At 57.4% G+C, this 57,671-nt stretch carries 49 protein-coding genes and 3 tRNA genes (1 of these 52 cut by a window edge); 34 read left to right on the top strand and 18 right to left on the bottom strand.

Translation table 11 applies throughout. The features are described 5' to 3' along the window. Nucleotides 1–164: 164 nt before the first annotated feature. The 8 genes from prmA to msrP all read right to left on the bottom strand — a co-directional run bounded on the left by prmA (nt 165) and on the right by msrP (nt 6,946). Nucleotides 165–1,046, bottom strand: a complete 882-nt coding sequence (gene prmA, locus DBY66_RS09730; RefSeq protein WP_039380731.1) for a 50S ribosomal protein L11 methyltransferase — start codon at nt 1,044–1,046, stop codon at nt 165–167. An 11-nt stretch (nt 1,047–1,057) separates the two neighbouring features. Further along, entirely contained in the window at nt 1,058–2,503 is a 1,446-nt protein-coding gene (gene panF / locus DBY66_RS09725) for a sodium/pantothenate symporter (protein ID WP_104085371.1), read from the bottom strand. Beyond that, nucleotides 2,493–2,735, bottom strand: a complete 243-nt coding sequence (locus DBY66_RS09720) for a YhdT family protein (protein ID WP_071669160.1) — start codon at nt 2,733–2,735, stop codon at nt 2,493–2,495. Before DBY66_RS09720 ends, panF begins: the two co-directional genes overlap by 11 nt. Before the next feature lie 71 nt (nt 2,736–2,806). After that, a complete protein-coding gene (accC, locus tag DBY66_RS09715; protein ID WP_071669161.1) occupies nt 2,807–4,156 on the bottom strand; it encodes an acetyl-CoA carboxylase biotin carboxylase subunit in 1,350 nt (449 codons plus the stop codon). A gap of 11 nt (nt 4,157–4,167) precedes the next feature. Next, nucleotides 4,168–4,632, bottom strand: coding sequence for an acetyl-CoA carboxylase biotin carboxyl carrier protein (gene accB, locus DBY66_RS09710; RefSeq protein WP_039380716.1), 465 nt, complete (start codon nt 4,630–4,632; stop codon nt 4,168–4,170). 21 nt (nt 4,633–4,653) lie between these two features. Then, the gene (gene aroQ / locus DBY66_RS09705; protein ID WP_108569966.1) at nt 4,654–5,106 is read right to left on the bottom strand and encodes a type II 3-dehydroquinate dehydratase; all 453 of its coding nucleotides are present in this window, start codon (nt 5,104–5,106) and stop codon (nt 4,654–4,656) included. 232 nt (nt 5,107–5,338) lie between these two features. After that, a complete protein-coding gene (gene msrQ, locus DBY66_RS09700) occupies nt 5,339–5,941 on the bottom strand; it encodes a protein-methionine-sulfoxide reductase heme-binding subunit MsrQ (protein WP_108569965.1) in 603 nt (200 codons plus the stop codon). Continuing rightward, nucleotides 5,942–6,946 (bottom strand): protein-methionine-sulfoxide reductase catalytic subunit MsrP, encoded by a 1,005-nt coding sequence (gene msrP, locus DBY66_RS09695; RefSeq protein WP_071669248.1) that lies wholly within the window; start codon nt 6,944–6,946, stop codon nt 5,942–5,944. Nucleotides 6,947–7,243: 297 nt separating this feature from the next. Here msrP and csrD point away from each other — a divergent pair, with 297 nt between their 5' ends. The 13 genes from csrD (at nt 7,244) to DBY66_RS09630 (ending at nt 25,015) form a co-directional block, all read left to right on the top strand. After that, nucleotides 7,244–9,190, top strand: coding sequence for an RNase E specificity factor CsrD (gene csrD / locus DBY66_RS09690; protein ID WP_108569964.1), 1,947 nt, complete (start codon nt 7,244–7,246; stop codon nt 9,188–9,190). 309 nt (nt 9,191–9,499) lie between these two features. Further along, nucleotides 9,500–10,543, top strand: a complete 1,044-nt coding sequence (gene mreB / locus DBY66_RS09685) for a rod shape-determining protein MreB (protein ID WP_003855260.1) — start codon at nt 9,500–9,502, stop codon at nt 10,541–10,543. A gap of 212 nt (nt 10,544–10,755) precedes the next feature. Further along, the gene (mreC, locus tag DBY66_RS09680) at nt 10,756–11,790 is read left to right on the top strand and encodes a rod shape-determining protein MreC (RefSeq protein ID WP_108569963.1); all 1,035 of its coding nucleotides are present in this window, start codon (nt 10,756–10,758) and stop codon (nt 11,788–11,790) included. Beyond that, nucleotides 11,787–12,275, top strand: a complete 489-nt coding sequence (gene mreD, locus DBY66_RS09675; protein ID WP_039380697.1) for a rod shape-determining protein MreD — start codon at nt 11,787–11,789, stop codon at nt 12,273–12,275. Before mreC ends, mreD begins: the two co-directional genes overlap by 4 nt. Nucleotides 12,276–12,283: 8 nt before the next feature. Beyond that, nucleotides 12,284–12,877, top strand: coding sequence for a Maf family protein (locus DBY66_RS09670; RefSeq protein ID WP_039380695.1), 594 nt, complete (start codon nt 12,284–12,286; stop codon nt 12,875–12,877). Continuing rightward, a complete protein-coding gene (gene rng, locus DBY66_RS09665) occupies nt 12,867–14,336 on the top strand; it encodes a ribonuclease G (RefSeq protein ID WP_071669165.1) in 1,470 nt (489 codons plus the stop codon). Before DBY66_RS09670 ends, rng begins: the two co-directional genes overlap by 11 nt. Before the next feature lie 47 nt (nt 14,337–14,383). Next, nucleotides 14,384–18,178 (top strand): AsmA2 domain-containing protein YhdP, encoded by a 3,795-nt coding sequence (yhdP, locus tag DBY66_RS09660; protein ID WP_108569962.1) that lies wholly within the window; start codon nt 14,384–14,386, stop codon nt 18,176–18,178. A gap of 64 nt (nt 18,179–18,242) precedes the next feature. After that, nucleotides 18,243–19,688 carry a metalloprotease TldD gene (gene tldD / locus DBY66_RS09655; protein ID WP_039380688.1) on the top strand — a complete coding sequence of 482 codons (1,446 nt, stop codon included), beginning with the start codon at nt 18,243–18,245 and terminating at the stop codon, nt 19,686–19,688. 377 nt (nt 19,689–20,065) lie between these two features. Beyond that, nucleotides 20,066–20,269: a p-hydroxybenzoic acid efflux pump operon protein AaeX gene (aaeX, locus tag DBY66_RS09650; RefSeq protein WP_065648072.1), complete on the top strand. Its 204-nt coding sequence runs from the start codon at nt 20,066–20,068 to the stop codon at nt 20,267–20,269. A gap of 8 nt (nt 20,270–20,277) precedes the next feature. Further along, nucleotides 20,278–21,207: a p-hydroxybenzoic acid efflux pump subunit AaeA gene (aaeA, locus tag DBY66_RS09645; RefSeq protein WP_039380683.1), complete on the top strand. Its 930-nt coding sequence runs from the start codon at nt 20,278–20,280 to the stop codon at nt 21,205–21,207. A gap of 11 nt (nt 21,208–21,218) precedes the next feature. Further along, nucleotides 21,219–23,171, top strand: a complete 1,953-nt coding sequence (gene aaeB, locus DBY66_RS09640) for a p-hydroxybenzoic acid efflux pump subunit AaeB (protein ID WP_108569961.1) — start codon at nt 21,219–21,221, stop codon at nt 23,169–23,171. A gap of 105 nt (nt 23,172–23,276) precedes the next feature. Next, complete coding sequence (locus tag DBY66_RS09635; RefSeq protein WP_104085375.1) at nt 23,277–24,731, top strand: NAD-dependent succinate-semialdehyde dehydrogenase; 1,455 nt, start codon at nt 23,277–23,279, stop codon at nt 24,729–24,731. A 14-nt stretch (nt 24,732–24,745) separates the two neighbouring features. Continuing rightward, nucleotides 24,746–25,015 carry a hypothetical protein gene (locus tag DBY66_RS09630; RefSeq protein ID WP_094111849.1) on the top strand — a complete coding sequence of 90 codons (270 nt, stop codon included), beginning with the start codon at nt 24,746–24,748 and terminating at the stop codon, nt 25,013–25,015. A 60-nt stretch (nt 25,016–25,075) separates the two neighbouring features. Here DBY66_RS09630 and yhcN (DBY66_RS09625) read toward each other — a convergent pair whose 3' ends face one another. From yhcN (DBY66_RS09625) to argR, 3 genes are all read right to left on the bottom strand, one after another. Further along, the gene (gene yhcN, locus DBY66_RS09625; RefSeq protein WP_039380672.1) at nt 25,076–25,342 is read right to left on the bottom strand and encodes a peroxide/acid stress response protein YhcN; all 267 of its coding nucleotides are present in this window, start codon (nt 25,340–25,342) and stop codon (nt 25,076–25,078) included. Nucleotides 25,343–25,435: 93 nt separating this feature from the next. Beyond that, nucleotides 25,436–25,699, bottom strand: coding sequence for a peroxide/acid stress response protein YhcN (gene yhcN / locus DBY66_RS09620; RefSeq protein WP_039380669.1), 264 nt, complete (start codon nt 25,697–25,699; stop codon nt 25,436–25,438). 465 nt (nt 25,700–26,164) lie between these two features. Continuing rightward, a complete protein-coding gene (gene argR / locus DBY66_RS09615) occupies nt 26,165–26,635 on the bottom strand; it encodes a transcriptional regulator ArgR (protein WP_039380667.1) in 471 nt (156 codons plus the stop codon). 419 nt (nt 26,636–27,054) lie between these two features. Between argR and mdh the strand changes: the two genes are divergently transcribed. Continuing rightward, nucleotides 27,055–27,993, top strand: a complete 939-nt coding sequence (mdh, locus tag DBY66_RS09610) for a malate dehydrogenase (protein WP_108569960.1) — start codon at nt 27,055–27,057, stop codon at nt 27,991–27,993. 47 nt (nt 27,994–28,040) lie between these two features. On the opposite strand, the gene mscM is transcribed toward mdh, so the two are convergent. The 3 genes from mscM to rsgA all read right to left on the bottom strand — a co-directional run bounded on the left by mscM (nt 28,041) and on the right by rsgA (nt 33,434). Continuing rightward, nucleotides 28,041–31,376, bottom strand: coding sequence for a miniconductance mechanosensitive channel MscM (mscM, locus tag DBY66_RS09605; RefSeq protein WP_071669169.1), 3,336 nt, complete (start codon nt 31,374–31,376; stop codon nt 28,041–28,043). 16 nt (nt 31,377–31,392) lie between these two features. Continuing rightward, entirely contained in the window at nt 31,393–32,289 is an 897-nt protein-coding gene (gene asd / locus DBY66_RS09600; protein WP_108569959.1) for an archaetidylserine decarboxylase, read from the bottom strand. A gap of 95 nt (nt 32,290–32,384) precedes the next feature. After that, nucleotides 32,385–33,434, bottom strand: a complete 1,050-nt coding sequence (gene rsgA / locus DBY66_RS09595; RefSeq protein WP_039380655.1) for a small ribosomal subunit biogenesis GTPase RsgA — start codon at nt 33,432–33,434, stop codon at nt 32,385–32,387. 102 nt (nt 33,435–33,536) lie between these two features. Between rsgA and orn the strand changes: the two genes are divergently transcribed. From orn to DBY66_RS09575, 4 genes are all read left to right on the top strand, one after another. Continuing rightward, nucleotides 33,537–34,085: an oligoribonuclease gene (gene orn / locus DBY66_RS09590; protein ID WP_039380653.1), complete on the top strand. Its 549-nt coding sequence runs from the start codon at nt 33,537–33,539 to the stop codon at nt 34,083–34,085. Nucleotides 34,086–34,303: 218 nt separating this feature from the next. Continuing rightward, a tRNA-Gly gene (locus tag DBY66_RS09585) sits at nt 34,304–34,379 on the top strand. A gap of 78 nt (nt 34,380–34,457) precedes the next feature. Further along, nucleotides 34,458–34,533, top strand: a tRNA-Gly gene (locus tag DBY66_RS09580). A 25-nt stretch (nt 34,534–34,558) separates the two neighbouring features. Continuing rightward, nucleotides 34,559–34,634: transfer RNA gene (locus DBY66_RS09575), tRNA-Gly, on the top strand. 425 nt (nt 34,635–35,059) lie between these two features. Here DBY66_RS09575 and queG read toward each other — a convergent pair. Beyond that, on the bottom strand, nt 35,060–36,199 hold the full coding sequence (gene queG, locus DBY66_RS09570) for a tRNA epoxyqueuosine(34) reductase QueG (protein ID WP_104085379.1): 1,140 nt from the start codon (nt 36,197–36,199) through the stop codon (nt 35,060–35,062). Between queG and nnr the strand changes: the two genes are divergently transcribed. The 15 genes from nnr (at nt 36,198) to DBY66_RS09495 (ending at nt 54,393) form a co-directional block, all read left to right on the top strand. Then, on the top strand, nt 36,198–37,712 hold the full coding sequence (nnr, locus tag DBY66_RS09565; RefSeq protein WP_071669171.1) for a bifunctional ADP-dependent NAD(P)H-hydrate dehydratase/NAD(P)H-hydrate epimerase: 1,515 nt from the start codon (nt 36,198–36,200) through the stop codon (nt 37,710–37,712). The two genes, queG and nnr, sit on opposite strands and share 2 nt — an antisense overlap. Before the next feature lie 6 nt (nt 37,713–37,718). Beyond that, a complete protein-coding gene (gene tsaE, locus DBY66_RS09560) occupies nt 37,719–38,192 on the top strand; it encodes a tRNA (adenosine(37)-N6)-threonylcarbamoyltransferase complex ATPase subunit type 1 TsaE (RefSeq protein ID WP_108569958.1) in 474 nt (157 codons plus the stop codon). Then, on the top strand, nt 38,189–39,850 hold the full coding sequence (gene amiB, locus DBY66_RS09555; RefSeq protein ID WP_108569957.1) for an N-acetylmuramoyl-L-alanine amidase AmiB: 1,662 nt from the start codon (nt 38,189–38,191) through the stop codon (nt 39,848–39,850). The genes tsaE and amiB overlap by 4 nt, the downstream gene beginning before the upstream one ends. 40 nt (nt 39,851–39,890) lie before the next feature. Further along, a complete protein-coding gene (mutL, locus tag DBY66_RS09550) occupies nt 39,891–41,780 on the top strand; it encodes a DNA mismatch repair endonuclease MutL (protein WP_108569956.1) in 1,890 nt (629 codons plus the stop codon). Further along, on the top strand, nt 41,773–42,723 hold the full coding sequence (gene miaA, locus DBY66_RS09545) for a tRNA (adenosine(37)-N6)-dimethylallyltransferase MiaA (protein WP_094112182.1): 951 nt from the start codon (nt 41,773–41,775) through the stop codon (nt 42,721–42,723). Before mutL ends, miaA begins: the two co-directional genes overlap by 8 nt. A 100-nt stretch (nt 42,724–42,823) precedes the next feature. Next, nucleotides 42,824–43,138, top strand: coding sequence for an RNA chaperone Hfq (gene hfq, locus DBY66_RS09540; RefSeq protein ID WP_039380637.1), 315 nt, complete (start codon nt 42,824–42,826; stop codon nt 43,136–43,138). An 80-nt stretch (nt 43,139–43,218) separates the two neighbouring features. Further along, nucleotides 43,219–44,499, top strand: a complete 1,281-nt coding sequence (hflX, locus tag DBY66_RS09535) for a ribosome rescue GTPase HflX (protein WP_104085381.1) — start codon at nt 43,219–43,221, stop codon at nt 44,497–44,499. Nucleotides 44,500–44,717: 218 nt separating this feature from the next. After that, a complete protein-coding gene (hflK, locus tag DBY66_RS09530; protein ID WP_108569955.1) occupies nt 44,718–45,953 on the top strand; it encodes an FtsH protease activity modulator HflK in 1,236 nt (411 codons plus the stop codon). Between the two features lie 3 nt (nt 45,954–45,956). Next, nucleotides 45,957–46,961, top strand: coding sequence for a protease modulator HflC (gene hflC / locus DBY66_RS09525; RefSeq protein ID WP_039380630.1), 1,005 nt, complete (start codon nt 45,957–45,959; stop codon nt 46,959–46,961). Between the two features lie 54 nt (nt 46,962–47,015). Continuing rightward, nucleotides 47,016–47,216, top strand: a complete 201-nt coding sequence (locus DBY66_RS09520) for a DUF2065 family protein (RefSeq protein WP_039380628.1) — start codon at nt 47,016–47,018, stop codon at nt 47,214–47,216. A 165-nt stretch (nt 47,217–47,381) separates the two neighbouring features. Beyond that, nucleotides 47,382–48,680 carry an adenylosuccinate synthase gene (locus tag DBY66_RS09515; RefSeq protein WP_071669175.1) on the top strand — a complete coding sequence of 433 codons (1,299 nt, stop codon included), beginning with the start codon at nt 47,382–47,384 and terminating at the stop codon, nt 48,678–48,680. Between the two features lie 194 nt (nt 48,681–48,874). Then, complete coding sequence (nsrR, locus tag DBY66_RS09510) at nt 48,875–49,318, top strand: nitric oxide-sensing transcriptional repressor NsrR (protein ID WP_039380624.1); 444 nt, start codon at nt 48,875–48,877, stop codon at nt 49,316–49,318. 15 nt (nt 49,319–49,333) lie between these two features. Next, nucleotides 49,334–51,769: a ribonuclease R gene (gene rnr / locus DBY66_RS09505; RefSeq protein WP_039380621.1), complete on the top strand. Its 2,436-nt coding sequence runs from the start codon at nt 49,334–49,336 to the stop codon at nt 51,767–51,769. A gap of 125 nt (nt 51,770–51,894) precedes the next feature. Then, entirely contained in the window at nt 51,895–52,629 is a 735-nt protein-coding gene (gene rlmB / locus DBY66_RS09500) for a 23S rRNA (guanosine(2251)-2'-O)-methyltransferase RlmB (RefSeq protein WP_039380618.1), read from the top strand. A gap of 135 nt (nt 52,630–52,764) precedes the next feature. Next, the gene (locus tag DBY66_RS09495) at nt 52,765–54,393 is read left to right on the top strand and encodes an isovaleryl-CoA dehydrogenase (RefSeq protein WP_039380614.1); all 1,629 of its coding nucleotides are present in this window, start codon (nt 52,765–52,767) and stop codon (nt 54,391–54,393) included. On the opposite strand, the gene bsmA is transcribed toward DBY66_RS09495, so the two are convergent. Both bsmA and DBY66_RS09485 read right to left on the bottom strand, forming a co-directional pair. Beyond that, nucleotides 54,370–54,693 carry a biofilm peroxide resistance protein BsmA gene (bsmA, locus tag DBY66_RS09490; protein WP_071669176.1) on the bottom strand — a complete coding sequence of 108 codons (324 nt, stop codon included), beginning with the start codon at nt 54,691–54,693 and terminating at the stop codon, nt 54,370–54,372. The two genes, DBY66_RS09495 and bsmA, sit on opposite strands and share 24 nt — an antisense overlap. A 57-nt stretch (nt 54,694–54,750) precedes the next feature. Further along, nucleotides 54,751–56,682, bottom strand: coding sequence for a methyl-accepting chemotaxis protein (locus tag DBY66_RS09485; RefSeq protein ID WP_071669177.1), 1,932 nt, complete (start codon nt 56,680–56,682; stop codon nt 54,751–54,753). Between the two features lie 150 nt (nt 56,683–56,832). On the opposite strand from DBY66_RS09485, the gene yjfP reads away from it, so the two are divergent. Next, nucleotides 56,833–57,582, top strand: coding sequence for an esterase (gene yjfP / locus DBY66_RS09480; protein ID WP_108569954.1), 750 nt, complete (start codon nt 56,833–56,835; stop codon nt 57,580–57,582). Between the two features lie 19 nt (nt 57,583–57,601). Here the strand turns inward: yjfP and DBY66_RS09475 are convergent, their stop codons facing one another. After that, nucleotides 57,602–57,671: the final stretch of a hypothetical protein gene (locus DBY66_RS09475; RefSeq protein ID WP_108569953.1), read on the bottom strand. Its footprint extends 134 nt past the window's final position; the window shows 70 of its 204 coding nt (coding positions 135–204); its start codon lies off the right edge, out of view — the gene reads right to left on this strand; the stop codon is at nt 57,602–57,604.

Genomic DNA, 57,671 nt, shown 5'->3' with positions numbered 1-57,671 from the left:
CAAAACGCGATATAAAAGCCGCGATTTTAACGAATTAACCACAGAATTAACGGCTATTTGCGCAAATTTAATACAAAATTATTCTGTCCGAAGGCAGTGCCGGTGGTGCATGCTATCTGTTCCGAAGAAACCCCAGGCTTGCGCTTGCAGACCTGGGGTAAAAACTAACGCAGGCGTCCGGTAATACGGCACCACTCTTCTTTCTCCGCGACCGGATCAAGTGCGAAGCGCTCAGCATAAGCTTCACAAACGCTTTCTGCCTGACTGGCCAGTACGCCAGAAAGACCAAGGTAGCCGCCTGCTTTTGGCAGAACGCCAATCAGCGGTGCCAGTTCGCGCAGCGGGCCCGCCAGAATGTTGGCGACCACCACGTCAGCCTGCAGGTTTTCAGGCTGCTGATGCGGCAAATAGAGCGACAGGCGATCTGCCACGCCGTTGCGTTCAGCGTTATCGCGGCTCGCCTGAATGGCCTGCGGATCGATATCGATCCCGATCGCCTGTGCGGCACCCAGCTTGAGCGCGGCGATCGCCAGAATGCCGGAGCCGCAGCCAAAGTCGATCACCGTTTTGCCCTGCAGATCGAGACCATCCAGCCAGCTCAGGCAGAGTGACGTGGTAGGGTGAGTTCCGGTGCCGAAGGCCAGGCCGGGATCGAGCATGACGTTGACCGCGTCCGGATCGGGAACATCACGCCAGCTTGGACAGATCCACAGGCGCTCACCAAAGCGCATCGGATGGAAGTTGTCCATCCACTCGCGCTCCCAGTCTTTATCTTCGATCTGCTCGATCTTGTAGTGAAAGGTCGATCCCGGCACCGGCTGCAGACGCAGTGCGGCTACCACCTCATCCATATCACTTTCGGCGTCAAACAGGCCAATGACATCAGTATCACCCCACAGTCGGGTTTCACCCGGAAGAGGTTCATACACCGGATTGTCGTGCGTGTCCTGAAACGTCACCGAGACGGCACCCACTTCCATCAGAGCATCGCTCAGCGGCTCAGCCTGTTCTCCGGTGCTGTTAATCTTGATTTGAATCCATGGCATAGCGTTTCTCTTTATTTCAGTGCAGCGTCGTGCGTCGCAGACGCGCTGCCAAACAGGTTACCTGCCAGAAAAGCGAGCAGGCTCAGGGTTAGCGAGGGAACAATAGGGTGGAGTCCCCACCACTCAATATTCAGGCTGGCGAGCAGCGTATAGCTTACGGCGCCGGCGATCATACCGCTGATGGCTCCGGCAGCATTGGCGCGCTCCCAGTAGAGACCCAGCACCAGCGGCCACAGAAAGACCGCTTCCAGCCCGCCAAACGCCAGCAGATTAAGCCAGATGATCATATCCGGCGGATTCCAGGCCGCCAGCAGCAGCAGGATGCCCAGCACAAAAGTAATCGTGCCGGAGAGCATGCGCAGCCGCGCTTCATTTTCACTCTGCCGGGGCGCAAGACGCAGATAGAGATCTTTGATCAGCGTAGCGGATGCCTGCAGGAGCTGCGCGTTAATGGTCGACATAATGGCCGCCATCGGCGCGGCAAGAAAAATGCCGGCTGCCATCGGCGGCAGTACGGTAATCATCAGCGTCGGGATCACCTGGTCAGGTATGGTCAGGTCAGGCAATACCACACGTCCCAGCGCGCCAGCCAGATGCATCCCCAGCATCAGGATCACCACCACGATGGTGCCGAGAATGATCCCGCGATGCATCGCCTTGCTGTCTTTGTAAGAGATGCAGCGTACGGCGGTATGTGGCAAACCGATAACGCCAAAGCAGACCAGTACGGCGAATGAGCTGAGGAAGGCAGGTGTAATCACATTGCCTGCCCCTTCCGGCGACACCAGTTGCGGATCGATAGCGCGCAGCGTGCTGACCGCGTGACTCAGCCCGCCGGCATGATGAATAACAGCAAACAGCAGCAGAAACGTGCCAGCCAGCATTACCAGCCCCTGCATCGCATCGTTCAGCACGCTGGCGCGAAAGCCCCCGAAAGCCGTATAAAGGGCGATAGTTCCGCCAAAAATCAGCAGGCCCGTATCGTAAGGAATGCCCGCCGCCGTTTCCAGCAGGCGAGCGCCGCCGATAAACTGCACGGTCATGGCACCGATAAATGCCACCAGCAGGCTGATACTGGCCAGCCAGATCAGCAGCGGGCTGCGATAGCGACCATAAAGCATATCGTTGAGCGTTACTGCGTTATAGCGCCGGGCCAGAATGGCAAATTTCTTGCCGAGCACGCCCAGTGATAGCCAGACGGCAGGCACCTGAATCATCGCCAGCAGTACCCAGCCCAGACCATATTTATAGGCGGCACCGGGCCCCCCTATAAATGAGCTGGCGCTGATATAGGTTGTGGTCAGCGTCATGGCCAGCACAAACCCGCCCATGGAGCGGCTGCCGAGAAAATATTCGGTCAGAAAACTGCCCTGGCGCTGTTTGCGCATGGCGATTACCGATAGCACGGCGATCAGAACCAGGTAAGCCAGCAGCGGCAGAAGGATCTCACTCTCCATCACGGTCCTCCAGTGACATATCACGGAAAATGACGCGGACCATCAGCGCACAGAGTCCGGTAAACAGTAGCGGTGCAAATATGCAGGAGAGTTCGAACCAGCGGGGCAGGCCAGATATTCCGCTTTGCGTCCCGCCGAGCCAGGCAGACAGGGCCCACACCAGCAGATATGCGAGAGCGAGGCCCAGCGACCAGCGCGCCTCTTTGTTCGCTTGTAGAAAACGCCCATCCATCAGATAACCTCACAGGCGATAACAATAAAAAAGGCCGGATTAACCGGCCTCTGTCGTGCTCTGCGCTGCGATTACTTTTCGTGCAGGCCGAGTTTTTTCTCCAGATAGTGGATGTTGGTGCCACCCTGCTGGAAGTTTTCGTCGGACATGATTTTCATCTGCAGCTCGACGTTGGTTTTGATGCCGTCGATGATCAGCTCAGCCAGTGCATTTTTCATGCGGGCGATCGCCACTTCACGGGTTTCGCCGTAAGTAATGAGTTTGCCAATCATGGAATCGTAGTACGGCGGCACGGTGTAGCCAGCGTAAATGTGCGATTCCCAGCGTACACCAAAGCCACCCGGCGCGTGGAAACGCGTAATTTTACCCGGGCTTGGCAGGAAGGTATTAGGATCTTCGGCGTTGATACGGCATTCCACCGCATGACCACGTACGACCACATCTTCCTGTTTGATCGACAGCGGCTGACCGGCAGCAATACGCAGCTGCTCTTTGATAAGGTCAACGCCGGTGATCATTTCGGTAACCGGATGTTCAACCTGAATACGGGTGTTCATCTCAATAAAGTAGAACTCGCCGTTTTCATACAGGAACTCAAAAGTACCGGCTCCACGATAGCCAATTTCCACGCAGGCGTTAGAGCAGCGCTCGCCGATGAAGCGACGCAGTTCCGGCGTGATGCCTGGTGCAGGTGCTTCTTCCACCACTTTCTGGTGGCGACGCTGCATGGAGCAGTCGCGCTCCGCCAGATAGATGGCGTTGCCCTGGCCATCGGCCAGCACCTGAATTTCGATATGGCGCGGGTTCTCGAGGAATTTTTCCATGTAGACCATGTCGTTATTGAAAGCCGCTTTGGCTTCCGCTTTCGTCATGCCGATGGATTGCTCAAGATCTTTTTCATGGCGTACAACGCGCATACCGCGTCCGCCGCCGCCGCCAGAGGCTTTGATAATAACCGGATAACCGATACGCTTCGCGATAGCGCGGTTTTTATCCATATCATCAGTCAGTGAGCCATCTGAACCCGGAACGGTCGGTACGCCCGCTTTTTTCATCGCGGTAATAGCAGAAACTTTGTCGCCCATCAGGCGGATCGTATCCGCTTTCGGACCCACAAAGATAAAGCCTGAACGTTCAACCTGCTCAGCAAAATCAGCGTTCTCAGACAGAAAGCCATATCCCGGATGGATCGCAACTGCGCCGGTAATTTCAGCGGCAGAGATCAGGGCCGGAATATTCAGGTAACTTTTGACCGACTGCGCCGGGCCGATGCAGACAGTTTCATCTGCCAGCAGCACGTGCTTGAGGTCGCGATCTGCCGTGGAGTGGACCGCTACGGTTTTGATGCCCAGCTCTTTGCAGGCACGCAGAATGCGCAGCGCGATTTCACCACGGTTAGCAATGACAATTTTATCCAGCATGCTTCGCCTCGTTATTCGATGACGACCAGCGGCTCGTCAAATTCAACCGGCTGGCCGCTTTCTACCAGGATCGCCTTCACAACGCCGGATTTATCGGCTTCGATCTGGTTCATCATTTTCATCGCTTCAACGATGCACAGGGTATCGCCAGCGTTCACTTTCTGACCCACTTCCACAAACGCTTTTGCGTCCGGGCTTGGGGTGCGGTAGAAGGTGCCGACCATCGGTGAACGGACAATGTGACCGCTGACTTCAGGCTTAGCGGCTTCAACCGGAGCGGCAGCAACCGGCGCAACGGCAGCGGCCAGTGCAGGCTGCGGAGCAGGTGCAGCATAAGCCTGCTGCATCATAGGATAACCGACATTGGCAGGTGAACGGCTGATGCGAACTGACTCTTCGCCTTCAGAGATTTCCAGCTCAGCAATGCCGGACTCTTCAACCAGCTCGATCAGTTTCTTAATTTTACGAATATCCATGAGTGTGGTTCCGTACTCTGTTTAATTGGAATGTGACAGGCGTTTTATCGCCGTTTGTAAAGCCCACGCGTACCCATCCGCGCCAAGTCCACAAATGACGCCGGCAGATACATCGGAAAGATAGGAGTGGTGCCGGAACGGCTCGCGTGCATGCACGTTGGAGAGATGCACCTCGATAAAAGGTATGCTTACCGCCAGCAAAGCATCACGCAGCGCAACGCTGGTGTGCGTGAACGCAGCCGGATTGATGATGATGTAATCCACATCGCTGCGCGCGGCGTGAATACGATCGATCAGCTGATATTCTGCGTTCGATTGCAAATGACTCAATTTCACATGGTGCTGGTCAGCCTGCAGCGCCAGATCGCTGACGATATCAGCCAGCGTGGCGTGACCATACTTGTCAGGCTCGCGCGTTCCCAGCAAATTCAGGTTGGGACCGTTCAACAACAGTATGTGAAATTTATGCGCCATCTTGCGGCTATCTCCTGCAATCATTAGGGCATCGCGTAAAATACCGCGACATCCTTCATTTGTCACCCTTGAGAGTGAAAAAGAAGGGTTTGCTTGCAATAAAGCCGGGCATTATATCCGTTTCGGGACAATTCGCAGCAAAATACTGGTCTTATCTGCGAAGTTGATCCGGTGCGGCCCGAAGGCCACACGTTTTAACAGAAAGCGGGGGGAGAAAACAACCTCAGGAAAATCAGCGGCTGAAGCTTTTGCGTAACTTTTTATAGCGCCACGCCAGCAGCAGCGCAGCTGCCAGCGCATAGAGCCACGGCTGTGGTGACAGGACTTTGACTGACCAGAGATAGTGAATGGGAACGAGGATCGCTACCAGATAGATAGCGTTATGCAGCGTTTGCCAGCGTCTGCCCAGCTTGCGCTGCGCGCGCTGAAATGAGGTTATCGCCAGCGCAAATAGCACCACCCAGCTGATCATACCCAGCAGCAGATAGGGGCGGGCGAAAATTTCACTGCCGAGCAGGCGCAGATGCGTATAGCCCAGCTCCAGCAGCCAGTAGCTGATCAGATGTAGCGTGGCCCAGGCAAAGCACCAGAGACCCAGCATCCGGCGGGTGCGGATCAGCAGTGGCTGTTTGAGATAGCGCGTCAGCGGAGTGACCAGCAGCGTTGCCAGCAACAGCTTCAGCGCCATTCTGCCGGTAAAGTGCTGAATATCTTTGGCCGGATCGGCGCTCAGCCAGCCCTGAGCAGCCGAAAGCACCAGATAGATCAGCGGCAGCAGGGCGGCCAGGTGCAGCACCACTTTGAGCCAGGTAACCTGTCGCAGGGTCAGTCGCATTTAAAAATTCTCCCGCAGATCGAGCCCGCGATAGAGTGACGCAACCTCACGTGCATAACCGTTAAACAGCAGCGTAGGCTGCCGCTCTACGTTGAGCAGGCCGCCCGCGCCGATAAAACGCTCTGTCGCCTGTGACCAGCGCGGGTGGTCAACGTGCGGATTCACATTGGCGTAAAACCCATATTCGCTGGCGGCAATCTGGCTCCAGGTGGTCGGCGGCTGTTCAGCGGTCAGCGTGATTTTCACAATCGATTTAATGCCTTTAAATCCATATTTCCACGGCACCGTCAGGCGTATCGGGGCACCATTCTGCGGCGGCAGCGCTTTGCCGTAGACACCGGTGCTGAGCAGCGTCAGCGGATGCATCGCTTCATCCAGCCGCAATCCTTCAACATATGGATAGTCGAGCCCGCCGCCAATAAAGCGATCTTTCTGACCTGGCATCTGTTCAGGGTCGTAGAGCGTCTGAAACGCCACATAGCGTGCGCGGCTGGTGGGTTCAGCCAGCTTCAGCAGCTTACTGAGTTCAAAGCCCACCCAGGGCACGACCATTGACCAGGCTTCAACGCAGCGCATACGGTAGATACGCTGCTCCATGGCAAAGCGTTTAAAAATGTCATCCATATCCAGCGTCATGGGCTTAGCCACTTCGCCATCAATACGCAGCTGCCAGGGTTCAGTCTTTAGTGAGCCGGCGTTAGCTGCGGGATCGGCCTTATCCAGGCCAAACTCATAAAAGTTGTTGTATCCCGCAACCTTATCGTAAGGCGTCAGGGGTAAATCCGCCTGCCACTGTGCGGGTTTGGTGAACGTCAAATCGCGTCCTGCCGGTGCCGGCGGTCGATCGTTTCCTTTAAACCAGCTCAGAATGTCCGCCCGCGCGCTACCCGGCAGCGTCGCAGCGGCAGCGCCAATCCCCAGCGCCTTCAGCACCTGACGCCGGCGCAGCGCAAAGATGTTTTCCGGGGTAACATCAGCTTCAGTGAGAGTGTGCTTGAACTTCATGGTGTTCTCCGGCAGATAAGCAGTGATCATTAAGATGCGTAAACCCCATCGGCGATGCCACTTTGCCGGGGAAAATATGAAATTTCCTGGCAGACAGCCTCTGTTGAGAATAGGACGAAAAAGTCCGCCCGGCAGTCAGGCGCCGTGACTTTACCGTTATACTCGCGCGACAGCGTGCTTGCCGGAGCATTGGCGCTGATTCAGACAGCTATTTATGGTACTTTGCTCAGGATTGCGTCAGCTGAATGACGCACAGGCTGGCTGCCCGTTTATAACCGCAGTGGTACAGGCACAGGGATGCGATTAACAACGAAGTTTTCTGCGTTTATTACATTATTAAGCTTACTGGCAATGTTACTGATGCTGGTAGGCTGCGCTTTTAGTTTTATCTGGCTGTCGCAGGAGCGCGTTGAGAGCCGTATCGATACGCTGGCGACCGAAGTTGACAAAGCGCTGATGACTCAGTCGCCGCAGGAGGTTGAACAGTGGCTGACGCGGCTGATGCCGGTGATCAACGCTGAGCAGGTCACGCTGCTCAATGACGAAGGCGAAGTATTCCGTCTTACCCGCCGTGAGAATCCGATGCTGGAAGATGAGCCTAACCGGTTTATTCAGCTTGAGCTGCCCCTGGTGCATGCGCCCGAAATGCAGCTGCGCGTCGTGGTTCTCGATCCGGCAAAAACCTGGTTCCGCTCCTTTACCGGCGCCTATACGCTGGTGGTGCTGCTGAGCGTGGTTGCCATTATGGCGGCGCTGCTGGCGATGACGCACCACTGGCTTAATCGCCGCTGGCGCAATATGGATCGGCTGGAGGCGCGCGCGGAACGCATTATTGCCGGCGAGCGCATTGCCCGCGTTCCGGGCACCACTGAATGGCCGGCTAAAGCCAGCCGCGCGCTGGATACGCTGCTCAGCGATCTGCAGGAAGCAGGAGAACAGCGTCTGCGAATCGATACGCTGATCCGCACGTTTGCGGCTCAGGATGCGCGCACAGGTCTCAATAATCGCCTCTTTTTTGATAACCAGCTGGCGACGCTGCTGGAAGATCAGGAGGATGTCGGTACGCATGGCGTGGTAATGATGATCCGCCTGCCTGACTTCGACAATCTGCATGAGATAATTGGTCCGACGCTGGCCGAAGAGTACCTGTTTGATATCATCAATATGTTTTCTACGTTTGTGCTGCGCTATCCGGGGGCGCTGCTGGCCCGCTATTTTCGCAGCGATTTTGCCGTGCTGCTGCCGCACCGGACGCTGAAAGAGGCGAACAGCATCGCCGAGCAGCTTATCAATGCGGTGGACTCGCTGCCGCCGATGCGCAGGGTGGATCGTGATGATTTAATCCATATCGGCATCAACGCCTGGTGCAGCGGACAGAGCGCACTGCAGGTGATGGAGAGCGTAGAGCTGGCCACGCGGCGCGCCGTGCTGCAGGGAGGCAACACCTGGTCAGTGGGCGAGGGTAATCCGCTGGAGATGGGCCGCGGCAGCGTGCGCTGGCGTACGCTGCTGGAGAATACGCTCAATCGCGGTGGTCCCCGTCTTTATCAAAAGCCTGCGGTACTGCTGGATGGTAAAGTGCACCACCGTGAGATGCTGGCGCGCATATTTGATGGTGATAAAGAAGTGGTTGCCGCCGAGTTTATGCCGCTGGTCATGCAGCTGGGGCTGACCGACAGCTGGGATCGCCAGCTGGTGACGCGCATCGCCGCGCTGACAGAAGTGTGGCCGGATGAGACGCTGGCGCTGCCGGTAAGTATCGATTCACTGCTGCAGCGCCCGTTCCAGCGCTGGCTGCAAAAATTGCTGCTGCAGTGTAATAAATCCCAGCGCCGGCGATTTTTATTTGAACTTGCCGAGGCGGATGTGTGTCAACACATCAATCGTTTGCTGCCGGTCTTTCACATGCTCACCACGTTTGGCTGCCGTATCGCAGTCGATCAGGCGGGAATGACGGTGGTCAGCAGCGCCTATATCCGCCAGCTTCCTGTTGATGTGATTAAGCTGGATCCGGGGCTGGTACGGAATATTGACCGCCGCACAGAAAATCAGCTTTTTGTGCAAAGCCTGCTGGAGGTGTGTAAATCCACCTCCAGCTATGTTTTTGCTGCTGGCGTGCGTACCCGGGCTGAATGGCAAACCCTGACTGCGCTTGGGGTAGCGGGCGGGCAGGGCGATCTGTTTGCGCCTTCCTTACCGGTTAACAGTAACGTTAAAAAACACTCGCAACGTTACCGCATTTGATGCGCTGGCAGGGTTTGTCCCGGCAATCGATGTTTTTCTGGCGTTAACCAGCGGGAGCGGGCAGAGCCAGAGGCATGAAATGTTAAATTTTATGTCGATAACCCCGCCGCAGGTCCGGGCAATTTGCGTTAAAGAGGGCCGTTTAGCGCTATCTGGCGCTGCCAGTAGCGAACAGTACCGGCCGGAAAAATTATATGGTCTATTTTTTCACCTTAGCCGAACGTTTTTGCGCCTTGTAGCGGCTTCGTGTGGTTGGTAAAGTAAGCGGATTTTATTTTCCGCCCCCAGCTTGCAGGATTATCCCTTAGTATGTTTAAAAAATTTCGCGGCATGTTTTCCAATGACTTGTCCATTGACCTGGGTACTGCGAATACCCTGATTTATGTAAAAGGACAGGGCATCGTGCTGAACGAGCCTTCAGTGGTTGCTATCCGTCAGGACCGCGCCGGCTCCCCAAAGAGCGTAGCGGCTGTTGGTCATGACGCAAAGCAGATGCTTGGCCGTACGCCGGGCAACATTGCCGCTATTCGTCCGATGAAAGATGGCGTGATTGCCGACTTCTTCGTGACTGAAAAAATGCTCCAGCACTTTATTAAGCAGGTACACAGCAACAGCTTTATGCGCCCGAGTCCGCGCGTACTGGTGTGTGTACCGGTCGGCGCGACCCAGGTTGAGCGTCGCGCTATCCGTGAATCTGCGCAGGGCGCAGGGGCACGCGAAGTATTCCTGATTGAAGAGCCGATGGCTGCGGCTATCGGTGCCGGCCTGCCGGTCTCTGAAGCAACCGGTTCTATGGTCGTGGATATCGGTGGCGGTACGACTGAAGTCGCCGTGATCTCCCTGAACGGCGTGGTCTACTCCTCTTCTGTACGTATCGGTGGCGATCGCTTTGATGAAGCTATCATCAATTACGTGCGCCGCAATTACGGTTCATTGATTGGTGAAGCCACCGCAGAACGTATCAAGCATGAAATCGGTTCAGCCTATCCGGGCGACGAAGTGCGCGAAATCGAAGTGCGCGGCCGTAACCTTGCAGAAGGCGTGCCGCGTGGCTTTACGCTGAACTCAAATGAAATTCTTGAAGCGCTGCAGGAGCCGCTGACCGGCATCGTCAGCGCGGTTATGGTTGCGCTGGAGCAGTGTCCGCCAGAGCTCGCTTCTGATATTTCAGAGCGTGGCATGGTGCTGACCGGCGGTGGCGCACTGCTGCGTAATCTGGATCGCCTGCTGATGGAAGAGACAGGTATTCCGGTCGTGGTAGCGGAAGATCCGCTGACCTGCGTAGCGCGTGGCGGCGGTAAAGCGCTGGAGATGATCGACATGCATGGTGGCGATCTGTTCAGCGAGGAGTAATTCCTCACTGGCTGCGACCATGGTCATATTGCGCAGGGAATCGCGACAATACTCATCATAAACTGAACCGCACGCAGCGTTGTATTATGCAGCGGCGGTTCAGGCATGGGTAAATGGCGCGGCTGCGTATGACGGCATAGTGCGTCCAGCCCTGGAGGCGCGGGTCTGCGGACTGGTGCTTCTTCCCTGATGTCGAGGAATTCGCAGAATTTATGAAGCCGATTTTTAGCAGGGGGCCTTCCCTGCAGTTGCGTATCTTTCTGGCCGTTATCGTGGCAATTGCGATTATCATCGCCGACAGCCGCGTAAGTACTTTCTCCCGGATCCGCAACTATCTGGACACGTCAGTCAGCCCATTTTATTTTCTGGCCAACGGCCCGCGACAGCTGCTTGACGGCGTGTCGGATACGCTGGCATCCCGTCAGCAGCTGGAGCTGGAGAACAAAGCGCTGCGCCGCGAGCTTTTCCTGAAAAACAGCGATCTGCTGATGCTGGGGCAATATAAGCAGGAAAATGCCCGCCTGCGCGAGCTGCTTGGATCGCCGCTGCGTCAGGATGAGCACAAAATGGTGACGCAGGTGATCTCAACCGGCACCGATCCTTATACCGATCAGGTGGTGATCGATAAGGGCAGCGTAAACGGCGTTTACGAAGGTCAGCCGGTGATCAGCGATAAAGGCGTTGTCGGGCAGGTGGTGGCCGTTGGCCAGCTGACCAGCCGCGTGCTGCTGATCTGCGACGCCTCTCACGCGCTGCCGATTCAGGTGCTGCGTAACGATATTCGCGTTATTGCTGCCGGTAACGGCTGCAGCGAAGATCTGCAGCTGGAGCATCTGCCAGGCAATACTGATATTCGCGTCGGCGACGTGCTGGTGACATCCGGCCTCGGCGGCCGGTTCCCGGAAGGTTATCCGGTCGGCGTCGTGTCGTCAGTCAAGGTTGATACCCAGCGCGCCTATACGGTCATTCAGGCGCGTCCGACTGCCGGGCTGCAGCGTCTGCGCTACCTGCTGCTGCTGTGGGGAGCAGATAAAAATGGCGATATGCCGATGGCACCGGATGAGGTACATCGCGTAGCGAACGAGCGTCTGATGCAGATGATGCCTCAGGTGCTGCCACCGGCGGGTGAAATGGGGCCGCCAGCGCCCGCGGGGATGCAGCAGAGTCAGCAGATGGGACCGCCATCCTCTGCGGCCAGCGGGAGTGCGCAGAGCACGCCGGCGAACACGCGTGGGGGCCAGCCTTGAGCCGATATCGCAGTCAGGGACGGTGGGTAATCTGGCTCTCTTTTCTGCTGGCATTAATTCTGCAAATCATGCCGTGGCCGGAGCAGTTCTATATGTTCCGGCCGTCGTGGCTGCTGCTTATTCTGATCTACTGGGTGCTGGCGCTGCCGCATCGGGTCAACGTCGGCACCGGGTTCTTTCTCGGTGCCGTTATGGATCTGATTGCCGGCTCCACGCTGGGCGTACGCGCGCTGGCCTTCAGTATCATCGCCTACCTGGTCGCCTTTAAATTCCAGCTGTTCCGCAACCTCGCATTGTGGCAGCAGGCGTTAATGGTTATGGTTCTTTCACTGGCAGTAGATGTCATTGTTTTTTGGGCTGAATTCCTGGTCATAGACGTCTCATTCCGGCCAGAAATTTTCTGGAGTAGCGTGGTCGACGGCATCCTCTGGCCCTGGCTATTCTTATTGATGAGAAAGATCCGCCGGCAGTTTGCCGTTCAGTAAGGAACACAATGATTACCCTGTATCTGGCTTCCGGCTCGCCCCGCCGGCGCGAGCTGCTTACGCAGCTTGGGCTGCAGTTTGAGCGTCTGTTAACCCATACCGAAGAGCAGCGTCAGCCCGACGAAGCGGCTGAACATTACGTTCGCCGACTGGCGGCGGATAAAGCCCGCGCCGGTGTCGCTATGGCGCCCCGGGATCTGCCGGTACTGGGCGCGGACACGATTGTGGTGCTGAATGGTGACGTACTGGAAAAACCGCGTGATGCAGAACACGCCGCAGAGATGCTGGCAAGGCTCTCCGGACAGACGCATCAGGTGATGACCGCGATAGCGCTGGCTGACAGCGAGACGCTGCTGGATTGCCTGGTGCTTACCGATGTGACCTTCCGCAACGTGACCGCTGATGAAATCGCGCACTATATCGCCAGTGGCGAACCGATGGATAAGGCGGGCGCCTATGGCATTCAGGGTCTGGGCGGTAATTTCGTGCGCACGATTAATGGCAGCTACTACGCCGTAGTGGGACTACCGCTGGTGGAAACCACAGAGCTGCTGAGCCATTTTCAGTCGCTGCGTGCATTAAGGGGACAGAATGACGGCTGAACTGCTGGTAAATGTGACACCTTCGGAAACGCGCGTTGCCTATATTGATGGCGGCATTTTGCAGGAAATTCATATTGAGCGCGAAGCGCGACGCGGCATTGTTGGCAACATCTACAAAGGCCGGGTCAGCCGCGTGCTGCCGGGTATGCAGGCCGCCTTTGTCGATATTGGCATGGATAAAGCCGCCTTTCTGCACGCCTCCGACATCATGCCGCACACCGAGTGTGTTGCCGGCGATGAAAAGAAAAATTTTGTTGTACGCGACATCGCCGAGCTGGTACGCCAGGGGCAGGATCTGATGGTGCAGGTAGTGAAAGATCCGCTCGGCACCAAGGGCGCACGCCTGACCACCGATATCACGCTGCCGTCCCGCTATCTGGTTTTTATGCCCGGCGCATCACACGTGGGTGTTTCACAGCGTATTGAAAGTGAGGCGGAGCGCGAACGGCTGAAAGCGGTGGTTGCTGCCTACTGTGACGATCTGGGCGGTTTTATTATTCGTACCGCTGCGGAAGGCATCGGCGCAGAAGAGCTGGCGCAGGATGCGGCGTTTCTCAAACGCCTGTGGACCAAAGTCAGCGAGCGCAAAAAGCGTAACCAGACGCGCTGCCTGCTCTATGGCGAACTGGCGCTGGCGCAGCGTGTGCTGCGCGATTTTGCCGGCGCCGCGCTGGATCGCATTCGCGTCGATTCGCGTCTGACCTGCGATCTGCTGGTGGAATTTACCAGCGAATATATTCCTGAAATGGCGGGCAAAATAGAGCATTACAGCGGCAAGCAGCCTATTTTCGATCTCTATGATGTAGAAAATGAGATTCAGCGTTCGCTGGAGCGCAAGGTCGAGCTTAAATCGGGTGGCTACCTGATTATCGATCAGACGGAGGCGATGACCACGGTAGATATCAACACCGGAGCGTTTGTTGGCCACCGTAACCTGGATGAAACCATATTTAATACGAATATCGAAGCGACGCAGGCTATTGCCCGTCAGCTGCGGTTACGTAACCTCGGCGGTATTATCATTATCGACTTTATCGACATGAGTAATGACGATCACCGCCGTCGCGTGCTGCATTCGCTGGAGAGTGCGCTGAGTAAAGATCGGGTCAAAACCGGGATCCATGGCTTTTCAGCGCTGGGCCTGGTGGAGATGACCCGTAAAAGAACGCGTGAAAGCATTGAGCATGTGCTCTGTGCCGACTGCCCGGTGTGTAAAGGACGCGGCTCGCTGAAAACCGTAGAGACCGTCTGCTATGAAATCATGCGTGAAATTGTACGCGTGCATCACGCCTATGACTCCGACCGCTTTCTGGTTTACGTCTCGCCGGCGGTAGGCGAGGCGCTGAAAACAGATGAGTCGCATGCGCTGGCCGAAGTCGAAATCTTTGTCGGCAAACAGGTCAAAGTTCAGGTTGAACCGCTCTATACTCAGGAGCAGTTTGACGTCGTCATGATGTAAGGCCTGCGGCCAGACGTTATTATCCAGTGACCAGCAAGGAGAGATGTGTGAGGCGGTTGCCAGGGATTTTGTTACTGCTGATCGCCACAGTGATTGTCATTGTGGCGCTGCTGGTGAGCGGGCTGCGTCTGGTGATGCCGCATCTCAACAGCTATCGCAGCGACATTCTGCAGACGGTTTCACGCATCAGCGGCGTCAACGCAGACGCCAGCGAACTGCAGGGAACGTGGCAGAATTTTGGCCCGACGCTGCAGGTACGCGATCTGCGCATTGATATGAAGCAGGATGGCGAACTGCACATTGGCCGCGTCACTCTTGCGCTGGATGTCTGGCAGTCGCTGCTGCACTGGCGCTGGCAGTTCCGCGATCTCACCTTCTGGCAGCTGCGTCTGGCGACGGAGCGGCCGCTGTTTACCCGCGACAGCGATACTACCAGCATCAAGCCTGCTCAGATCAACGACCTCTTCCTGCGCCAGTTCGATCACTTCGATTTGCGCGACAGCACTATCCGCTTTCTGACGCCTTCAGGCCAGCATGCCGAGCTGGCGATACCGCGCCTTACCTGGCTGAATGAAGCCAGCCGGCATCGCGCTGAAGGCGAGGTCAGCCTCAGCAGCTTTACCGGCCAGCATGGCGTGGTGCAGGTCAGGCTGGATTTAAAGGATACCCGTGGCCTGCTGAACGACGGTCGCATCTGGATGCAGGCAGACGATGTGGATGTGCGTCCCTGGATTGGCCGCTGGCTGCGTGATAACACCAGTCTGGAGAGCGCGCGTATCAGCCTGGCGGCGTGGGCCAGCCTGCGCGATGGCGAACTCTATGCGGGCGATGTGCTGATCAAACAGGGTGGGGCGCGCTGGCGCGGCGAGCAGCGCGATCATCAGCTGCAGATTGACGGACTGACCGCACACCTGGCGCGCTTCCGCGACGGCTGGAGCCTGAATATACCGCAGACCCGGCTCAGCACCGATGGCGTGGCCTGGGCGCCCGGCCGGATTGCGCTGCTGTGGCAACCTCAGGATAAAGCGGCAGCGGAGATCCGCATGCGTGCTACCCGGCTGGACCTGCAGCGGTTTGCGCCGCTGGTGCCGCTGATTGGCCCGCTCTCGCCGACGCTGCTGGATACCTGGCGTGCACTGCAGCCGCGCGGTTATATCGATACGCTGGCACTGGATATTCCTCTGGCGCAGCCGGAGCAGACGCGACTGCAGGCGACGTGGCGCGATCTGGCGTGGCATAACTGGAAGCTGCTGCCAGGCATCAGCAATCTCAGCGGGCGCGCCAGCGGCAGCGTCAGCAATGGTCAGGTTGATCTCCGCATGGGACAGGCTGAAGTGCCCTATGGTGATATGTTCCAGGCGCCGCTGGATATTCATCAGCTGAGTGGCCAGCTGAGCTGGCTGCGTGACCGTCATGGCCTGACGCTGGCCGGACATCAGCTGGATGTGCAAGCGCGGTCGCTCTGGGCGCGCGGAGATTTCCGCTATCAGCAAAACAGTGACGCTGCACCACGGCTCGATATTCTGGCCGGCATCCGCGTAACCGACGCGGGTGATGCCTGGCGCTATCTGCCGGAACCGCTGATGGGGCATAACCTGACGCACTACCTGAGCGAAGCGATAAAAGGCGGGGAGACCGATAACGCCACGCTGCTGTTCGCCGGCGATCCGCGCCTGTTCCCGTTTAAGCATAACGACGGCATGTTTGAAGTTAAAGTGCCGCTGCGCAATGCCGCGTTTCGCTTTCAGCCGGGCTGGCCGGCCCTGCAGGATCTGGATATCGATCTCGATTTTGTGAATGACGGCCTGTGGATGCGCGCCGATAACGCGCGCCTGGGCAAGGTCGAAGCGCGTAACGTCACGGCCGTTATTCCGGATTATCTTAAAGAGAAACTGCTGATCGCCGGCGATCTGAGCGGGCAGGGGGCGGATATCGGCGCCTACTTTAATGAGACGCCGCTGAAATCGTCGCTCGGCGCGGCGCTGCAGCAGCTGCAGGTTGGGGGCAACGTCAAAAGCACGCTCAACCTGGAGATCCCGCTGGATGGCGAACAGGTACACGCCAGCGGCAACGTGGTGATGAATAACAACACGCTGCATATTAAACCGCTGAAGAGCACGCTGACGCAGCTGACAGGGCGTTTCCGCTATAACAACGGCAACCTTGAAAGCGAAGAGATGCAGGCAAACTGGTTTGGTCAGCCGCTAGGCGTGACCTTCAGCACGCAGGAGAATCCGCAGGATTTTGGCGTTAACGTCCACCTGCTGGGCGACTGGCAGCCCGCGCGTCTCAGCGTGATGCCAGCGGCGGTAGCGCGTCAGCTCAGCGGTTCACTCGCCTGGCAGGGCGATGTGGCTATTACGCTGCCGCATAGCGGAGGTGCGAACTACAGCGTCGATCTCAGAGGCGATGGCAAAGCAGTAAGCAGTCACTTACCTGCGCCGCTGACCAAATCTGCCGGTGAGGCGCTGCCGGTGACGGTTAAGGCTAAAGGCGATCTGAACGGCTTTATGCTCAGCGGCAGCGTGGGCGAGATGCACCGCTTTAACAGCCGCTGGCTGCTGGAGCCGCAGCTGCGCGTCGAACGCGGCATCTGGCAGAATCAGACCGCGGCAACGCCTGCGCTCCCGGCGCAGCGCGGTATGGTATTAAACCTGCCGCCGCTGGATGGAGAAGCCTGGCTCGGTGTTCTGGCCGGAGCGGGCGGCAGCGGAGAGGGCGCCACGCAGGTGGGCGGGGTCGGCTTACCTGGCGATGTCACGTTGCATACGCCAGCCCTGACGCTGGGCGGGCAGCAGTGGCACGATCTCAGCGCCACTCTGCTGCAGGGCGCGGGCGGTGATGCGCAGCTGAAGCTGGAGAGTCGTGAAGCGCGCGGCACGCTGACAACAGCGCAGCGTGCACCGTGGCGCATCAATCTGAACTACCTTTATTACAATCCGCAATGGAAAGAGACCGGCAGCAAACAGGCGTCATCACCGTTCAGCGGCGACAGCGGGATCGATTTCAGCCAGTGGCCTGCGCTGCAGCTTAACTGCGATGAGTGCTGGCTGCGCGGACAGAAGTTCGGACAGATGGCTGCGACGCTGACGCCGCGCGGAGAGACGTTAGCACTCACTAACGGAATTGTGGACAGCGGCAGCGCCCGGCTCAGCATCAGTGGCGAATGGGTTAACTCGCCGGGCAATCCGCGCACCTCGCTGAAGGGACGCCTGAGCGGCAGCAATATCAATGACGCCACTAACTGGTTCGGTATGAACACGCCGCTGCGCGACGCGCCGTTTAACGTGGATTATGACCTGCACTGGCGCGCCGCGCCCTGGCAGCCTGCTGAGGCGTCGCTGAGCGGCACGCTGAAAACGCACTTTGGCAAAGGAGAGATTGCCGACGTTAATACCGGACGGGCAGGACAGCTGCTGCGTCTGGTAAGTTTTGATGCGCTGCTGCGCAAGCTGCGTCTGGATTTCAGCGATACCTTCAGCGATGGCTTCTATTTTGATTCAATCAACGGCACCGCCTGGATCGAAAACGGCGTCATGCGCACTGATAACCTGCTGGTAGATGGGCTGGAGGCGGATATCGCGATGCAGGGCCGGATCGATCTGGTACAGCGAAAAATTGATATGGAAGCGGTTGTGGCGCCGGAGATCTCCGCGTCGGTCGGTGTGGCAACGGCGTTTGCAATCAATCCGGTGGTTGGGGCCGCCGTTTTTGCCGCCAGCAAGGTACTGGGACCGCTCTGGAACAAGATTTCCCTGCTGCGCTATCACATCAGTGGCCCGCTGGATAAACCGGAAATCAGTGAAGTGCTGCGCAAAGCGCGCGACGCCGGCAGCAAGTGAATTTGACGCCGTCGGGGAATTGCCGCAGGCTATGACTATCTGAGCACATAATGAGTGAGAAACGATGACTCTGAATCTGGTAAGTGAGCAGTTACTAGCTGCGAACAGCATTAATCAGCAGGACCTCCATTCCCTGTTAGGGCAGCTTTCAGAACGTCGTCTGGATTATGCCGATCTCTATTTTCAGTCCAGCTTCCATGAATCCTGGGTGCTGGAAGATAAAATTATTAAAGATGGCTCCTACCATATCGATCAGGGCGTTGGCGTACGTGCCGTAAGCGGTGAAAAAACCGGCTTCGCTTATGCAGACCAGATCACCCTGAATGCGCTACGGCAGTCTTCGGAAGCCGCGCGCAGTATCGTACGCGAGCAGGGCAATGGCACCGCACATACGCTGCAGGCAGTAATGCAACGTTCGCTCTATGCGCCGGTTAACCCGCTCGACAGCCTGACGCGCGAAGATAAAATCGCCCTGCTGCATCGCGTAGACCGCGTGGCGCGCGCGGCCGACCCGCGCGTACAGGAGGTCAATGCCAGCCTGAGCGGCGTTTATGAACAGGTGCTGGTTGCGGCAACCGATGGGACGCTGGCAGCCGATATTCGTCCGCTGGTGCGTCTGTCAATCAGCGTGCAGGTGGAAGATCAGGGCAAGCGCGAGCGCGGCTCAAGCGGCGGCGGCGCGCGTACCGGCTATGAATTTTTCCTCGCCGATGAGAGCGGTGACGTCCGGGCTGACGCCTGGGCGCGCGAAGCGGTGCGTATGGCGCTGGTTAACCTCTCTGCAGTTGCAGCCCCAGCTGGCGCGCTGCCGGTCGTGCTGGGCGCTGGCTGGCCGGGTGTGCTGCTGCACGAAGCGGTAGGACATGGCCTTGAGGGCGACTTTAACCGTCGTGAAACGTCGGTATTCAGCGGCAAGATGGGGCAGCTGGTTGCTTCGGAACTCTGCACCGTGGTGGATGATGGCACGCTGGAGGGGCTGCGTGGCTCGCTGGCGGTGGATGATGAGGGCGTTCCGGGTCAGTACAACATGCTGATCGAAAATGGCGTCCTGAAGGGCTATATCCAGGATAAGCTTAACGCCCGCCTGATGGGTGTGCCGCCAACCGGTAACGGCCGGCGCGAATCGTATGCGCATCTGCCGATGCCGCGCATGACTAATACCTACATGCTGGCGGGCAAGTCCACGCCGCAGGAGATCATCGAAAGCGTGGAATATGGCCTCTATGCGCCTAACTTTGGCGGTGGTCAGGTCGATATCACCTCGGGCAAATTTGTCTTCTCTACCTCAGAGGCGTATCTGATTGAGAAGGGTAAAGTTACCCGGCCGGTCAAAGGCGCTACGCTGATTGGCTCCGGCATTGAAGCGATGCAGCAAATCTCAATGGTCGGTAACGATCTGGCGCTGGATAAAGGCGTCGGCGTATGCGGTAAAGAGGGACAGAGCGTCCCGGTTGGCGTGGGCCAGCCGACGCTGAAGCTGGACAAAATCACCGTAGGCGGCACCGCCTGAGGTGCTGAACCTCTGTCACTATAAGGGCTGCCTGCGGGCAGCCTTTTTTGTGGCTGCGTCAGCTATAAATGCCTCCGATTCAGCCACTTTGGCAAAAACAGACATCGCGCTAAGTCGTGCGATTATTTATTCGGATTAAAAAGTGATTTATGTCACGATTTGTAGAAAACATATAGTCAGGCACGTTATTATACGCGCGCTGGGTTTATGCACTGCATTCCGTTACGGACCAGACAGGCTGATGATACGCTATGATTAGCGCAGGGCGGCCTGAAGGTTACTGCCATTTTTCTGCTGCCTGCTTAACCATTCCCGGTGCGGCACAGCGTGGGGGTAAAAGCGGTGCGATCCCGGCAAGGTCGAACTAAGGAACCGAAATGAGTGTGCTTCCGGTATTTGTCGTATTCGGGCTATCTTTCCCGCCCATCTTCATTGAACTACTGGTTTCGCTGGCGCTGTTCTGGCTGGTGAAACGTGTGCTGACGCCAAGCGGGATCTACGATCTGGTCTGGCATCCGGCCCTGTTTAACACGGCCCTGTATTGCTGTGTGTTTTATCTTGTATCCCGTCTATTCATCTGAGGTTTTAAGTGAAAGCGCTCATAAGAAAAATCGCGCGTTACGCGATTACGCTCCTGCTGGTTATCATCGCCGTCGTGATTGTCTTCCGCGCCTGGGTGTTCTACACCGAATCCCCGTGGACACGCGATGCTAAATTCTCTGCGGATGTGGTGGCTATCGCACCTGATGTCACCGGTCTGATCACCGACGTGCCGGTACATGATAACCAGCTGGTGAAAAAGGGCGATACGCTGTTTATCGTCGACCGGCCGCGCTATCAGAAAGCGCTGGCGCAGGCGCAGGCAGACGTGGACTACTATCAGGCGCTGGTGAGTGAAAAACGCCGCGAGGCGGGACGCCGTAATCAGCTCGGTACCAGCGCGATGTCGCGTGAGGCGATTGAACAGGCTAACAGCGATCTGCAGACCAGTGAACATCAGCTGGCGAAATCGATCGCTACCCGCGATCTGGCGGTTATCGATCTCGACCGTACCACGATCAAAGCCCCCTCTGATGGCTGGGTGACCAACCTCAATGTCTATGAGGGTGAGTTCATTACGCGCGGCTCCGTGGCGGTCGCGCTGGTACAGCAGCACTCTTTCTACGTGCTGGCTTATATGGAAGAGACCAAACTCAGCGGCGTGCGTCCGGGCTTTCGCGCTGAAGTCACGCCGCTGGGCAGCAATACCGTGTTACGCGGCACGGTGGACAGCGTGGCTGCCGGGGTGACCAACAGCAGCAGCAGCATTGATAATAAAGGTATGGCAACGGTGGACTCTAATCTGGAGTGGGTGCGCCTGGCGCAGCGCGTGCCGGTGCGTATCCGTCTTGATGCCCAGCCTGGCAACCGCTTCCCGGCAGGCACAACCGCGACCGTGGTGATCACCGGTGAGCAGGATCGGCAGACCAACGCCTCGCCGCTGGCACAATTCTTCAATCGCCTGCGTGAGTTTGGTTAAGCGGGGGCGTGATGATTGAGTTTTTGCGTTTCCCGATCAAGCTGACGTTTGCGCTGGTGGCCGCGCTGATGATTGGCTTTCACTTTCATCTGGAAACGCCGCGCTGGGCGGTGATGACGGCCGGTATTGTCGCTGGCGGTACCGCCTTTGCTGCCGGCGGCGATCCCTACTCCGGCGCGCTGCGCTATCGCGGCGTGTTGCGCATCATCGGCACCTTTATCGGCTGTATCGCTGCGCTGACTATCATGATCACCACCGTGCGTGCGCCGGTCGTGATGTTGCTGCTGTGCTGCATGTGGGCCGGTTTCTGCGTCTGGCTCTCTTCGCTGATCAAAGTCGAAAACTCCTATGCGCTTGGGCTGGCAGGCTACACGGCACTGATTATCGTCGTAACCGCTGACGCAACCGGCGGGCTGACGCTCGCCCCCCAGTTTGCCGTTGAGCGCTGCAGCGAAATTGTGCTCGGGATCCTCTGTGCGATTCTGGCAGATATGCTGTTTTCACCGCGCTCCATTAAAAAAGTGATTGATGCCGAAGTGGATGCGCTGCTGGTGGCACACTATAAACTGCTGCAGCTCTGCGTTGCGCATGAAGATAAAGATGAGGTGGACAAAGCCTGGAGCGCGCTGGTACGCCGCACCACTGCCCTGAACGGCATGCGCAGCCAGCTGATGATGGAGTCGTCTCGCTGGCAGAACAGCAGTCGCCGGCTAAAGATGCTTAATACGCTGTCGCTGACGCTGATTACGCAGGCCGCTGAGACGTTTCTTATCCAGAACTCCCGGCCCGACTATATTCCGCCGCAGTTCCGGCTGCTGCTGGAAAAAGAGGCAAACAGCGCCGGTGAGGTGCATAAGCGCATGAAAGTGCTGCGTCGCGTTATCAGCGACAGCAGCAAAACGGTTCCGGTCACGCTGGCGAGCTGGACCGGAGCAGCGACTGAATATCTGCTGCTGATCAAAGGGATTAAATGCAACAGCCGTATCAGCGCCCTTGAAGAGAACATCCTGCAGCGGGAGATTATCGTTCAGGCCCGTTCGGCTGAAACTCACCATGCGATGATCAACGGTATTCGCACCTTTGTCGCCACCGCGCTGGGGGCCCTGTTCTGGCTCTATACCGGCTGGACCTCCGGCAGCGGCTGCATGGTCATGCTGGGGGTGATCACCGCACTGGCGATGCGCATGCCCAATCCGCTGATGATGGCCAAAGATTTCTTTTACGGTATGGCGGTCGCCGTGCCGCTCGGGTTGTTCTACTTCACCTGGGTTCTGCCTGCCACGCAGCAGAGTGCGCTGCTGCTTTGCATCGCCATCGGCCTGCTCGGCTTTGTCGGCGGTGTCTTTGTGCAGCGGCGGCAGATTGGCACGCTGGGCGCGCTGATCGGCACAATCAATGTGCTGGTGCTGGATAACCCGATGAAGTTTGAATTCAACGTGTTTCTGGATAACGCGCTGGGGCAGTGGATCGGCAGCTTTGTCGCCATGATGGTGATTTTGCTGATTCGCGATAAATCCAAAGCGCGTACCGGCCGCAAACTGCTGAATCGCCTGATGTATGCTGCTGTTGCAGCGCTGACGACGAATCAGGCCCGGCGCCGGGAAAACCATCTGCCGGCGCTTTATCAGCAGCTTTTTCTGCTGCTCAATCTGTTTCCGGGCGATATCGATAAATACCGTATCGCCCTGACGCTGATCATTGGTCATCAGCGGCTGCGTAATGCAGAAGTGCCGGTCAATGCGGAGCTCTCCGCTTATCACCGGCAGCTGCGACACACCGCGGATCGGGTTATCTCAGCCAGCAGCGATGATAAGCGACGCGACGCGTTCAAAACGCTGTTGCAGGAGCTGGCTGGCTATCAGGAGAAGCTGGCGCATTATAGTGCCCCTGCCAGCGTCACGGAGCCGGTCGCCCGCCTGACGCAGATGCTGGACAAATATCAGAACACCCTCATCCAGATTTAAGCCTGCCGCCCCGGGCGGCGGCGGGTTTATGCCACGCTGACACAAATCGGCTGCGCGTTGCCATCTATACTTTCCTGACGGATGCATACTGACAGGAGAATATCGATGTCCGCTTCTTTGCAGCAACATGAACTCTTCAAAACCGGCTTCTTCGCTGCGGGTCAATGGCATGCTGCCTCCGCGACGTTTGACGTAACCAATCCGGCGACCGGCGAGGTCATTGCCCGCGTCGCCAAAGCGGGTAAAGCGGAAACCGAACAGGCGATCGCCGCCGCGCAGCGCGCTTTCCCCGGCTGGCGGGATAAAACGGCCAAAGAGCGATCCGGGATCCTGATGCGCTGGTATCAGCTGATCGTGGAAAACAAACGCTGGCTTGCAGAGCTGATGACCGCCGAGCAGGGTAAGCCGGTCAAAGAGGCGGAAGGCGAAGTAGAGTATGCCGCGAGCTTTATTCAGTGGTTTGCAGAAGAGGCAAAGCGCGCTAACGGCGAGATTATTCCGCCCGCTAAACCCGGCTCGCGTATTCTGGCCACGCGTGAACCGGTTGGCGTGGTCGCGGCGATTACCCCCTGGAATTTCCCGATGGCGATGCTGACCCGTAAGCTTGGGCCGGCGCTGGCCGCAGGCTGCACCGGGATTATTAAACCGGCGAACAATACACCGCTCAGCGCCTTTGCCCTGATAGCCCTGGCGCAGCAGGCTGGCGTGCCGGACGGCGTGCTCAATGCCGTCGCGGGCGATACCCAGGCGATCAGCGACGCTATCATGGCCTCACGCGCGGTGCGCAAAATCTCGTTTACCGGTTCCACTGCCGTGGGCAAAACGCTGATGCGCAATGCGGCTGAGACGATGAAAAAGGTCTCCATGGAGCTGGGCGGCAACGCGCCATATATCGTCTTTGAAGATGCGGATATTGACGCTGCGGTACAGGGTGCGATTGCCAATAAATTCCGCAATGCCGGTCAGGTCTGCGTGAGCGTGAATCGTTTTTATATCCATGAGCAGATTTACGATCGCTTTGTTACGCAGCTGGCAGAAGCGGTTAAGCAGCTCAAAGTCGGGAACGGTATGGATGAAGGCGTAATCGTCGGGCCGCTGATCGCTGCCTCCGCGCTGGAAAAAGTTGAAGAGCATGTGCAGGATGCGGTGCGTAAAGGTGGCCGAATTGTCACCGGTGGCGAACGGCATGCGCTGGGCGGCAATTTCTGGCAGCCCACGGTTATTGCCGGGGCGCAGGAGAGCATGATGCTGGCGCAGGAGGAGACATTTGGTCCGGTTGCGGCCTGCTTCCGCTTCAGCAGTGAAGAGGAGGTAATCGGGCGGGCGAATGATACCGAATATGGTCTGGCTGCCTACTTCTATACGCAGAATCTGCAGCGGGTGTTCCGCGTCGCTGCCGCGCTGGAAGCGGGGATGATCGGTATTAATGAGTGCGCGGTCTCTACTGAGGTGGCGCCGTTTGGCGGGATTAAAGAATCAGGTCTGGGACGCGAAGGCTCAGTGCTGGGTATCGAAGAGTACCTGGAAGTCAAAGCGCTGCATCTGGGCGGTCTCTCTTAGCAGGAGGATACAGCATGCGAACCGAGCGTTTCGATTTTGATGAAATCGTCGATCAGGCCCACTTCTACAGTCAGTTTGGCGAGCGTTTTATGCTGAACGAGGCCGCTATTCGCGATCCGGACGATCTCTGGCGGGTGATGACCGGTGAACAGCTTCCGCTGCCGCTGGAAATTGTCTTCGTTAATCTGGGGAGAGGGCAGAAACGCCGGTATAGCGCACTGATCCTGCTATTTGAAAAGGCAGAAGAGGAGCTGGAGGGCCAGCTCCGCTTTACCGCTCAGTAATACAACCCAAAAAGGGCCCCGCAAAGCGGGGCCAAAGGGTTCGTCAGGGGTGACGAGGAATTACTTATAGAGTTCGGCGGTCACATGATAGCTGTCGCCGGTACGCGCTTCGATGACGCGGTAAGCACTGGCGCCCTGCGCATCAGCTTTCTGAGAAAGCTGTTCGCGATAATCCATTGGTGAACCGCCGGTACCGCTGATTGAGATGGTGCTGCCAGCAGGCTGCAGATTTTGTGCTGATTCACTGGTAACCAGTTGAGCCGCAGAGGCGCCAAAGGCAAACAGAGAGAGCAGGCCAGCCGTTGCAAGAGTTGTTTTGATTTTCATGATGTATCTCCTCGTTAGCATCAACAACCTGCAGCTACACCAGAGTAAGCGGGTCGTCGATTAACATCGGCGTTGTATCACGCCGGTTGACAGTTATTTATAGAGTTCAGCTGTAGCGTGGTATGTGTTGTCGTTATAAGCCTCGATAACACGATACGCTTTTGCGCCCTGCGCATCGGCTTTCGCATTCAGCTGCTGGTGGATATCCATTGGCGAGCCGCCCACGCCGCTGACGCTGATGGTGCCGGCAGACTGCAGGTTCGCTGCCTGATCGGCAGAAATAGAATCTGCTGCAGAAGCGCCAAATGAGAGTGCAGAAAGAATGCTTAGGGTGGCGATAGCCGCTTTAACGTTCATGGTATTTTCCTCGTCTGTGATTTTTATCTTTTTAGTTAGTGTGATTTGCGTCACGAAAAGAAGTATAGATCTAATCACGCGGGAAATTAATACTTCGCTAATAATGTTTCGTTGTTATCCTTTATCCTTATGCCATCTTTTTATAACGTTAAGTTATTAAAATCGGCTGTTTTTCATCCGTTAAGCGCTTTTTTTTCGCAAAAACAGTGATCTGCGTCAAATTAACTTTTCGTGCCAAAGTTTATGGTCAATGCCGCTGCACGCTGGCGAGAAAATTAGTTAAAACGGGCGAAAGAGCGGTTACAGGCAGGAGAATATATGGCTGAGAGTAACAGGAGCTTAAAGGTCTGACCTATATCAGCCAGCCTGATAACCTTTAGCGATAAAGGCGGGGCGAAGTAACAGAGGACATCAGGTATCTGAACGCCAGAAGGTGCCGGCAGACTGGCCGCCGGCAAAGAAGTGTTACAGCTCCTGCTCAAACAGCACCAGTACCGCGTCATAGAGCTGCTTAACGGTAAAAGCACGCGCCGGCGTGATGAAAATGGTGTCATCGCCGGCAATAGTACCCAGAATTCCTTCTGCTTTGCCGAGAGAATCGAGCAGGCGGGCAATCAGCTGCGCGGCGCCCGGACTGGTATGAATCACAACCAGCGCTTCATTGTAATCGATATCCAGCACCAGGTTTTTCAGCGGGCTGGTAGCGGTAGGGACGCCCAGTTCAGCGGGCAGGCAGTAAACCATCTCCATTTTTGCGTTGCGCGTGCGCACCGCGCCAAACTTTGTCAGCATGCGGGAGACTTTTGACTGATTGATATTTTCAAAGCCATCTTCCTGCAGCGCCTGCACGATTTCGCCCTGAGAGCTGAATTTTTCTTCTTTAAGCAAGGCTTTAAATGCCTTGATAAGGTCGTCTTGTTTTGAAGGATTACGCATAAGCTACCAATGAATAAGAGGCGCAGCAGGCAACAAGCCTGCAGCTGATAAATTATTATGCATTTAGATGAATTTTTATGCAATGCGTCAGCAGCGACTTTCGCCATACGTCCGCGCGGGACGGGCATTCTAGCAGAAACTGGCTACGCACCAAAATCGCGCGCTGACGCGCAAAGCAGAGGTTACAAAGTTGTTATACTATTGACGTGGTAACAACCAGATCGACGATCAAAGCCGTATATCTCTGCTGGCTGCGATAAGATCATTCAGGCGCTTCTGAAACAGAGCGGTATCGGAAGCAGATAGCAGCAGGCTGCCTGTGCGCAACGGCTATGTCGCTATCGCCTGAGATGTTGACTAAACTCGTAAGCTGATGGATTTCTGGCATATCTTTGCCCCATCTTAATAAGGAGTTCAGGATGAAAGTTGCCGTTCTCGGAGCCGCTGGCGGTATTGGCCAGGCGCTGGCTCTGTTGCTCAAAACGCAGTTACCCGCGGGTTCCGCCCTCTCTCTCTATGATATTGCACCGGTCACGCCTGGCGTGGCGGTCGATCTCAGCCATATCCCTACCGCTGTGACGGTTGAAGGTTTCAGCGGTGAAGATGCCACCCCTGCGCTGAAGGGGGCCGACGTGGTCCTGATTTCTGCCGGGGTAGCGCGTAAGCCCGGCATGGATCGCGCGGATTTGTTTAACGTTAACGCGGGCATTGTCCGAAACCTGATCGCGCAGGTAGCCAGCACGGCGCCAAAAGCGCTGATTGGCGTCATTACTAATCCGGTTAATACCACCGTGGCGATCGCCGCAGAGGTGCTGAAAAAAGCCGGCGTTTACGATAAAAACCGGCTGTTTGGCGTCTCCACGCTGGATGTCATTCGTGCTAATACCTTTGTCGCTGCGCTCAAGGGTAAACAGCCAGGAGAAGTAGAGGTGCCGGTCGTGGGCGGCCACTCTGGCGTGACCATTCTGCCGCTGCTGTCGCAGGTGCCGGGCGTCAGCTTCAGCGAGCAGGAGACCGCCGATCTTACAAAGCGTATTCAGAACGCCGGCACCGAAGTGGTGGAAGCCAAAGCGGGTGGCGGATCGGCGACTCTCTCAATGGGGCAGGCCGCCGCACGCTTTGGTCTGTCGCTGATCCGTGCGCTGCAGGGTGAGGCCAATGTAGTTGAATGCGCCTATGTCGAAGGCGACGGTGAATATGCGCGCTTCTTCTCTCAGCCGCTGCTGCTGGGGAAAAACGGGATTGCCGAACGTCGCCCGCTGGGCACGCTGAGCGAATTTGAACAGCAGGCGCTGAACGGCATGCTGGAGACGCTGAAAAAAGATATTGCGCAGGGTGAAGAGTTTGTGAAGCAGTAACTCCTGTTACGCAGTGTGAAACGCCCGGCTGAAGCCGGGCGTTTTTGTTACAGTCCGCCAGATTTGAAGGTCTGCGTCGCCGCCGTGCCATTGCCGGCAGGCGTTTTGCGTCCCAGCGTTTCCATACGCACCTGGAAGGGCGGGAAAGGCATCTCAATATTGTGCTCCGCGAAGCCCCGCAGAATGAGCTGATGCAGCTCATGCCGCAGCGGCATGCGATGGCCCATCTCTGCCGCATGCACGCGCAGCTCAAACAGCTGAATACCCTGCTGCAGGTCCACCAGGTAAACTTCCGGCGGCGGCATATCCAGCACGTAGGTGCAGCGCTCGGCCGCCTGTTTGAGTATGGTGGTGGCTTCTTCACTGTTTACGCGCGCCGGCGCCGGTATCGTCAGCACCACACGCGTAACGGAATCTGACAAAGACCAGTTCACAAACTGCTCGGTAATAAACGCTTTATTGGGCACGATAATCTCTTTCCGGTCCCAGTCGGTAATGGTGGTCGCGCGGGTGTTAATACGCGTAATGCTGCCGGTAAGATCGCGAATGGTGACGGTATCGCCGATGCGGATCGGTTTTTCAAACAGGATAATCAGGCCGGAGATAAAGTTGGCAAAAATCTCCTGCAGGCCAAATCCGAGCCCAAGACCCAGTGCAGCGACCAGCCACTGCAGCTTTGACCACTCCACGCCAATCATTGAGAAGCCTATCAGGCCCCCCATCAGCATCAGCGCATATTTGGTCAGCGTTGTAATGGCGTAGCCGGTACCCGGCGCGAGGCTGAGATGCTGCAGCAGCGCCAGCTCCAGCAGCGCAGGCATATTGCGGACCAGCTGCGTGGTGATGATCAGCACCAGAATGGCGATAAGCACCGCACCCAGCGTGATAGGCTGCACGCTCTCAACGCCCTGAACCGTGGTACTGGCATCCCAGAGCGGAATGTTATCGAGGAAGCTAAACGCGGAGTGGATTTCCGACCAGAGCAGGATCACCGATACCAGTGCAATCAGCGTCAGGATAGAGCGCACCAGCCGCAGCGACTGCGCACTGATGGCATCGAGGTCAATCACCGGCTCATCGATTTCAATGGTGTCAGTATTGGTGGCGCTCTGCTGCTCTTTTTCTTCTTCACTGCGGGCGCGATTGGCCAGCATATCAGCGCGACGCTGGCGGGCGCGATCGAACGCAATGCGTCGGCGCTGAATCAGCATCCAGCGGCGAATAATGTGATAAATCACCAGCAGGAAGAACCAGATACAGACTGAGGTTTCCAGGCGAGCCAGCAGCGCCTGGGCGGTTGCCAGATAGCCGATGCAGGATGCAAAAGCGGCCACCAGCGGAATGGCGATCATCAGGTTCCACAGGATGCGATTGACAAAATTATCACCGCTGCCCTCTTTATCAAGATAAAGCGGAATACCGGCGCGCTTCAGGCTGACCGTGACAATGCTCAGTGCACCGCAAATCAGCACAAAACAGAGTCGTCCCAGCGTCGCGGAAAACTGCGGATCTTCCAGATTGCCAAAGGCGATCAGCAGCATGATCAGCGGTACAATCAGCCCAACCGTCAGCGAATAGTAGCGCATGGCGCGCGCCACCCGCGTCTGCGGCCAGCGAAAATGCACGACAAACAGGCCGTCGTGACGGGCAAAGGCGGCGCTGATCATAAACGCCCACAGCAGAGGCAGCGTGGCGGTAATGCCATCCCCTATCGCCACGGCAAACGGATAGGGCCACGCATGCTGCAGGCCATACCCCAGTGCCGCCCAGAGCACCGGCAGCGGCAGCGCCACCAGAATGGACCAGAATACCGTCCGCAGCGTCAGGCTGAAGCGATCCTGTGTCACTTTGCCCACGCGGCTGGCGGCGCGCGCCATAAACGCGTTGTAGTGGCGGCGTGAGCTGATGCTGAAACCCACCAGCAGCACGGCACCCATAATCGGCAGCACCGTTTCGCGACTGGTAAACATCATGGCCAGCGCTTTGCCCATCTGACCCAGCGTATCCAGCGACAGCAGGCGGGTGAGGGCGCTTGCTACCTCAAGGGGATACTTCAGGCCCACCGGACTGACATCTGCCGTCCAGAAGAGGTAACGATGCGTCGCCTCTTTAACTTCGCTGAGCGCATCCTGCAGCTGCGTGTTTGACACCCGCAGCTTAGTGATCTCCAGAATCAGCGTATCGCAGCCGGAGATCAGCGAATTAAGCAGTTCACGCTGGGTGCGCAGCTGCGCGTCCAGGATCCGGCTCTGTTCGCTGGTATAAGGCGTGCCATCTTCCTGCTTCTCTTTACGCAATGTCTGCTGACGCTCGAGCAGTGACTCATAGTGCAGCCGCTGTACCCGCAGCTCGCCCATTTCGCTATCGATCTGCTGTGCTTTTGGCATATCGGGCAGACGGGCTACCTGCGCGCGCAGCGCTTCACCCAGCAAATTAGAGGCGCCCAGCCACTGTGACTGCTCGCGCAGCGTGCTCAGCGCCTGGCGCACCTGCAGCGTCTGATTAGTTGCCAGACGCTGCTGCGAGGCGACCAGATCCATACGCTGCGCCTGCTGATTCAGATCGGCAGAGAGCTGACGATTAATACGCAGCTGCTCGCTAATGGTGGGCGGCAGATCGCCGCTGTTTTCCGCCAGCTGCTCCGTGCGCTCCAGCGCCAGTTCCGCCTCGCGCTGACGCTGATTGTTCAGCTGGCTGCGCAGCGCCTGCAGATAGTTATCCAGCTGCGTGGCTTTCCGCTGATGCACTTCTGCCCGCATGCGGGCCAGCTCCTGACGGTTATTGGCTGAAAGCTGCGCCAGCTCCAGCTCATCCACCCGGGCTTTGCTCGCTGCGCTTTCCGCCTGACGGGCATACACCTGCGCCTGGGCAAGGGGTGACGCGTTGTTTGAAATGCCCTGCGCGCGACGCTCATTCTCCGTCATGGCACGGCGCGCATCAGTCTGCTGCTGCGGCAGCTGCGCCAGCGAGTCGCTGATTTCACGTGCGCGGTCCTGCTCCTGCTGCGCCTGCCGTCCCTCTTCCAGCAGCTGGCTGCTGACCTGGAGTATTTCCTGATCCAGTTCCGCATTGCTCATGTTGCTGCGTACGGGTTTGCTGGTCTCGTTCAGCGTGGCGATCTGCTGGCGCAGTTCGCGTGCCAGCCGGGGAAAATCGTCGATCACCTGCTGATACTGCTTCGCCCGCTCCAGCGAGTCGCTGCGTTCAGAGAGAAAATTGATGGCCGCTTCCAGCGCCTGCACCTGTTCGGTTTGTGCAGGACTGTTTTTAGCGGATTTCGCCTCATCCAGCTCCTGCTGCAGCTGCGTAGTGGAGGGGAGGGAGGCGGCACAGAGAGGGCTGCTGAGCACGAGGCTCAGCAGTAGAACAAGGAAAGCGCGCACGGGAGCAGGTCTCTGATTATTGAGTCAGCGGGGCGCTGTCGCCAGACTGCGGCAGTGCAATAGCCAGCGGCTGGCCGAGACGCGTTTTACTTTCCGTCTCCAGGCTTTCCGCCAGTTTTACCCGGTCAGGAGCGAACAGGTTGATTACGGTTGAACCCAGCTTGAAACGGCCCATTTCCTGACCTTTCAGCAGTACGACCGCACCATCATGTTCGGCAGAAGGATAGCGCCAGCGTTTGATCACACCTTCACGCGGCGGCGTCACGGTTCCTGCCCAGACAGTTTCAATACTGCCGACGATAGTGGCACCCACCAGAATTTGCACCATCGGGCCGTGATCGGTATCAAATACGCAGATAACGCGCTCATTACGCGCAAACAGATTAGGAATATTGCGCGCCGTGAGCGGGTTAACGGAGTAGAGGTCGCCCGGCACGTAGATCATTTCACGCAGAATGCCGTTGCAGGGCATATGCACGCGGTGGTAGTCGCGCGGGGCAAGATAAGTGGTAACGAACTCCCCATCAATAAACTTCTCTGCCAGCTCGTCGTTGCCTGCCAGCAGCGCCTGCAGCGTATAGTAGTGTCCTTTCGCCTGAAAAATCTGATCGCCGGTGATGCGGCCCAGCTGGCTGATCGCGCCATCACACGGCAGCGCCAGCAGCGAGGCGTCAGGATCGACAGGGCGGGCACCCTCTTTCAGCGGGCGGACAAAGAAATCGTTGAACGTGCGATAGCTGCCGGTATGTGGCTTACTGGCTTCCGCCATGTCAACTTTATAGAACCAGACGAAAGCATCAATGACCGCTTTGGTCAGCCAGCCACCGCGGCGACTGGCGCCCCAGCCGGCGAGTTCGGTCAGCGCCTTCTTGGGCAGAATATGATTCAGGCCGAGTTTAAAACGATCAAACACCGTTGCCTCCTGGCTTAATACCTGTGGTTTACGTAAAAAAGGGGGGCGGATTGTAGCAGCGCCCCGGTGAGTTAGCGACTATGTCGTTTTACCGATCAATCTTCATCGGCAGAAAAGTTTTTACGCGTTTTTACCTGCGCCATACTCTCAAGAATACGGTGGTAATTATCAAAGCGCGACGCGTTGATCAGGCCATTCTCTACCGCTTCACGGATTGCGCAGCCGGGATCGGTATCGTGCTTGCAGTCGCGGAACTTACAGCTGCCGAGAAATTCGCGGAATTCGATAAATCCGCGGGTAACCTGTTCCGGCTCAAGGTGCCACAGGCCAAATTCACGCACTCCGGGCGAGTCGATCACATCGCCGCCGTGCGGGCAGTGGTAAAGACGTGAGGCGGTCGTGGTGTGCTGACCCAGTCCGGACACATCCGACACATCATTGGTCAGAATCTCACTGCCGGCAACATCCAGTCCCAGCAGCCGGTTCAGCAGGCTCGATTTACCCACGCCTGACTGGCCGGCAAAAATGCTGACGCGCCCGGTCAGTGCCGCTTCCAGATCTTTCAGGCCATCCTGTGCGTAGCTGGAGACCATCAGCACGCGATAGCCGATATGGCGATAGATATCCATCTGCTCATCAACAAACGCACGCGCGTCACTATCCAGCAGATCGATCTTGTTGAGTACCAGTAACGGCTCAATACCCAGCGTTTCGCTGGCGACCAGATAGCGGTCGATAATATTGAGCGAAAGCTCCGGCAAAATAGCTGACACGATCATGATCTGATCGATATTGGCCGCGATAGGCTTTACGCCGTCATAAAAATCGGGGCGGGTCAGCACGGTTTTACGCTCGTGTACCGCTTCAACGATACCTTTACCGCCATTTTCATTCGCTGCACGCCATACAACGCGATCGCCGGTAACCAGCGAGCGGATAGTGCGGCGGATATTACAGCGATGCACTTCGCCCGCCTGGTCTTCGACATCTGCGTGCATGCCAAAGCGGCTGATCACCACGCCCTCAGACGCATCGCCAAACAGGCTATCATCAGGCTCCGGTTTTTCACTCCGTTGCTGCAGACGACGCTGATGGTTTGCGCTTACGCGACGTTGTTGACCCTTCGACAGTTTATTTTTGCTCACGCATCCTCTCACGCTTTCGCCAGGCTTCGCCCCGCTGGGCAAAACGTCTATGATACACCTTAACGCGGTCGAATGACGACACTGGCAATGGATGGAAAATAGATGACAGCTGGAAACGAAAATAACCTGATCTGGATCGACCTTGAAATGACCGGACTCGATCCGCTTCGCGATCGCATTATTGAGATCGCGACGATCGTTACCGATGCAAACTTAAACGTGCTCGCTGAGGGGCCGGTACTGGCGGTGCATCAGTCTGATGAGCAGCTGGCCCTGATGGATGAGTGGAACGTGCGGACCCATACCGGCAGTGGCCTGGTGGAGCGGGTCAAAACGAGTCAGTATGACGATCGGGCGGCAGAACAAGCCACGCTGGCGTTTCTGCAGCAGTGGGTGCCTGCCAACACTTCACCGATTTGCGGCAACAGTATCGGTCAGGATCGCCGTTTTCTGTTTAACTATATGCCAGAGCTGGAAGCCTACTTCCATTACCGCTATCTGGATGTCAGCACGCTGAAAGAGCTGGCGCGACGCTGGAAACCGCAGATCCTGCCGGGCTTTAAAAAAGCGGGTACGCACCAGGCGCTGGATGATATTCGCGAGTCAATCGCGGAGCTGGCATACTATCGCGAGCATTTTTTACAGCTTTAACGGCCTGAAATGCACAGTAAAGCATCATTTTGTCGATTAAAGCAGCAAACGCGCTGAAAGCGCAAAATTTTGCGATAAGAGGCTTGCGGCAAAAACGAATTCTCGTATAATGCGCACCCCGTACCGATGAAGAATTTCGTGTGGTGCGCAGCAGTAAAGCATCAGCGTTTATCCCTCCGCGTGAAAGTTACGCCGGTTCAGATAGTCGCGATGATGATGCGGGAATAGCTCAGTTGGTAGAGCACGACCTTGCCAAGGTCGGGGTCGCGAGTTCGAGTCTCGTTTCCCGCTCCAGATTTAAAGATGTAGTCAGATACCAATATCAGATGTTTTGCTTTGCCGCATAGCAGCAGGCTGAATATCAACGATAATGCGGGAATAGCTCAGTTGGTAGAGCACGACCTTGCCAAGGTCGGGGTCGCGAGTTCGAGTCTCGTTTCCCGCTCCAGAATCTGTTTTGTAGTAACCTCTTTGCGGGAATAGCTCAGTTGGTAGAGCACGACCTTGCCAAGGTCGGGGTCGCGAGTTCGAGTCTCGTTTCCCGCTCCAGTTTTCTTATTCACGATTGTTTCCTGCCTGCGGGCGTCATCAGACATTAAGCACTGCTTTTGCTCTTTCTGCAGTCTGCGTTGTTCTGAACATTACACACGCTGTGTCAGCGTCGATATTGCCGATGGTTTGCTGCATACCGCTGCAAGTTATCCACAATTTGTCCGCACCTGAAAGGCGGCGTTATACCCATCATGCAAAACCCTTTTAAACAGAGTTATCCACAAGCTCTGGCTCGACACCTGCGCGTTATTCAGCAAATATAAGTTTACAATTTACATTCAAGTAATTGTTTTTATTATATAAATCACTATTTCATTATGTTAATGGTCTCTATAGACCACGCATGCCTGTGCGTCACTATTTTTATGAAAAAATCTTATGCACAGCGTGTGGACAAGCCTGTGTGCAGCAGATGCGCTCAATCATGCATCACGTGTCAGACCCTTTTCCACGGCGCGGACTAAACGCAGCGTTTTCGCAGGCTGCACCTCAATAACTTCAGCTGCGCGCTTCTGCTGCTGCTGATCCAGCGCCCAGTCAATATGCTCATCCAGCAGCGGATCTTCACCGCGTCGCTGCTGCAGCGCCGCCACGCATTCAGCTGACCAGGGGGCATTGCCCAGCGCCACGGCAATGTTGCGCAGCCAGCGCAGATGACCGATTCGCCGGATTGCCGAGCCTTCCGTCACGCGCAGAAAACGCGCTTCGTCCCAGCCAAACAGCGCGGTCAGCTCTGGCGCATGCAGTACCGCACGCGGTGAAAAGTCCGCTTCATCCGTCAGCTGGCTGTAGCGGTTCCAGGGACAGATCAGCTGGCAGTCATCACAGCCATAAATACGGTTGCCGATGAGCGGACGCAACGCTTCAGGGATGGCGCCTTCCAGCTCAATGGTGAGGTAGGAGATACAGCGCCGCGCATCCACAACATAGGGCTCAACAATGGCCCCGGTCGGGCAGATCGTCATGCAGGCGACGCAGCGGCCACACTGCTCCTCCTGGGGAGCATCCACCGGCAGCGGCAGATCGATCAGCAGTTCACCAAGGAAAAACCATGAGCCCGCTTCACGATTCAGAATCAGTGAATGTTTTCCGGTCCAGCCGAGGCCCGCTTTCGCCGCCAGCTGCCGCTCCATTACGGGAGCGGAATCCACAAACGGGCGAAAATTGAGTTCACTGCAGTGCGCCTGGATCATTTCTCCGAGCTTTTTCAGACGATTGCGCAATACTTTGTGATAGTCGCGACCCAGCGCATAGCGGCTGACGTAGCCAAGCTGAGGATTTTTCAGGGTTTGGGCAAAAGCCGCTTTTGCGGGCAGATAGTTCATGCGGACGCTGATCACCCGCAGCGTGCCGGGCAACAGTTCATGCGGACGCGCACGCATCATGCCGTGGCGCGCCATCCATGCCATCTCACCGTGATACTGCTTGTCCAGCCACGCCTGTAGCTTTGGCTCTTCAGCACGTAAATCGGTGTCGCAGATGCCGACCTGCTGAAAGCCGAGGTCGCGCCCCCACTGTTTAATCTGTTGAGCAAGCTGTTGAAGATCGAGAGGGTATGACATGAGAAACCAGGCAGTTGATGCAAACGCGCGCAGTTTACCACACTCTGTCTGGCCTGCGCAGGCCATGGCGCAGCTGGAGCAGGATGCAGCAGACAGCCTGGGGCTGACGCTTTATGAACTGATGCAGCGCGCCGGTCAGGCGAGCTTTACCCTGGCGCGTCAGAGCTGGCCAGAGGCCGGACACTGGCTGATCCTGTGCGGCCACGGCAACAACGGCGGTGATGGCTACGTCATTGCGCGGCTGGCTCAGGCAGCCGGTATGGCGGTCACGCTGCTGGCGTGTGAGGGCAGCAGGCCGCTGCCTGATGAAGCACGGCAGGCGCGTGAAGCCTGGCTGGACGCAGGCGGCGAGATTCATGCCGCAGACAGCCCGTGGCCGGAGCAGGTCGATTTGATTGTGGACGCGCTGCTGGGCACCGGCCTCAGCCGCGCGCCAGCGGCACCTTATGCACCCCTGATTGAAGCGATCAATCAGCACACCGCGCCGGTACTCGCTATCGACGTGCCGTCCGGCTTACTGGCGACGACCGGTGCCACGCCAGGTGCGGCGGTTGTCGCCAGTCGCACGCTGAGCATGATTGCGCTGAAGCCGGGTCTGCTGACGGGAAAAGCACGCGATCATGTCGGTGAGCTGCACTGCGATACGCTGGGCCTTGATGCCTGGCTCAGCGGGCAACAGGCGCCTGTCCGGCGCTATGCAGCGGAGCACCTGACGCGCTGGCTTAAACCGCGCCAGGCGACCTCGCATAAAGGCGATCACGGACAGCTGCTGATTATTGGCGGCGACAGCGGTACTGCCGGCGCCATCCGTATGACCGGCGAGGCGGCACTACGCAGCGGTGCCGGACTGGTGCGCGTGCTGACGCAGGCTGATAATATCGGTCCGCTTATTACCGCACGTCCTGAGCTGATGGTTGATGCATTTACGCGCGAAAAACTGCATAACGCGCTGGCGTGGGCGGACGTCGTGGCGATTGGGCCGGGTATGGGACAACGCGACTGGGCACAGCAGGCGCTGCAGCAGGTCGCGGCCTGTGAAAAGCCCATGCTTTGGGATGCAGATGCGCTTAACCTGCTGGCAATCAATCCGGATAACCGTCAGAATCGCATCATTACGCCGCATCCCGGCGAAGCGGCCCGGCTGCTCGGAGTAAAAACCAGTGAGATCGAGCACGATCGCCTGCAGGCCGCGCAGAACCTGGCCCGGCGTTATGGCGGAGTCGTGGTTCTGAAAGGCGCCGGTACGGTCATTGCCAGCGCCGCGGGCGATATTGCCATTGCTGATGTCGGTAACGCCGGTATGGCGTCGGGCGGCATGGGCGATACGCTGAGCGGTATCATTGCGGCCCTGCTGGGCCAGCAGCTTTCGCTGTTTGAAGCCGCCTGTGCGGGCTGCGTGGTACACGGCGCAGCGGCCGATGCAGTTGCCCGCCAGCACGGAACGCGCGGTATGTTAGCCACTGATTTGTTTGAGCAACTGTGGCAGTTTGTTAATCCAGAGATGATGCAATAATAACGCATGAAAACCTGTGTAATTTCTTTGCCCGATGAGGCGGCAACCCTGAAAATGGGTGCGGAACTGGCTCGCGTTTGCAGCAGCGCGGCGGTTATTTATCTGTATGGCGATCTGGGCGCCGGTAAAACGACGTTCAGCCGCGGCTTTCTGCAGGCGCTCGGTCATCAGGGCAACGTTAAAAGCCCGACCTATACGCTGGTTGAGCCCTATGAAATTGGCGATCGTACCCTCTATCATTTCGACCTCTATCGCCTGGCCGATCCGGAAGAGCTGGAGTTTATGGGTATCCGCGACTATTTCAGCGGTGAGGCGCTCTGTCTGGTTGAATGGCCGCAGCAGGGCGCAGGCTTTCTGCCCGAGCCCGATCTGTCACTGACGCTGCGTTATGCAGAAACGGGGCGTGAAGCAGAAATCACGGCGGTTTCCGCACACGGCGCCGTGCTGCTGGAGCAGATGCAGCAGGGAGATCCGGCATGAAGCCACGGATAAAAAGCATCGTGCTGGTCGTGCTCTGCCTGTTTTCCGCTACGTCATTTGCCGCCACGCTTTCAGATATTAAAGTTGAGAACGGGGCGAATCAGGCAACGGTGACGCTCAGCTTCAACGGCCAGCCGGTATACGGTTTTTTTCCGCTGCATAACCCTGACCGGGTGGTGCTGGATATTCGCCAGAGCGGCACGATCAAAGGACTGCCGCTGAGCTTCAGCGGTGAAAACATCGTGCAGCGCATTCGCAACAGCCAGCCTAAAGATGCCCAGAGCATCCGGCTGGTATTTGATTTAAACCAGTCCACTAAAACGCGCGCTGCGACGCAGCGTGACGGCAATAATTATCGCGTGGTGTTTACCCTGCGCGGCACCCGGCCGGTAAACCGCAGCAGCACCGCAGCCGCGCCTGTTACCGCTGCGCGCCAGAGCGCCAGCGTAGCCAGCAGCCAGGGCAATCCGTTTGATGGCAATCCGGTCACCGCGGTGACCAACAGCAACACCACGATACGTCCGGGCGGCGCGGTTACCCTTAACGATGCGGTGATTGTGGCCATTGACGCCGGTCATGGCGGGCAGGATCCGGGGGCGATGGGGCAGCGCGGGCTGCGGGAAAAAAACGTTACTATCGCCATTGCACGCAAGCTTAAAGCGCTGCTGGATCGGGATCCGATGTTTAAACCGGTGCTGACGCGCAACGGCGATTACTTTATCTCGGTGATGGGACGTTCAGAGGTTGCCCGCAAAGAGAACGCCAATTTGCTGGTCTCTATTCACGCCGATGCGGCGCCAAACCACTCGGCAACCGGCGCTTCCGTCTGGGTGCTGTCAAACCGGCGCGCCAATAACGAAATGGCAAACTGGCTGGAGCAGAAAGAGAAACAGTCTGAGCTGCTGGGCGGAGCGGGCGATCTGCTGGCGAACAGCCAGGCCGATCCCTATCTCAGCCAGGCGGTGCTGGATCTGCAGTTTGGCCACTCACAGCGCGTCGGTTATGACGTAGCGGTCAAAGTTCTGCAGCAGTTACGCGGCATCACGCCGCTGCATAAACGGTTGCCGGAGCACGCCAGCCTTGGCGTGTTGCGTTCACCCGATATTCCATCTTTACTGGTTGAAACCGGCTTTATCAGTAACGCCGGGGAGGAGCGGCTGCTTGGCAGCAGTGCGTACCAGGAAAAAATTGCGCTGGCGATCCATAAAGGCCTGCGCAGTTATTTCCTCGCACATCCGTTACAGTCCGTCCCAAAGCAGGAAAACCGGCCGCTGGACAGCGCACCAGCGGTTAGCGTCGCCAGCAATCCCGCCAGCGGAACCGTACAGTATACGGGCGTGACGCAGCGCCACACGGTAACGCGCGGCGAAACGCTGTCGGGAATCGCCGCAAAGTATGGGGTCAGCATGGCGACGCTGCGCGATCTCAACAACCTGAAGCGCGACGTGGTCTGGGTGGGGCAGCGCCTGAAAGTACCTGCCGGCAGCCGCGTCAGCACGACGGCTGCACGCCCGGTGCGCCACAAAGTGGTTCGCGGTGATTCGCTGACGGCCATTGCCGTGCGTTACGGCGTGAGTCCGAAAGCGATTATGCAGGCCAATAATATGAAGTCAGACAATGTAATGCTGGGACAGAATTTAAAAATTCCTCAATCCTGATCGCTGGCCTTCGGGCCAGCAAGCTACAAGGATCACCACCATGCCTATACAGATTTTACCGCCGCAGCTGGCAAACCAGATTGCCGCTGGCGAAGTGGTTGAGCGTCCGGCATCGGTTGTAAAAGAGCTGGTGGAGAACAGCCTCGATGCCGGCGCAACGCGTATCGATATCGATATTGAAAAAGGCGGAGCCCGGCTGATTCGCATTCGCGATAATGGCTGCGGTATTCCCAAAGCAGAGCTGGCGATGGCGCTGGCGCGTCACGCTACCAGTAAAATTGCGTCGCTGGACGATCTCGAAGCGATAGCCAGCCTCGGCTTTCGCGGTGAAGCGCTGGCCAGCATCAGTTCAGTTTCCCGTCTGACGCTGACCTCACGCACCGCCGATCAGCAGGAAGCGTGGCAGGCGTACGCCGAAGGGCGTGATATGCAGGTCACCGTTAAGCCGGCGGCCCATCCGGTGGGAACCTCGCTGGAGGTGCTGGATCTGTTCTACAATACGCCGGCCCGGCGCAAATTTATGCGCACGGAAAAAACGGAGTTCACCCATATTGATGAAGTGATCCGTCGCATTGCGCTGGCGCGTTTTGACGTCGCGATTTCGCTCACGCACAACGGTAAACTGGTGCGTCAGTACCGCGGCGTGACGCAGACGTCGCAACAGGAACGACGTCTGGGCGCGATCTGCGGTACGGCATTTATGCAGCATGCGCTGCGTATCGACTGGCAGCATGACGATCTCGCGCTACGCGGCTGGGTAGCCGATCCGGCTGGCGCGCGGCAAACTCCGGATCTGCAATATTGCTACGTCAACGGGCGTATGATGCGCGACAAGCTGATCAACCATGCTATCCGTCAGGCCTGGCAGGACCAGGGGGGCGACGATCAGCAGCCTGCCTATGTACTCTATCTGGAGATCGACCCGCATCAGGTTGATGTCAACGTTCATCCTGCCAAGCATGAAGTGCGCTTTCACCAGTCGCGACTGGTGCATGACTTTATCTGGCAGGGCGTGATGAGCGTGCTGCAGGCGAGCCGCAGTGCGGAACTGCCGGAAGTCGCGGCAAGAGAGCCTGCTGCACCGTGGCAGCCAGAGAACCGCCAGGCTGCCGGCGGTAACCATTTTGCTCAGCCTGCCGCTGCGCCATCCCGACATGATGACGAAGCCGCCAGCTCGCGGGATCGTGCGCCCGCCCGCAGCGGAAACGCGGGCGCAGGCTGGCAGCATAAAGAACCCGCGTACCGCGCCCGTGAGGGCGCTGCGTATCAGCAGCTGCTGAAAACGCCCTCTGCCGCGCCCGCGGCACCGACACCGGCTCCGGCAGCCCCACAGAGAACGCGCGAGCCCACAGCTGGTGCACCGCTGGCCGCGCACGCGCAGAGTTTTGGCCGCGTGCTCAGCGTCGTCCGCGAGCGCTATGCGCTGCTGGAGCGGGGCGCAGCGCTCCAGCTACTCTCGCTGTCCGTCGCTTCGCGCTGGCTAAAGCAGGCGCAGCTTCAGCCGGGGGAGGAGGGGCTGCGGCCGCAGCCGCTGCTGATACCGGTACGCCTGAAAATTGCCGCCAGTGAGCAGGAGGTTATTACCACCCGGGCTGCGCTGCTGCAGCAGATGGGTATTGATTTGCAGCGGGATGGGCAGCATGTCACCCTGCGCGCAGTGCCTTTACCGTTAAGAACACAAAATTTACAAATCTTGATTCCAGAACTGTTAGGCTACCTGGCCCGGCAGCAAGAGGTTTCTGCGTCCATGCTGGCTCAGTGGCTGGCACGTCGTGAGGATGCAGAGGAGCCACACTGGAATCACTCGCAGGCGATTGCGCTACTGGCGGAGCTGGAACGGCTCTGTCCGCAGCTGCTGAAGTCGCCGCCTTCAGGTCTGTTACAGACCCTGGATATTGAGAGCGCGATTAACGCGTTAAAGCATGAGTGAACTAAACCAGGCTGGCCGGCCAAAGGCTATTTTTTTGATGGGGCCAACCGCCTCCGGCAAAACCGCGCTGGCCATTGCATTACGCCAGCAGCTGCCGGTAGAGCTGATTAGCGTTGACTCCGCCCTGATCTATCGCGGGATGGATATAGGAACAGCAAAACCTTCAGCTGAAGAGCAGGCGCTGGCTCCTCACCGTCTGCTGGACATACGCGATCCGGCGGAGAGTTATTCTGCCGCTGAATTTCGTCGCGATGCGCTGGCAGAAATGGCGGAGATTACCCGGGAAGGTAAAATTCCGCTGCTTGTTGGTGGAACCATGCTCTACTTTAAGGCGTTGCTTGAAGGATTGTCGCCGCTGCCCCCGGCCGATCCGCAAATACGTCAGCAAATAGAGCAAACGGCGGCTGAACAAGGGTGGGAAACCCTGCACCGCCAGCTGTGTGAAATCGATCCGGTCGCCGGCAGTCGTATTCATCCGAATGATCCGCAGAGACTTTCGCGAGCACTGGAAGTTTTTTTTATTTCGGGTAAAACTTTAACGGAACTGACAAAAACGTCCGGTGAAGCGCTACCCTACGATGTGCACCAGTTTGCGATCGCTCCGGCGCATCGTGAAATGCTGCACCAGCGCATTGCAATGCGTTACGACCAGATGTTAGCGTCAGGCTTTGAGGCGGAGGCTCGTGCCCTTTTTGCGCGAGGTGATTTGCATACGGATATGCCTTCCATTCGTTGTGTCGGTTATCGCCAGATGTGGTCTTATCTTTCAGGCGAAATCAGCTATGACGATATGGTTTATCGGGGAATTTGCGCCACCCGGCAGTTAGCCAAGCGCCAGATGACCTGGTTACGAGGCTGGGAAGGTGTGCACTGGTTAGACAGTGATGCGCCTGAAACAGCCCGCGACACGGTACTTCAGGTAGTTAGTGCTAAGCAGGGCTGATTGTGTACAATTGATCGGTTAGCGTGCGCAAATTTTTACGCAGTTTTTCTGAACCACGGTTCTTAAGTAACAAACAACAAGCATATAAGGAAAAGATAGAATGGCTAAGGGGCAATCATTACAAGACCCGTTTCTGAACGCACTGCGTCGTGAACGTGTTCCGGTTTCGATTTATCTGGTGAACGGCATTAAGCTGCAGGGACAAATTGAGTCTTTCGATCAGTTCGTTATTTTACTGAAAAACACAGTGAGCCAGATGGTGTATAAGCACGCCATCTCTACCGTGGTTCCTTCGCGTCCGGTTTCGCATCACAGTAATAATGCGGGCGGCGGCGGTAGCAGTAACTACCACCACGGCGGAAGCAATCAGAGCGCTCAATCGCAGCCACAACAAGACGGTGATAGCGCAGAGTAAGTTTGCGTAGCCGTAAAGCCAGGGCCGGGGAGCAATCAGGTTTTCCCGTCCTGGTTATTTTATTTTAGCGAGGTTATAGCTTGTTTGACCGTTATGATGCCGGTGAGCAGGCCGTACTGGTACACATCTGGTTCTCCCAAGACAAAGAGCTGGAAGATTTGCAGGAGTTTGAAACTCTTGTCTCTTCTGCGGGCGTCGATGCACTGCAGGTCATTACCGGCAGTCGTAAAGCGCCACATCCCAAATATTTTGTCGGTGAAGGAAAGGCAGTTGAAATTGCCGATGCGGTAAAAGCGAGTGGAGCATCGGTCGTATTATTCGATCATGCCTTATCTCCTGCTCAGGAACGTAATCTCGAGCGTCTGTGCGAATGTCGTGTTATCGATCGCACCGGCTTAATTCTCGACATCTTTGCGCAGCGCGCCCGTACCCATGAAGGGAAATTACAGGTCGAGCTGGCGCAGCTACGCCATCTGGCCACCCGCCTGGTGCGCGGCTGGACACACCTTGAACGTCAGAAAGGCGGCATCGGACTACGTGGACCCGGTGAAACTCAGCTGGAAACTGACCGGCGCTTGCTGCGCGGTCGCATCAGCCAGATCCTGTCGCGGCTTGAGCGTGTTGAAAAGCAGCGTGAACAGGGACGTCAGGCGCGTGCCAAAGCTGATGTGCCTACTGTTTCGCTGGTGGGTTACACCAACGCCGGAAAATCCACCCTGTTTAACGCGGTAACGTCTGCCAATGTGTATGCGGCGGATCAGCTGTTTGCCACGCTCGATCCAACCCTGCGCCGTCTTAATGTCGCCGACGTAGGCGAGGTGGTGCTGGCCGATACCGTCGGTTTTATCCGCCATCTTCCGCACGATCTGGTCGCGGCGTTTAAAGCAACGCTGCAGGAGACCCGCCAGGCAACTCTGCTGCTGCACGTCATCGATGCCGCTGATTTACGCGTTACCGACAACATTGACGCCGTAAATGAAGTGCTGGCTGAAATTGAGGCGGATGAGATCCCCTCGCTGCTGGTTATGAACAAAATCGATATGCTGGATGGGTTTGAACCGCGTATCGATCGCGATGAAGAGCAGCGCCCGACGCGCGTATGGCTCTCAGCGCAAAACGGCGTCGGTCTGGAGCTATTGTGGCAGGCGCTCTCAGAACGGCTGGCAGGTGAGATTGCGCAGTATGAACTGCGTTTGCCACCTGAAGCAGGACGTCTGCGTAGCCGCTTTTACCAGCTGCAGGCGATAGAAAAAGAGTGGAATGAAGAAGATGGCAGTACGGGTTTGCAGGTGCGTATGCCGATTATCGACTGGCATCGCTTATGCAAACAGGAGCCGTTGCTAACCAGTTATATTGTTTGATATTGCCCAAACGCCTTTATCTGACACATGAGAATGGTGCTGTAAGTATGACTGCAGGCTGTCTGCGCCGGAACAGGGTTTCGCGGGCGCAACGTCAACTGCGCGCATGACCGGATGCTTACCTCTGTAGCGGATCCGGCGGCGGGCAGGCAGTTCACCACGCGGCGGCAGGCGACGTGAAAGGTAAAACACGTAAATACAATAAATGGAGTAGAAACATGGCGTGGAATCAGCCCGGAAATAACGGACAGGACCGCGACCCGTGGGGAAGCAGCAATAATCAAGGCGGCAACTCTGGGGGGAATAAAGGAGGGCGCGAGCAGGGGCCTCCCGATCTGGATGATATCTTCCGTAAGCTGAGTAAAAAACTCGGCGGACTGGGCGGTGGCAAACAGAACGATAACGGTCAGCGCAGCGGCGGTAGCGGTGGCAAACTGGTTGGCATTGCAGGCGCAGCCGTAGTGATTATCTGGGCGGCAAGCGGCTTCTACACCATCAAAGAAGCGGAACGCGGTGTTGTAACCCGTTTTGGCAAATTCAGTCATCTGGTTGAGCCTGGCCTCAACTGGAAGCCGACATTTATTGATAACGTACGCGCTGTCAACGTTGAAGCCGTGCGCGAGCTGGCTGCATCAGGCGTGATGCTGACATCCGATGAAAACGTGGTACGCGTTGAGATGAACGTCCAGTATCGCGTGACCGATCCGGAGCGCTATCTCTATGCAGTAACCAGCGCGGATGACAGCCTGCGTCAGGCCACCGACAGCGCGCTGCGTGGCGTGATTGGTCGTTCCACCATGGATCGCATTCTGACCGAAGGGCGTACCGTGGTGCGTAGCGATACGCAGCGTGAGATTGACGAAACGATTCGCCCCTACAATATGGGGATCACCCTGCTTGACGTAAACTTCCAGGCGGCGCGTCCACCGGAAGAGGTAAAAGCCGCGTTTGATGATGCGATCGCCGCACGCGAAAACCGTGAGCAGTATGTGCGTGAAGCAGAAGCCTATGCCAACGAAGTGCAGCCGCGTGCCAACGGTCAGGCGCAGCGTATTCTGGAAGAAGCGCGAGCGTACAAAGAGCGTACCGTACTGGAAGCGCAGGGTGAGGTTGCCCGTTTTGCGCGTCTGCTGCCGGAGTACAAGGCGGCCCCGCAAATTACCAAAGAGCGCCTCTATATCGAAACCATGGAGCGCGTGCTGAGTCATACGCGTAAAGTGCTGGTTAACGATCGTGGCAACAACCTGATGGTACTGCCGCTGGATCAACTGCTGCGCAACGGCCAGTCAGGCAGCCAGAGCGGTCAGAACAACACTAACCTGATGAAATTGCCTTCGTCGCCAGGCAACAGTGCCGATCGTAACGGTAACTCATCTTATAGTCCGGACAGCATCATGGACCAGCGTCGCGCAAACGCGCTGCGCAACGATAGCCAGCGTGAAGGGAGGGAGTAACCGATGCGTAAGCCAATCATCGCCGTAATTATCGTAGTGCTGGTGGTGCTGTACGCGTCACTGTTTGTTGTGCAGGAGGGCCAGCGCGGTATCGTGCTGCGTTTTGGTAAAGTCCTGCGCGACGACGAGAATAAGCCACAGGTTTATTCGCCGGGTCTGCACTTTAAAATTCCATTCATTGAAACCGTGAAATCGCTGGATGCACGTATTCAGACCATGGATAACCAGGCCGATCGCTTTGTCACCAAAGAGAAGAAAGATCTGATCGTCGACTCTTATATCAAGTGGCGTATCAGCGACTTCAGCCGCTACTACCTGGCAACGGGCGGTGGCGATATCTCTCAGGCTGAGGTGCTGCTGAAACGTAAGTTCAGCGACCGCCTGCGTTCAGAAATGGGCCGTCTCGATGTGAAAGATATCGTGACCGATTCGCGTGGCCGTCTGACCACTGACGTACGCGATGCGCTGAACACGGGCAGCGCGGGTAACGATGATGAAGTTCAGACGCCGGCAGCAGATGATGCCATCGCCAGCGCTGCCGCACGCGTTGAGCGCGAAACCAATAGCAGCGAGCCTGCGCCAAATCCAAACAGTATGGCGGCGCTGGGTATTCAGGTTGTTGATGTGCGTATTAAGCAGATCAACCTGCCAACTGAAGTCTCTGACGCTATCTACAACCGTATGCGCGCCGAGCGTGAAGCGGTTGCCCGTAGCCAGCGTTCACAGGGGCAGGAAGAGGCAGAAAAACTGCGTGCGCAGGCTGATTACCAGGTAACCCGTACGCTGGCTGAAGCGCAGCGTCAGGCGCTGATCTCGCGCGGTGAAGGGGATGGTGAAGCCGCCAAGCTGTTCGCCGATGCCTTCAGTCAGGATCCTGATTTCTATGCGTTCATTCGCAGCCTGCGGGCGTATGAAAACAGCTTTGCGGATAATCAGGACGTCATGGTGCTGAGCCCGGATAGCGATTTCTTCCGCTATATGAAAGCACCGACCAACGTTTCACGATAAGCGCTTATAAAGCCAGGGCCGACACTGATGTCGGCCCTTTTTTTTGGATAACGTATGAATTCAACCATCTGGATGGCGCTTGCGCTGGTGCTGATACTGGAAGGCGCAGGGCCGATGTTAATGCCGCGACTCTGGCGGCGCATGATCCTTTCTCTGACGCAGCTGCCTGACCGCCTGCTGCATCGTTTTGGCGGTGGACTGGTTGTAGCGGGCGTGGTGATTTACTGCCTGTTCAGCCAGCATATGCAGGGATAATCGCGCCGCTTACCGGTTAAGTTGTGCCTGTCGGGCCGAGCCTCCCCAACATGTTGTGAGCTGAACAAAAGGCAGGCAAAAAACAGCGCAAACGTGTGCTAAAAGTGCTGAAACTGTGAAAAACCGATGGTAGAATCCATTTTTAAGCAATCGGTGATTTTAGAAATGGGTAAGAACGTCGTCGTACTGGGCACCCAATGGGGTGACGAAGGTAAAGGTAAAATCGTAGACCTTCTGACTGAACGCGCTAATTATGTGGTGCGTTACCAGGGTGGCCACAATGCAGGCCATACACTTGTCATCAACGGTGAAAAAACCGTCCTCCACTTAATTCCTTCTGGCATCCTGCGTGAAAATGTTACCAGCATCATTGGTAACGGGGTGGTATTGTCACCTGAAGCGCTGATGAAAGAGATGAATGGTCTGGAAGCGCGCGGTGTGCCGGTACGTGAACGTCTGCTGATTTCTGAAGCCTGCCCGCTGATCCTGCAATATCACGTTGCAATGGATCTGGCACGCGAAAAAGCGCGCGGTGCCAAAGCGATCGGTACCACGGGCCGCGGTATCGGGCCTGCCTATGAAGATAAAGTGGCGCGTCGCGGCCTGCGGGTCAGCGATCTGTTCAACAAAGAGACCTTTGCAGCCAAGCTGAAAGAGATTGTTGATTTCTACAACTTCCAGCTGGTGAACTACTACAAAACCGATGCCGTTGACTACGAAAAAGTGCTGAGCGACGTGATGGCCGTAGCGGACATCCTGACCAGCATGGTAGTGGACGTATCCGATCTGCTGGATGGCGCGCGCAAGCGTGGCGATCTGATCATGTTTGAAGGTGCGCAGGGTACCCTGCTGGATATCGACCACGGTACTTACCCCTATGTGACTTCCTCTAACACCACCGCAGGCGGCGTGGCAACCGGCTCCGGTATCGGTCCGCGCTATGTCGACTACGTGCTGGGTATCGTGAAAGCCTACTCCACTCGCGTCGGAGCGGGTCCGTTCCCGACCGAGCTGTTTGATGAGACCGGTGAGTTTCTGTGCAAGCAGGGCAATGAGTTTGGTGCCACTACCGGCCGCCGTCGCCGTACCGGCTGGCTTGATGCGGTTGCTGTACGCCGTGCCGTACAGATTAACTCGCTTTCCGGCTTCTGCATGACCAAACTGGACGTGCTGGATGGCCTGAAAGAGGTTAAAATCTGTGTCGGCTACCGTATGCCGGATGGCCGCGAGATGACCACTACGCCGCTGGCAGCTGAAGGCTGGGAAGGTATCGAACCGATTTACGAAACTCTGCCTGGCTGGAGTGAGACCACCTTTGGTGTCAAAACCGTAGAGGGTCTGCCGCAGGCCGCACGCGATTACATCAAGCGTGTCGAAGAAGTAACCGGTGTGCCGGTTGATATTATCTCAACGGGCCCGGACCGTAGTGAGACCATGATTCTGCGCGATCCGTTCGACGCATAATCTTCTCAGGCCGGACATGTTCCGGCCTCTGTTTATCCGCTGTCTGCTTCCGCTCACTCTGTTTTTTTCGGCTCAGGACCACACGGGCATGAAAAAAGCGCTCCGGGTTTTTCCGCACTGGTTTATCATCATTGTTAATCGAAGCGCGCAGCTGGCGCTAAAACTAAAAAATCTGATGGTTTACTGAGGTATATGTGCAGCTAACAAGTTTTACCGATTATGGTCTGCGCGCACTGATTTACATGGCTACGCTGCCCGAGGGCAGGCAGACTAACATTACTGAAGTCACCGATACTTACGGCGTATCGCGTAACCATATGGTAAAAATCATCAATCAACTGAGCCGGGCCGGCTTTGTAGCTGCTACACGCGGCAAAAACGGCGGAATTCGTTTAGGTATGGACCCGGAAAAAATTATTATTGGCGACGTTGTCAGAAAGATGGAGCCGCTGCAGTTAGTTAACTGTGACACCTGCGCCATCACCCCAGCCTGCCGCTTACGTAAGGCGCTTAATGACGCCGTGCAGTTATTTTTGCAGGAGCTGGATAACTATACGCTGGCCGATCTGGTAAGAAACAACGATTCGCTCTACCACATCCTATTGTCCGAACCGCCGGTGGCAATCCACTCCAAATGACATCGGAGGAACCTAATGTCAAAAGATCCTTTTCAGGACAGAGAAGCTGAAAAATATGATAACCCGATCCCCAGCCGCGAATTTATTCTCGGGCTGCTGGAGCAGCGGGAAAAACCAGCCAGCCGCGAAGAGATTGCGGGGGCGTTAAACATCACCAGTGAAGATCAGCTGGAGGCGCTGCGCCGTCGTCTGCGCGCAATGGAGCGTGACGGTCAGCTGGTCTTTACCCGTCGTCAGTGCTATGCGCTGCCGGAACGCCTCGACCTGCTGCGCGGCAAAGTGATTGGCCATCGTGACGGCTACGGCTTTTTACGCGCTGAAGGGCAAAAAGATGACTTCTATCTTTCCGCCGAACAGATGAAATTCTGCCTGCATGGCGACGTGATCCTGGCGCAGCCAGGCGGTGCCGATCGTAAAGGTCGCCGTGAAGCGCGCGTGGTGCGGGTGCTTGAACCGCGCAACAGCCAGATTGTCGGCCGCTACTTTACCGATGCCGGCACGGGCTTCGTGGTGCCGGACGATAGCCGTCTGAGCTTTGATATTCTTATTCCGCAGGACGCAACGCTTGATGCCCGGATGGGCTCTGTTGTCGTGGTCGAGATTGTGCAGCGCGCCACGCGCCGCACCAAAGCTATCGGTAAAGTCACCGAAATCCTCGGCGACAATATGGGCACCGGTCTGGCAGTTGATATGGCGCTGCGTACGCATGAAATTCCGCACACCTGGCCGGAAGAGGTCGAAAGAGAGATTGCGAAGCTGAAAGAAGAGGTGCCGGAAGCGGCGAAGCAGGGACGTATCGATCTGCGTCAGCTGCCGCTGGTTACCATTGATGGCGAAGATGCCCGCGACTTCGATGATGCCGTCTACTGCGAGAAAAAGCGCGGTGGTGGCTGGCGCCTGTGGGTAGCGATCGCTGACGTAAGTTACTACGTGCGGCCGGGTACGGCGCTGGATGACGAAGCGCATCAGCGCGGAACATCAGTCTACTTCCCGTCGCAGGTCGTGCCGATGCTGCCTGAGATCCTCTCCAACGGCCTCTGCTCGCTGAATCCGCAGGTTGACCGCCTTTGCATGGTCTGTGAGATGACTATCTCTGCCAGCGGTAAACTGACCGGCTATAAGCATTATGAAGCGGTGATGAACTCACACGCGCGACTGACCTATAACAAAGTCTGGAATATCCTGCAGGGTAATCCCGAGCTGCGTGAGCAGTATGCGGCACAGGTAAAACATCTCGAAGAGCTGCACGCTATGTACGAGGTGCTGGAAACCGCACGCGAGCAGCGCGGTGGCATCTCATTTGAAACGGAAGAAGCGAAGTTTATCTTCAACGCTGAGCGCCGTATTGAGCGCGTTGAGCGCACGGTACGTAACGACGCGCATAAACTTATCGAAGAGTGCATGATCCTCGCTAACATTGCGTCTGCCCGCTTTGTGGAGAAACACCAGGAGCCGGCGCTGTTCCGCGATCACGATCGTCCGAGTGAAGACAGCATCACCAGTTTCCGCACCGTACTGAGCGAGCTGGGTCTGAGCCTGCCGGGCGGCGCAAAACCGCAGCCTGTGGACTACGCCGAACTGCTGGATCAGATCGCCGAGCGTCCGGATGCTGAGATGCTGCAGACCATGCTGCTGCGCTCCATGAAACAGGCGGTCTACGATCCGGAAAACCGCGGACACTTTGGTCTGGCGCTGGCTTCTTACGCCCACTTTACTTCGCCGATCCGCCGCTATCCGGATCTGCTGCTGCACCGGGCGATTAAATATCTGCTGGCAAAAGAGCAGGGCATGGAAAACGGTATCACTACGCCGAACGGCGGCTACCACTATGATATGCAGCAGATGCTGCAGCTGGGTCAGCACTGTTCGATGACCGAGCGCCGCGCTGATGAAGCGACGCGCGACGTTGCTGACTGGCTGAAGTGCGACTTCATGCAGGATCAGGTGGGCAATGTGTTTAACGGCGTGATCTCCAGCGTGACCGGCTTTGGCTTCTTTGTGCGGCTGAGCGATCTGTTCATCGATGGCCTGGTGCATGTCTCCACGCTGGATAACGACTACTATCGCTTTGATGCCGTCGGACAGCGTCTGATCGGCGAGTCGGGCGGCCGTACCTATCGTCTTGGCGATGCGGTGGAAGTGCGCGTGGATGCGGTGCACATGGATGAGCGTAAAATCGATTTTGCACTGATCTCCAGCAAGCGCGTGCCGCGTGGCGAAGGCAAAACCGCGCGGGAACGCGAGAAGCGCAGCGGCAAACCTGCCACAAAGCGCCGTCGCGACGCGGGTAAAAAAGGCAACTTTGAACCGGATGCGGCTTTCCGTGGTGAAAAGAAACCGGCTGCTGCGCAGAAAAGTGAGAAAAAAGGCAATAAAGTCTCTGAGAAAACCCGTAAAATCGCCGCCGCCACTAAGGCTAAGCGGGCATCAAAAAAAAGCAGCGCGACCTGATGGTCACCGGATTGTCCTGACAGGCAATCCGGGTATGCTTTACGCGCTGTACCGGATGCGCCGCCGCGCGCATCCTGAACCCGGATCTCAGCGATCGCTGTTCTAACCCAATCTTGAGCAAAATAATGAGCGAAATAGTTTTTGGCATTCATGCCGTGCAGGCGCTGCTGGAGCGCGACCCCCAGCGTTTTCAGGAAGTTTTCATTCTCAAAGGGCGCGACGATCGCCGCCTGCAGCCGCTGATTGCCGCACTGGAAGCTCAGGGTATTGTGATCCAGCTGGCTAACCGCCAGTGGCTCGATGCACAGGTAGAGGGCGGCGTGCATCAGGGCATCGTGGCGCGTATCAAACCGGGTAAAAATTACCAGGAGGGCGATCTGCCCGATCTGCTGCAGTCGCTGGAGAAACCGTTTCTGCTGATCCTCGACGGCGTAACCGATCCACACAACCTGGGTGCCTGCCTACGCAGTGCTGACGCGGCGGGTGTTCATGCGGTCATCGTGCCGAAAGATCGTGCTGCACCGCTTAACGCCACGGCAAAAAAAGTCGCCAGCGGCGCTGCGGAAAACGTTCCGCTCATTCGCGTCACTAACCTGGCGCGCACTATGCGACTGCTGCAGGAATACAACATCTGGATCGTTGGCACTGCCGGTGAGGCGGATCATACGGTTTATCAGAGCAAAATGACCGGTCCGCTGGCGCTGGTGATGGGGGCGGAGGGCGAAGGTATGCGCCGCCTGACGCGCGAACACTGCGATGAGCTGATCAGCATTCCGATGGCAGGCAGCGTCTCTTCGCTGAACGTCTCGGTGGCGACCGGCGTCTGCCTGTTTGAAGCCGTGCGCCAGCGCCAGGCGTGATCGGCACCGCAAAATATCAACAAGCGCTTTTCCCTCCTGTACGGCTCTCCTGAATAATTCAGACAGAGCAGGCTGCCAGACGGTTACTCTGCCTGGCAGCCTCGTCGCTATGATGCGTTATCATCAGGAGGCGCTATGTTTCATACCACTCATCACGTATTCAACCAGCCTCATCCTCTCTGCAACAGTAATCTGTTCACCCGCGACAGCGCTCTGTGCGATGCCGTGGTGCGCGAAGGCGCGGCCTGGGACCAGGCGTGGCTGGCGTCGGTTGGTCTGCAGCTTGGCAGCGCGGAATCGCTGGAGCTGGGACGGCTGGCCAATAGTGAACCGCCGGTACTGCAGCGCTATGACGCGCGCGGCGAGCGCATCGACGAGGTGCGGTTTCATCCCGCCTGGCATCTGCTGATGCAGGGCGTCTGTGCCAGCCGCTTACATAATCTCAGCTGGCAGCCTGATGCCCCGGCTCATGCCATGGTAGCGCGTGCGGCGCGCTTTATTCTGCATGCCCAGGCGGAAGCGGGTTCCCTCTGTCCGGTCACCATGACGCACGCCGCGCTTCCTCTGCTGCAGGCGCATCTGCCCGCAGCCTATGCGGACTGGCGCGCAGGCCTGCTGAGCGACCGCTACGATGCCCATCACCTGCCAGGCGGTCAGAAGCGCGGGCTGCTGATTGGCATGGGGATGACTGAAAAGCAGGGCGGTACTGACGTGCTGACTAACACCACGCGCGCTGAACCACTCGGTGTGCGTGCGCCGGGCGAGCCGTGGCGCATTACCGGTCATAAATGGTTTTTCTCTGTGCCGCAAAGCGATGCGCATCTGATCCTGGCCCATACCTCACGCGGCCTGAGCTGTTTTTTTCTGCCGCGACTGCTGCCTGACGGCACGCGCAATGCGCTGCGCATCGAGCAGCTCAAGGAGAAGCTGGGCAACCGCTCCAATGCCAGCGCTGAAGTGGAGTTTCAGGATGCCACTGGCTGGCTGATGGGCGAAGAGGGTGAAGGCGTGCGGCTGCTGTTACGCATGGGCGGCATGACGCGCTTCGACTGCGCGCTCGGCAGCCACGGCCTGATGCGCCGTGCGCTGTCGGTGGCGCTGCATCATGCGCAGCAGCGACAGGTCATGGGCAAACCGCTCAGCGAGCAGCCGCTGATGCGCCTCCAGCTGGCACGACAGGCGCTGCAGCTTGAAGCGCAGACTGCGCTGTTGCTGCGGCTCGCCCGGGCGTGGTCAGCGCCAGCCAGCGAGACGGAGCGGCTCTATGCCCGGCTCTTTACACCGGTAGCGAAGTTTGCCATCTGCCGGGCCGGTATGCCGTTTGTCGCGGAGAGCATGGAGGTGCTGGGCGGTATCGGCTACTGCGAACAGAGCGAACTGCCGCGGCTGTATCGCGAGATGCCGGTTAACAGCATCTGGGAGGGATCGGGCAATGTCATGTGTCTGGATATTCTGCGCGTACTGCAGCGCTATCCTGCATGCCATGCGCTGCTGCAGCAGGAGTTTGAGGCGGTGAGGGGCGCTAATCGTCATGTTGATCGCAGCTGGCGTCAGCTGCGTCTGCAGCTGCGTCATCCGCATGAAGCGCAGGCGCGTGACCTGGCGCAGGAGCTGTTCTGGCTGGCGAGCGCGGCGATACTGCTGAAAGTCGCAGAACCGCCGCTGGCCGATGCGTGGTGTGCGCTTGCGCTCGACGGGCGCGGCGCACGTGGCCCGGATGAGACGCTGGCCGCGCGTCTGCTACTGCGCGCCGGCGCTGCCTGAAGGCGCGCCGTAGAGGATCGCGGTGGCGTACCACAGGCCGGGAAAGGAGGTATCATCCAGCATTATAATCTGATAATAGACAGCCCCAGCCTGGCTGGCGCGTGCGGCAATCGCGCGCTGGACATCATCCGGTGAACCGCGCGTCGACGCGCTGATATTGCCCAGCTTCGGCAGTCCGGCGCTCTGCGCACGCGAAATCTCCTGGGGCTGTGAGGCGGGCGGCGGCGGCGCCTGCGGGGTCGACTGCAGCGTTGAACATCCACACAGCACCAGACTCAGCAGCAGTAACAGACGGGACATAACGACTCCGGAAGTGCAGGGAAGATAGCTAAAGTGTAAGCCATCTTCCCGCAATCATCAGCTGTTGAGCCTGAACAGGCTGACCAGCGCCGTAAGATGATGCCCTTTCTCGCTCAGATGCCGGGCGGTGCTCTCAGACTGCATAACCATATCGCTGCTCTGATGTGTCGCCTGACCAATATGGTTCATCGCCAGGTTAACCTGACCGATACCCGCCGCCTGCTCCTGTGCCGCGATATTGATCTCATCCATCAGCGTTTTGACCTGCTCAAAATGCGTCACAATGTGGCTCATATTATCGCGCGTCTGCTCAGAGAGCGCATGGCCCGCCGCAACCCGCTCAATGGAGCGGGCGATCAGCGTATCGATCTCTTTTGCTGCGCTGGCGCTGCGTTGCGCCAGCGCCCGCACTTCGGCGGCGACTACGGCAAAGCCGCGCCCGTGTTCGCCGGCGCGCGCGGCTTCTACAGCCGCGTTCAGTGCCAGGATATTGGTCTGAAATGCTATTGACTCAATCACATGGGTAATATCGGCAATACTCTGCGACGCAACCCTGATCTCCGCCATGGTTTCCGCTGAGCGGGCGACAGTGGCCCCACCCTGACTGACGGTACCGGCAGCTTCGCTCATCAATGCCATCGCCTGACGTACGTTAGCCGCGGTCTGCGCCACCGTGGCGCCAAACTGCTCCATGCTGGCGGAAGTCTCTTCCACGCTGCTCGCCTGACGGCTAATCTGCTCGCTGATGGTCGCGCTGCCAGCCGCAATCGTATCGGTGCCGTCACTGATCTCCTGAGCGGCGCCCCGCACCTGGCGCACCACTTTTTCCAGCCCGTCGCCAATGCCGTTGATGGCAGCCACCAGCTGGCCCACCTCATCGCGTCGCGCTGAGTTAAGATGCGCCTGCAGGTTACCCGCCGCATACTCTTCGGCCAGATGGATCACCTGCTGCAACGGGCGTGTAAGGGCATGACGACAGTAAAAAACAAAGCCGGCAGCAAACAGCAGCACCAGCGCCAGGCCGATAGCCATAAACAGGTTGCGACTCTGCGTAACCGGCGCCAGCAACGCGGCACGGCTGACCTCACCGGCAATAACCCAGTCCCAGCCCGGCAGCTGCTGCCACGCCAGCAGCCGGGTTTCACCGGCGTCCTCAAAGCTGAGCAGCCCGGCGGGCTGTGTAAGCAGCCGCTGCTGTACCGCCTGACTCCAGCGCGGCTGCTGCCCCTCAGCGTGGCGGTCAAACAGGTAGGTGCCCTGTTTACTGCCCGGCGTACCATTCAGCACAAAGAAACTGCCGCTGTCACCAAGATGGCGCGCCAGCACTTTGTCGCGTATCAGCGCATACTGTGTATCGATTTTTACGCCGACAAATAAAATCGCAATGACGCTGCCGCTTTCATCACGTACCGGCTCATACTGGGTGATATAGCGATGCCCGAACAGCGTAGCCAGCCCGCGCCATGTGGTGCCTTGCTGTACGCTGCGCCAGGCGGCGCTGCTGCGATCCAGGCGGGTGCCAATGGCGCGGCTGCCATCCTCTTTTTTCAGTGACGTCGCGATACGCACGTAGTCATCACCGTCGCGGACAAAGATGGTCGTCACCGCGCCGGTACGCTCAAAAAAGTCATCCACGGCAAGCTGATCGAGATTAAGCGTTTTCAGACCGGCACGCAGCACCGGCGTGCTCAGTTCACCTGTCTGAACGCGGGTGCTCTCGTCACGGCTGAAACGTTTAGGTAAAAAGCTCTGGAATAATCTGGTGTAGTTTGCCACCTCTTCGGAGAGCGTAGCGTTAAACAGCGTGGCCATTTCACTGATGCCCTGTACCTGATTGGTCATATCGTCGGTTGCCAGCTGCTCCAGCTGACGGGCGGCGTTATGGCTCAGGGTAAATGTCAGGACAAACAGTACGACGGCGACGCTGAAAGACGTCAATACAGACAGCCTGACGCCAAGGCTCAGGGCGCTGAGAGAAAGACGCTTCATAAAATACCTGTTATTTAGAATGGGGGAGAACGATCAACGGCAAAAACCGGCAAAGGTTTAGGGTGAAAAAGCAGCGACGTTAATCTGCTAACGCGCCGGCAGAGAACAGGTACACTCGGTATCAGATGCACGCTATTCAGGAGCGCTACCGTGATTGAACTGACAACAGAGACTCTGGCAGGAATCGAGTGTATTCATGCCGCACCCGCCGGTCAGCGGCAGACTCCGCTGCCCGCCATTCTCTTTTACCATGGCTTTACCTCATCAAAAGAGGTTTACAGCTACTTTGCTGTAGCGCTGGCGCAGGCAGGATTTCGCGTCATCATGCCCGATGCAGAGATGCACGGGGCGCGTTATCAGGGCGACAGCGCACTGCGTATGACGCGTTTCTGGGAGATTTTGCGCCAGAATATTGATGAGCTGCCGCAGCTGGAGAGCGCGCTGCGTGACAACCGCTGGATCGCCGGCGAACGTTTTGCGGTGGCGGGGGCCTCAATGGGCGGGATGACGGCGCTGGGAGCCATGGCGCGCTACCCGCACATTCAGAGTGTTGGCTGTCTGATGGGATCGGGCTATTTCCGGCAGCTCAGCGAGCAGCTCTTCCCGCCGCTGGTACCGAAAACCGCTGAGCAGCAGCAGCTGCTTGCCGCGCGCCTGGCGCCGCTGAGCGCTTACGATCCCGCCACAAATCTGGCCCGGCTTGCCAGCCGGCCGCTGCTGCTCTGGCATGGCGAAGCGGATGAGGTGGTGCCCTTCGCTGAGACGCAGCGCCTTGCAGAGGCGCTGCGCGCCACACAGCAGGATGGTCAGCTTACGTTCCTGTCTGAGCCGCAGATCGGGCATAAAATCACGCCCGCCGCGCTCACCGCGCTGGTGGCGTTTTTTACGCGTTCCCTCTGAGCAGCCGCCAGCGGGGACTTCAGCGCTGCCCGGACAGTCGATCGGTGGGGCGCTGCGCAGCGGTAAACGGGTTATCAGCCGGCGCATCC

This window comes from Pantoea sp. RIT413 (assembly GCF_003057675.2).
GTDB lineage: Bacteria > Pseudomonadota > Gammaproteobacteria > Enterobacterales > Enterobacteriaceae > Pantoea > Pantoea eucrina.
Note: the sequence above shows the minus strand (reverse complement) of the source record. Positions and strands in the feature narration are given on the sequence as shown.

Excerpts from the sequence above, each read along its gene's own strand:
- DBY66_RS09520 (WP_039380628.1), top strand. The coding sequence starts at position 47,016 with ATGAATTCAACCATCTGGATGGCGCTTGCGCTGGTGCTGATACTGGAA.
- hflC (WP_039380630.1), top strand. The coding sequence starts at position 45,957 with ATGCGTAAGCCAATCATCGCCGTAATTATCGTAGTGCTGGTGGTGCTG.
- accB (WP_039380716.1), bottom strand. The coding sequence starts at position 4,632 with ATGGATATTCGTAAAATTAAGAAACTGATCGAGCTGGTTGAAGAGTCC.
- aaeB (WP_108569961.1), top strand. The coding sequence starts at position 21,219 with ATGATTGAGTTTTTGCGTTTCCCGATCAAGCTGACGTTTGCGCTGGTG.
- msrP (WP_071669248.1), bottom strand. The coding sequence starts at position 6,946 with ATGAAGTTCAAGCACACTCTCACTGAAGCTGATGTTACCCCGGAAAAC.
- yhcN (WP_039380672.1), bottom strand. The coding sequence starts at position 25,342 with ATGAAAATCAAAACAACTCTTGCAACGGCTGGCCTGCTCTCTCTGTTT.
- hflK (WP_108569955.1), top strand. The coding sequence starts at position 44,718 with ATGGCGTGGAATCAGCCCGGAAATAACGGACAGGACCGCGACCCGTGG.
- miaA (WP_094112182.1), top strand. The coding sequence starts at position 41,773 with ATGAGTGAACTAAACCAGGCTGGCCGGCCAAAGGCTATTTTTTTGATG.
- csrD (WP_108569964.1), top strand. The coding sequence starts at position 7,244 with ATGCGATTAACAACGAAGTTTTCTGCGTTTATTACATTATTAAGCTTA.
- queG (WP_104085379.1), bottom strand. The coding sequence starts at position 36,199 with ATGTCATACCCTCTCGATCTTCAACAGCTTGCTCAACAGATTAAACAG.
- amiB (WP_108569957.1), top strand. The coding sequence starts at position 38,189 with ATGAAGCCACGGATAAAAAGCATCGTGCTGGTCGTGCTCTGCCTGTTT.
- DBY66_RS09515 (WP_071669175.1), top strand. The coding sequence starts at position 47,382 with ATGGGTAAGAACGTCGTCGTACTGGGCACCCAATGGGGTGACGAAGGT.
- DBY66_RS09670 (WP_039380695.1), top strand. The coding sequence starts at position 12,284 with ATGATTACCCTGTATCTGGCTTCCGGCTCGCCCCGCCGGCGCGAGCTG.
- yhcN (WP_039380669.1), bottom strand. The coding sequence starts at position 25,699 with ATGAACGTTAAAGCGGCTATCGCCACCCTAAGCATTCTTTCTGCACTC.
- mdh (WP_108569960.1), top strand. The coding sequence starts at position 27,055 with ATGAAAGTTGCCGTTCTCGGAGCCGCTGGCGGTATTGGCCAGGCGCTG.
- DBY66_RS09635 (WP_104085375.1), top strand. The coding sequence starts at position 23,277 with ATGTCCGCTTCTTTGCAGCAACATGAACTCTTCAAAACCGGCTTCTTC.
- mreB (WP_003855260.1), top strand. The coding sequence starts at position 9,500 with ATGTTTAAAAAATTTCGCGGCATGTTTTCCAATGACTTGTCCATTGAC.
- DBY66_RS09485 (WP_071669177.1), bottom strand. The coding sequence starts at position 56,682 with ATGAAGCGTCTTTCTCTCAGCGCCCTGAGCCTTGGCGTCAGGCTGTCT.
- bsmA (WP_071669176.1), bottom strand. The coding sequence starts at position 54,693 with ATGTCCCGTCTGTTACTGCTGCTGAGTCTGGTGCTGTGTGGATGTTCA.
- DBY66_RS09630 (WP_094111849.1), top strand. The coding sequence starts at position 24,746 with ATGCGAACCGAGCGTTTCGATTTTGATGAAATCGTCGATCAGGCCCAC.
- orn (WP_039380653.1), top strand. The coding sequence starts at position 33,537 with ATGACAGCTGGAAACGAAAATAACCTGATCTGGATCGACCTTGAAATG.
- hfq (WP_039380637.1), top strand. The coding sequence starts at position 42,824 with ATGGCTAAGGGGCAATCATTACAAGACCCGTTTCTGAACGCACTGCGT.
- rlmB (WP_039380618.1), top strand. The coding sequence starts at position 51,895 with ATGAGCGAAATAGTTTTTGGCATTCATGCCGTGCAGGCGCTGCTGGAG.
- argR (WP_039380667.1), bottom strand. The coding sequence starts at position 26,635 with ATGCGTAATCCTTCAAAACAAGACGACCTTATCAAGGCATTTAAAGCC.
- accC (WP_071669161.1), bottom strand. The coding sequence starts at position 4,156 with ATGCTGGATAAAATTGTCATTGCTAACCGTGGTGAAATCGCGCTGCGC.
- rnr (WP_039380621.1), top strand. The coding sequence starts at position 49,334 with ATGTCAAAAGATCCTTTTCAGGACAGAGAAGCTGAAAAATATGATAAC.
- rng (WP_071669165.1), top strand. The coding sequence starts at position 12,867 with ATGACGGCTGAACTGCTGGTAAATGTGACACCTTCGGAAACGCGCGTT.
- msrQ (WP_108569965.1), bottom strand. The coding sequence starts at position 5,941 with ATGCGACTGACCCTGCGACAGGTTACCTGGCTCAAAGTGGTGCTGCAC.
- DBY66_RS09720 (WP_071669160.1), bottom strand. The coding sequence starts at position 2,735 with ATGGATGGGCGTTTTCTACAAGCGAACAAAGAGGCGCGCTGGTCGCTG.
- tldD (WP_039380688.1), top strand. The coding sequence starts at position 18,243 with ATGACTCTGAATCTGGTAAGTGAGCAGTTACTAGCTGCGAACAGCATT.
- tsaE (WP_108569958.1), top strand. The coding sequence starts at position 37,719 with ATGAAAACCTGTGTAATTTCTTTGCCCGATGAGGCGGCAACCCTGAAA.
- nnr (WP_071669171.1), top strand. The coding sequence starts at position 36,198 with ATGAGAAACCAGGCAGTTGATGCAAACGCGCGCAGTTTACCACACTCT.
- prmA (WP_039380731.1), bottom strand. The coding sequence starts at position 1,046 with ATGCCATGGATTCAAATCAAGATTAACAGCACCGGAGAACAGGCTGAG.
- panF (WP_104085371.1), bottom strand. The coding sequence starts at position 2,503 with ATGGAGAGTGAGATCCTTCTGCCGCTGCTGGCTTACCTGGTTCTGATC.
- aaeX (WP_065648072.1), top strand. The coding sequence starts at position 20,066 with ATGAGTGTGCTTCCGGTATTTGTCGTATTCGGGCTATCTTTCCCGCCC.
- mutL (WP_108569956.1), top strand. The coding sequence starts at position 39,891 with ATGCCTATACAGATTTTACCGCCGCAGCTGGCAAACCAGATTGCCGCT.
- aroQ (WP_108569966.1), bottom strand. The coding sequence starts at position 5,106 with ATGGCGCATAAATTTCACATACTGTTGTTGAACGGTCCCAACCTGAAT.
- DBY66_RS09495 (WP_039380614.1), top strand. The coding sequence starts at position 52,765 with ATGTTTCATACCACTCATCACGTATTCAACCAGCCTCATCCTCTCTGC.
- mreC (WP_108569963.1), top strand. The coding sequence starts at position 10,756 with ATGAAGCCGATTTTTAGCAGGGGGCCTTCCCTGCAGTTGCGTATCTTT.